Consider the following 57,671-nt stretch of genomic DNA (forward strand, 5'->3'; position numbering starts at 1 on the left):
CACAAGCAGCCGTCTGGCCCTCACAAAATGGGCCAGCGTCAACACCAGCAGTGGCAAGTCGACCCAGCATGCACTAACAGTAAACACGGATCACCCCATGGGGGCAGACCAGAGTAGCACTACCACATCATAAAACTGGAGACATCACTCTCTGCCACTTTACCATCCAAAACATCGGCGATTGCCTGATCGACGATATCCACCGCCTCATCGATTTCGTCTTCGGTCAGTGTCAATGGCGGCATAAATTCGAGAACATTGGCATTGAGACCAACATACGTGAAAGCAGCTCCAAGCTGATAGCCGCGATATATGATTTTCGCGGTCGTCGTTACAGGAACCGGCTCCGGTGAGCCACGATCATTAACGAGATCAACGCCAATGGCGAGCCCTCTGCCGCGCACATCGCCGATAATAGAATGCTTATTGCCAAGCTGGCGCAGGCGATCTGCGAAAAGCGTACCCATCCGCTCCGAGCGTTGGGCAAGTCCTTGCGTCTCAATCGTATTGAGTACAGCGCGACCGGCAGCAGTCGCCACTGGATTTCCGGCTGTCGTCTGCAGCACAAAGGCAGGTGCGTAGTCCATCACCCATTGCGGTCCAACAACCGCAGAAAGAGGTACACCACCTCCAAGACCTTTTCCGAACACTACCATGTCAGGCTTAAGCCCTTCATGCTGGAAACAATGCATCAGCCCGGTTCGGCCAAGGCCAACCTTGACCTCATCAACTACCACCAGAATTCCATGCTTACGACAACGATCCTGCAGTGCTTTCAAAAAGCCCGGCGGAGGCACAACGAGACCACCATCGGATAAGATAGGCTCGATGAACACGGCTGCAACTTGCTCTGGTGGGCAGCTTGTGGAAAAATGATAATCGAGCAGTTCAAGCACGGCTTCCGCGGAAAAGCGCGGCCTGAACGGATCGGGATAAGGCAACAGCAAAACACCGGGGCGAGGCAATGTATGTGTCATCGCAGTGTGACCGCTGATCCCCATCGAGCCCGTCAGGTTACCGTGGTAAGAACCGATAAAAGATATGATCCGTGAGCGCTTGGTGGCGGCAGTTAGTACACGTACCGCACAATCATTGGCATCTGATCCCGAATGACCAAACCACACGCGACGCTCGCCCTTGCCGGGGGTGATGCGCAGCAAGTCTTCGGCAAGCGAAACGGCTGGCTCGTTTGGGTAAAGCAACAAGCTTGCACCCGCCATATCGCGAGCAGATTTTTCAACCGCTTCAACAATAGCCGGATGACCATACCCCAAAGCAGCAGGTCCGGCAGAGCCAGACAGATCAAGGATGGAACGCCCACCTTCCTCTATTAGCCTGTTGCCTTTGCCGCCGATGAGGCTCAAAGGTGAAAACCGCAAGCGTCCTATTTCTGCAATGACCCGCGCGTCGCGCTCACGCAAAGAAAGCGGTGTCTGCGTCATGTTCACTCCTAGTGTGAGGGACCAAGCAAAGCCTTTGCCAGACGATCTGTCCATTCGGCTATGCCCCGCGGCGTCGATACAAGATCCTGACGAATTTCAACGAGAATGGCTTCATGTCCGCGATCCTGGCCATGAACAGGAATGGCGTAATCATCGTCGCGGCTGACCGTATAAGGAACATTGCCGTCGACACTCAACGTCGGATCACTGCGTAAACCATCGATCACCGTCTGCGCGAGTTCATGCGAACGATCATAAAGAATGCCCGCATGCCACGGCCGGACATTACCCTTAAAGACCGGCGTAAAAGAATGGATTGTAACGATTTTTACCTTTCGTCCGACTTTTTCGCGCTCCGTGATATGGGCCGCAACCCGATCATGAAACGGGGTAAAAATGCGCGTGGCGCGGCGCATTTTCTCTTCATCGCCGATATCTATATTACCGGGAATAGTCGTGCTTTCCGAGAGCTGGGGAATGCTGGAGACCGCATCGAGAGGGCGATTGAGATCAATCAGCAAACGCGAATAGGTCGACAGAAAAGCCGGAGCGTTTAAACGCGCAACCAAGCCCCGCGTTACTTCGGCAGCACCGATATCCCATGCGATATGGCGCAGCCGATCAACACTGGAAAGGCCGAGATCTGCGTATTCGGTTGGTATATGATGCGACGCGTGCTCGCACAACAGCACGATATCGGAACTGCCGCCTTCATTGTGTATTTCAACAGGGTCCGGCCAATCGGCAGACTGTTGTCGTTCAAGGATATGGTCTGACATTAGTATAGTGTCCGATAAAGCGCACAGGTTTCGTCTGCATTGAGTTCAACCACACGGGCAAGCTCCGCTTGTTTGATGCCGACAAAAGTTTCGATGAAAGCCGGATCAAACCAGTCACAAACCGTTTCATCTGCTGCAAGCACATCAAGCGCCTGTGCCAGTGTTTCAGGCAAACGCACCAGACCAAGATCAGCCCGTTCCTGATCGCTCATCAATGTTGGATCACCCGCTACCAGCGGTGGGGTTTCCAGGTCGGCTTTCAGACCTTCCAACCCAGCCCAGACAATTGCCGCCAGAGACAGATATGGATTGGCAGTAGCATCTGCCGCACGGTATTCGATATTGAACTGCTTGGCCGGATCACGTCCACCGATGGTGACGGTCGGGCAAATGCGCAAACTTGCTTCGCGTTCCTTATCGGCGAGCCAAGTATAGGAAGAACTCCAGCTATGCGGCTTGAGACGATAGAACGAAGAAGGATTTGAGGCGGTCAACACAGTGATCGCAGGCAGATGACGCAACACGCCCGCGCAAAATGCGCCAGCCGCCTTCGACAATCGACCCGGCTTTTGCGGATCATACGTGGCCTGCTCACCTTTCTGATCGACAAAGCTGAAATGAATATGCACACCATTGCCCACAGCATTGGGTTCAGTTTTCGGCGCAAAACTCGCCTTCCACCCAAGATTGCGCGCGACTTCGCGGGTAATTTCGCGGATTGCCACCGCACGGTCGGCGGCACTCACGCCGTCAGTTGGCGCGTGCGTAACTTCAAACTGCTCGTTACCAAACTCAGCAATGATGACTTCTGGCGCAACACCCGCCTGTTCCAGCGCCGCCATTAACTGCGGCGCGAACGGATCAGTGCGACGCAAGGCTTCCATAGAAAGCGAATGGGCTTTTGGAAAATCCCCACCGAAAATCTGAAATTCCTGCTCAAATGTCGATAGCAGCGACAGGCCGGTCAGTTCCTTCAGATCGGCAAGCGCTTGACGCAGCATGGAACGCGTGCAGCCAAGCCATGCATTGCCATCAAGATCAACAATATCGCCGGGCACCATGTCAAATGGTGTCGACCCGCCAGTCAGATCGGTGCGATAACGCGCCTTCAGATCGGGCAAAATGCGAAGATCACCTGACGATCCCCATGGATTATCAGCCGCGATGGAATTAAACGGGGTTAGCGATAAATTGGCCTGTAACCACCCAATTCCAGTAACCGCGTGCTTTTCAAGACGACTTTGCGCAATGGAGCGCCCACGCGTTATTCCTGAAAGATCGGTCGTAACGATGGCAACAAGTGGTTCAAAAGCTGTTGTCATGACTGCTTTCCCATCTGGTTAAAGCGTTCAACAACCGTCTGCGTATCAGCTTGCCAGCAATAGCCACCAAAAGCCTTCAAAGCCCCGTCATGACGTTCAGGCGTCGCGGATGCACAAGCATCGCTTACGCAGGTTACCAGATAGCCGCGATCAGCAGCATCGCGAACGGCCATGTCGACACATTGGTCGGTCATGATACCGGTAATGATCAGATAACGGACATTCAGGTTTTTGAGAACGTAATCGATATTGGTGGAATTGAAGACACCGGAAGAGGTTTTGGGCAGCATAATTTCGTCGCGTACCGGCATCAGCGATGGCACAGGCAGCCCTTCCGGGCGGCTTGGCGCAACGTGAATAGGCGTCATCTTATGATCAAGCGAACAATCGCGACCATCTTCGGTAAGACTTTGAATGATTGTATGCAGAACTTCAACACCATTGGCGCGTGCCGCAGCCAACAGCTTTTCATTATTTGGGATTGTAACGCCGGATGTCTGCTTGATGAAATAATGATCTGCATCACGTTCTGGATGCGACGGGTCAAGCCCCGGCTCAAGCCATATACGCTGCATATCAACGAGCAGAATTGCCGTTTCGCCAGCAACGAATGGAGCGTCGCGTTTTATTGTCGAATGTACCATATCAGGTGTTCCCGTTGTTTATTCTTGAACCTGTGGATTGGGGCTAATCTATCGTGCTTTTGGCCCCGGAAAATCGCGTATCCCTAACTCTTCATCCAAAGCGCTACGGCCATCATCCCTCACGCTGTCGAGCGTAATGGCATTTTGGCGCCGCACATCTTCAAGCGCTTCGATACGATCATGTGTCGCTTCGCTAATGGTAGAAAGAATGTGAGTCACCAGCGCTTCCATCTGCACAATGGATGGCCCCAACGTATCGTAAGGCGACGTCACTTCTTGCGGGCTGACAATCGTTGCTTCGGAATATTCCGACACCGGCGAAAGCCATGGATCAGTGAACAGTACAATCTTCACACCACGTGCCGCCGCCTGTTTTGCGAAAGCGACGACATCAAGCTGATACCGGCGATAATCGAACACGACAAGCACATCGCGTTTACCCATATCGGCAATAATATCAAACTGTTGCGCCGACAAAGCGCCAAGATCGACAACGCCGCTTCGAAACTGATAAATGTAGCCCGCCAGCATCCCTGCAACATGGCGACTAAACCGCCCGCCCAGAAACAAGACCTGTCCTTTGGCCTCCATAATGATTCTGGCGGCTCTGTCATAGGTCGTGACCGGCGTCGTCGTCATCGCCTTGTCGAGCGCCTTGATGACAGACTGGATATAGGTGATAACCACGGCCTGATCGGGGCTTGCAGCGGCCTGATCCGCACGTTTAGCCTCCATCATCAAAAGTGGCGAATGAAGACGGGATTCAATCTCGGCCAGAAGCCTCGCCTGAAAATCTGCAAAGCCGTCAAAACCCAGTTTCATCACCAGACGAATGACGGTTGGATCGCTCACCCCTGCCCTGCGGGCGAGACTCGTGGCAGTCCCAAGGCCGGACGTCGGATAGTCTGTCAGCAGCAGCTTGACGATTTTCTCCTCCGACGGAGTAAGCGCCAGATCACCGCGCATCAACACGTCCCGTATCGCCATATTGCTTCCCCTGCCTTTCTCGTCCGGCCTTGCCTGTTTCGCAAGTCATGAAGATTCAATTACAGAAAATTTTATTCTCGTCAATCGTGAAGAGATATTGACATAAAATAAAAACTGGCCTTACTTTGCAGAAAAGCAGAACCCAATTCTGCGGGGAACAACATGACAACAGACACACATTCATCGTCGCTGGGGTCCAGCGCGCTGGCTACAAAGCAGGTTGCACATCGCAGTTTTTTCTCGACAGCTCTGAAAAGCGCATTAGTCGACAGCACCGCGATGGTTTTGTTGATCATCGCTGTCGCCATCATCGCATTTGTTTTCGGCGGACCTGCCATTCAGCGCGTCGTCGCTTATGCAGCGATCATGCTGACGGCGGTCGTTGGTTTGCAAATTTTTTCCGGAAATACCGGGATCGTTTCGTTCGGCCACGCTGGTTTCATGGGCATCGGCGCCTATATCACCGGCATTTTAACCATGCCAGCGGCGATGCAAGCCACCACATTACCCGCATTACCCTCTTTCATGGCTGGATATGAATTGCCATTTCTCGGCGCTCTTATTGTGGTGGTCCTGCTGGCTGTTATTATTGGCTCCATCACTGGCATCCCACTGTTACGCCTATCTGGATCAAGCGCGCCAATCGCAACGCTCGCTTTGCTCATCATCATTTACACGGTTTTGGTGGCGGCTCGTGAAATCACCCGCGGCAGTCAGCCATTTTACGGTGTTCCACGCGACGTAGGCTTGTGGACGACAGTTTTGGTGGCCTCCATTGCACTGACTATCGCTCGTATCTTCCGCGATACACCGTTCGGACTTGCTGCGCGTGCCGCATCTGATGATGAACGCGGTGCAGCAGCGGTCGGCGTCAACCACCGTGCGGCGTGGCTGTCCTCGTGGGTTCTCAGCATCGTTGTCGCGATGGCTGCGGGCGCTATGATGGCGCAATTTCTTGGTGCATTTTCACCGCGAGACTTCTATTTCGATCTAGGGTTTACCATCCTTGCCATGTTGATCGTTGGCGGTATGCATTCAGCGCTCGGAGCCTTTTCAGGCGTGATCGCCACAACCATCGTAATCGAAATCGTGCGACGCTGGGAAGGTGGCGGCGATATTCTAGGCTTCCATATTCCAACCGTGTTTGGCCTGACACAAGGCGCGCTGGCGCTGGCGATGATACTAATCATCTGGCGTCGCCCTGAAGGGCTGTTCGGTAAGGGTGAGCTTAATTTACTGCGCCGTTTTGGACTGGCCAAAAAGGCCGATGCTGCCGCCGAGCCTGAGCGCAATCCGGATACCACACCGATCATCGCAACCCATCTTACGCGTCGTTATGCAGGGGTAGTTGCGGTGGACGATGCATCGCTCGAATTCCATACCAATATGATCACCGGGATTATTGGACCCAACGGCGCAGGCAAAACGACTTTCATCAACATGATCTCTGGCGATGTTGCTCCCAGCTCCGGTCAGGTTTCCATCAGCAGTGATCCCATTGCACATACCGCATTCCGTTTTGCACGGCATGGCGTAGCGCGCACTTTCCAGAACATCCGCATTTTTCCACGCATGACCGTAATGGAAAATGTGGTGGTAGCTGCGAGACAGGTCGAACCCAATCTGGTAACTGCCGAAGCAACAGCTATGCGCGAACTGCATCGCATGGGTCTAGCAGATTACGCCGACCGCACCGCTGCCGGATTGGCCTATGGATTGCGTCGTCGACTTGAGATTGCTCGCGCCCTCGTTCTAAAGCCGCGTTTTCTGCTTCTGGACGAACCTGCAGCTGGTATGAACGCCGTCGAAACCGCCGATCTGGTCACCATATTGGCGCAAATTCGGAAAGAGCGTCAGATCGGTATCATCCTTATCGAGCACGATATGCGGCTGGTAATGGGTCTGTGCGAGCGGATCGTGGTGATCGACCACGGCAAGGTCATTGCCGATGGCGTGCCCGCTGAAGTTCAGAAAAACCCGGATGTCGTTGCCGCTTACCTTGGCAGCCGCAGCGCGCGCACAAAACACAACAATTAAGACCATAACAAAGGGGAAACAAAAATGTCTCAACGCAATTTCATCAGACGTTCTATCCTTGCGGCATCAGCGTGTGGCTTGGCAATTGCCGCAGCATCTAGCGCTAAAGCCGAAAATATCATCATCGGCGTTGCAACTGCACAAACAGGTGGCCTTGCACCCTATGACCAACCTTCGCTGGCCGGATTCCGGATGGCCATTGACGAAATCAACGCCAAGGGCGGTCTTGGTGGGAAATACCCGGCGAAACTGATCATCAAGGATACCCGCACCGACACAGCCCAGACAGCGACCGTCGCGCAAGAATTGATTGATGCAGGTGCGAAAATCATGATCACACCCTGCGATGCCGACGCCTCCATTGCAGCCGGCCAACTGACGCAACCGCTCAATATACCGACGCTGACATTTTGTGGCACAGCCCCGATCTTGAGCGTTGCCGTTGGCGATGTGATGTTTGGCACTTATCCAGCGGACAATGTGCAAGCTACCGCCGTTGCCGATTTTGCGCTTTCCGAAGGCAAGAAATCAGTTTACCTGCTGACATCGCCCGACACGACCTATGTCGCCAACCTGCCGGAATATTTTGGCAAGGTTTTTGAAAAGAAGGGCGGTAAAGTTATCGGTCGCGGCACCTTCACGATGAACCAGCCAGACTTTTCCGCTGAAGTCACCAAGATCAAAAATATGGCCGAAAAGCCTGATCTGATCATGACAGCAGCTTATGAGCCGGACTTCCCAGCCTTTATTCAGCAGTTGCGGGCCGCTGGCGTTAATACACCAGTCTATGGTGCCGATGCACTCAACACACCAACCATCAAGGGTCTTGGTAAGCTGGCAGACGGCGTGGTGTTCACTGCCGCAGGCTATGCCGAACCGGGCAGCAAACTAGAGGCTTTCGACAAATCCTTTGCTAAGATTACGGGTCACGCACCTGAATCCACCTATGAAGTCAATGGCTATGAAATTGGCCTCATTCTTGATGCTGCCGTGAAAGCAGCGGGTTCAGACGAGCCTCGCGCTATCCGCGATGCCATCGCTGCCACCAAAGACTTTGACGGCGTCACTGGCAAAATCACCTATGCGGGAACGACCGGCATGCCCCTGCGCCCTGTAGTCTTGATGCGCTATGAAGGCGGCATGCCGCACTATGTGAAGACTGAAGTTCCAGCTGCTGAAGACGTTCCCGCACCGTGAACCATCAAGTCGCTGAAACCGCTTTCACAATCAGGATATTGTAATGCTGACCCTGGACGCTCTAAAAATTCGATATGGCGAGGTTGAGGCCGTACGCGGCGTCTACCTCAATGTCGGGCGCGGCGAAATCGTCGCGCTTGTCGGCGCCAATGGGGCGGGCAAAAGCTCTACCCTTGGCGCAATTGCTGGTCTTGTGCCAGCGGCGTCTGGTAAAATCACCTTCGAAGGCAAGGAACTGAAAGGCCTTGCCTCCGAAGCTATCTCCCGGCTGGGTATAGCGCTGGTTCCAGAAGGTCGCCGAATTTTCGCGAGCCTCACAGTCGCGGATAATCTGCGCCTTGGCGGAGCAATGCATCTGTCCAGTGCGGAAGCGAAAATACGCGAAGAGGAAATTCTGGAGCTGTTTCCAATTCTGCGCCGTTATTATCGTATCAAGGGTGGCAATCTTTCCGGCGGAGAACAACAGATGCTGGCCATCGGCCGGGCGCTGATGTCGAAACCCAAGCTCATCCTTCTTGATGAACCTTCGCTAGGGCTTGCCCCGCAGATCATCGACACGGTTTTCGATCTGATCGCCAGCTTGCGCGAACAAGGACTGACGGTTTTGCTAATCGAGCAGAATGTAGCGCTAGCGCTCGAGATCGCCGACAAGGCGACCGTGCTAGCCAATGGCGAGGTAGTTCTTTCTGGAACTGCGAAAGAACTCGCGGATTCCGACCTTGTCCGCCAAGCCTATTTAGGAGCTTGAAAACGATGATTATGCAACAGATCATCAATGCCATCAGCCTTGGCGGCGTCTATGCATTGCTGGCACTTGGGTTAGCGATTGTCTTTTCCATTGTCGGCCTGATTAATTTCGCTCATGGCGAATTGATGACGATTTCAGGCTATGCGCTGCTAGCCGCCTTGTTTATCGGCGCACCGTTTGGGCTGGCTGTCGCTGTCGCCCTTTGTGTGGGTGCAGTAGCGGCAGTATTAATGGAGCGCATCGCATTTCGACCGATGCGCGGAGCGAGTGTCACAAGTTTGCTCTTAACGAGTTTTGCCGTTTCCAGTCTGCTGAAGGTGTTCTTTCAAAACGGCGTCTCGGCGCGAGCACAGCCCGTGCCGATGCCAAGCTGGATGACTGGCGCTTTCCAGATCGGAGACATGACAATCGGCGTAGGCCCGGCAATCTCTATCTCAGTTTCACTTCTGGCATTGATTGCGTTGGAATTGTTCCTAAGGCGTACAGTCACCGGCACGGCCATGCGTGCTGCAGCCGAGGATTTCAACGTCGTGCGCCTGATAGGCATTCCGGCTGGTCGGATCATCGCAACGGCTTTCCTGCTATCTGGCCTTCTTGCGGGTCTTGCATCCATGCTGTGGATTGCACAACGCGCTTCTGTCGATCCACTAATGGGTTTCACACCCGTGCTCAAAGCCTTTATTGCGGCAGTCGTTGGTGGTTTGGGTAGCCTCTCGGGAGCTGTTGCCGGCGGATTTTTGCTCGGCTTCATCGAAGTTCTGCTGCAAGCAACCCTTCCGTCAGAACTAGCGCCCTATCGGGACGCCATGGTTCTTTCCGGGGTAATTGTCATCCTACTTATTCGTCCAAGCGGACTAATCCCGGCCATCCGCGTACAGAGAAGCTGATGTATACAAAACCCGAATTCGCACCACTTTCCGAAAATGAAGTCTTGGATCTTATCAAGGCAACCGTCTTTGCAACGGTTGTTACACAAGGTGATACAGGTCTGGTTGTCTCCCATCTGCCCTTTGTTCTTAAAAAATCAGATGCTGGAGTTATCAAATTAGAATCGCACCTCGCTCGCGCCAACCCACACAGCCAATTGATTGCTGAGGCACGCGAAACAGTTGTGATCTTTAACGGACCGCACGGCTATATTTCATCGTCATGGTATCCGGAGAAGCCAGTGCGTGACAGTGCCCCCACGTGGAATTTCGCTGTCGTACATTGTCATGGTCGTCCGGTACAAATCGACGATCATGCAACTGCACGCCATCTTCTGGAACTCGTCGATGTTCTTGAAGGTGGGCGTGAAAACAGATGGCATATGCGTGAACTCGGACCGGGAGGCATGCAGCGTCGGATACCCAACATTATCGGCTTTGAAATAGCTACCACTCAAATTGAAGCAAAGTTCAAGATGGGCCAGGATGAACGGCTTTATGATACCAAAGGCGCTATCAATGCTTTAACTGTTAGCGACCCAACGCTCGCTGAAACAATGACGCGACATAATGAGTATCGTCACGAGAATGAGAAATAATCATTTTCCGCTTTCGCAAAGCCCTTCTCAACGAACAGATAGCGACTGTTTCGGCCGTAATATTTAGACCTAAGCAGCAAGCGTTTATAAAACTGAATATCATTTCACACGGCAGTGCCTGAACGCACCCTGACGAGGGTATCCACATATGGCAAAATTACGTTTTTGCCATATGTTACAACTCGCGCCGGCTTTTGAAACTTGCCGGACATCTGGAATGGGCAATGTGAATGCGCACCCTATACTACATATCATCAAATAGACCCATCGGCTGAACAGCTTACGATATCGAAAATGCAAAAGTGAACCTAACGTACATTAACGCGCTGCCAAGAATTACTGAGCAGAACGAGCAGCCATTGATTTACTCCTCAAACAATAACGCAGCGTAATTCATAGCCCCATGCAAAATGCGAACAATCGATACACGATCATTATCTACTTGATAGAAAATTAAATAATTACCGTGCACCCGACCACGATAGCCATGGTATTCATAACGAGGCGCCAATGGGAAACTGCCAGCTAGCTGAGCTAAGGCTTCGCACTTGTTACGCAATTCGAGAATGAAGAAATAAGCGCGTCGAGGATTATCTTGCGCTATGTCATGTTCTGCCGAATGAGAGAACTCAACCCTCATGCTAATTTTTCAGCCTTATCAGCCATTGCCAGATATTTTGCTTCCAACCGATCAAATACTTCACTTGCAGGCTTTGTCCGCCCAGCTTCGATATCAGCCATGCCGCGAGCGAACGCAGCATCAACGGCCGCCAGTTTCGCTTCGCGTTCCTGAACAAGACGCACACCTTCGCGCAGGACTTCACTTTTTGAACCGTAACGACCGGTGTCAACGAGCTGCTGGATATAGCTCTAGAGTTGTTTACCCAGTTCTGCACTGATCATATTGTGACACCTTTGCTCAAGCGGGCAATCAAGTTAATTATTTTATCAACTACTACCAATTGACGTTCGCGCTACCTCTCATCATATCGTTTCACAAATCGCATTTTGTTCCACTGACTTTGATGCGAAAGACATGACGTGAGGCCTATGCCCTCAGGGCTTTTATGATTGAATGTAGAACTCTTTGAAACAGCGCCCGAACCTCATTTTGACAGAGCGCTGTTTACTATTGGCATTTCGACATTGCAGCTTAAGTAACGTTTGCTCCGCAGGGTTAAAGGTTAAGCATGCTGCCTGCCCTTATTCAGGCGATAGTTTTTGTTGAGCCGTTCTTGCTCTCGCTGCTCCACCATAGCAATAGTAGCTGACTTGGCGCCTTCAGCAATTTCGTCACCACTGAAATTGCTCACGCACAAATCAGGTATTGTGATATGGGACATTATATTATGCAGGAGTACAGCTTGCCCCGGGCGTAAAGTCCGCTTCTTCGTTTTATAACTACCAGTACGTTTTGAAGGGAACGCATGCATGTCTCTTAAGGGCGCTTTGCTCATATACCAAATGCGGTTGAGCGCCTGTTGACGGCTTACCGATCTAAAATGACCGGCAGCTTTGCTAGGTATCAACGCTTCATTGTTACGGTTGAACACATCGATAATTTCCGCAACCTCGTTTAGCGTATTTGCATCGTCTTCCCACACCAGCATATGCACGTGCCATGCAATCGTCTTTTTGTTATTCGGTGTAATCGGGAAATTGGCAAATAGGCTGGGTTCTATAAAGCCATAAAAGCTGAATCCGCCAAACTGCTCATACAATAGGATCTGAAGATCATCGATTGCTCTATCGTGATCTCCATCTATCGGCACACAACATTCCCTTGGTGCAAGCGTAACAAACGACAATTTCGTTCGCGGATGCTTCCTTAATTGATCATCCAATAAATCATGGGAATTTTCTGCAAAATTCATACGTGCAGCTGTATTAGTCGCTTTAAGCGACTTTGCGCCTTCACGCATTAGATTATCGATACCGGTTTCACAGAGCTTATATCGCCCTGATGGTGTCAATGTCAGCTTACGAATTTTAGCTTCAAGGGCTGTATGAAGCTTAATAAAGACGTCGCGTGACAACAGGGGTGGTGACATCGTCATAGCTAACCTCGTACACCTAAGTAAGGTCAGTACAACTGACTTCACTATTATCAGGTGTGTTTGATTTAATTGGGTAATTTTGGTTAATTTGGGTGTAAAAAGTGTATTACAAGGGCATGACCTAAGTCTGATTTTTGTCATCTATATACGGTGGGTGAATGACAATTTTCAGAGATTTACCACTTTCCATTATGCGAATTGGGCAATCAATATTTCCTTTTGAAATGCATTGACGCATAATCGCCTCGGTGAATTTAGGGGAAACCAATAACTTAACTGTCGTAGCTGCCTCTTTTTTCGGTTTCGGAGGCTTATGGCTTTTTTTTAGTGCCTCAAGAGATCCAGCTTCTTCTATTTTTTGCTTCACCGTTGCCGTGTTTTTGCCTCTTAAGAACAGCGGGTTGAGCGTGAGGTGGTATTTGCTCACCTTCTTGTTCTCAGCTGTTCCAAACCCGATAGCTAGGCGCAGGGCAAATTTCAAAGCATCGTGTTCTTCGTCCAATTTAGGCGTGGACCTTTGCCCTACCCATAATGGATCTCTACAAAACCTATACCAAGTATCTTTATCTGCTTTGAGTTCGCGCGCCATCCGATAGACCGACAGCAAATTTGAGATGAGTTTTTGATTGTAGCGCGCTTCTAAACCAGAATTATCCTTTTGAATGGACGTTAGTTTGGAAACAATTTCGGCGGCTGTATTTGTCGAGCTCGGGGGTACTGTGCTCGCACCGTGATCGGATCCAGCTGAGTCACGAATCTTATCTCTTTTAAAGTTTGATTCAGGAACCTGTGTTCGCATTTCTCCCAGACTGGTCGCAGCACGCGAACAACGTTGAGTTGGAAGGTGGTTATTTTCCGGCGAGCATGGGGCGTCTGTGTTAATCGACACCGATTTTAAAGAGCGCTTTTGCGCTGCCTGCTGAGTGGCACTCAAGCGGCTGGCTTTCAAAACTTTACTATTGAGAGCTGCTGGTTTTACAGGTTTGTAATTCGCGATAGTTTCAATGAGCTTGTTGGCTAATTTATCAGCATATGGATCGTTTAGCTTAGCAATATTCGCTCTAAAACTACTGAATACTGAATTTATGTCGGACTTGGATTCTTGAACTGCGGTTTTCATCGTAACTTCCTTTTGGTTTTGTTTGCAAAAGGAAGGAGTTCGGTACGAAGAAGGCAGAGGCTTCATGGCGTATCGACACACAATCCCATGCAAACTATTGCATTTGATTGATGGTCGAAGCACCAACTCCATCTGCGACGCCCTCAGCGCGTCTATTGCGGATGAAGCAGTGTGTGAACTTGGCTAAGGTTATCATACCCTCGCGCTCACACAACTTGTGCCACCATTAAAGTGGCTCGTTGCACCTCTCAAAAAGTCATCACTGAGTTATAGATGACTTAGATGATGGGTATATGGTTTGCTGTGTGATTGTTGTCAATCCGGTACTCAAACTATTTTTCAATATTTTTTTCATGACGTAGTAGCCTTTAAAAGTATGACACTGCTTGACTGGATGTGTGAACGGCGCTCACGCCGATCAACGAATTCTTTGGGACGCAGGCTGGTAATCGGCAAATGCTTGATACGCTCACTGTCGAAGAGTTGCGCTTGTTTGTCGTTGATTGCTGTGATGACGGACCAGTGGTTTAACTTTCCATAGACCGCTGCAAATGCTGCTGTGCTTGATTGCTGTAAATGGCGGCTGATGCTTTCAATCGTTTGATTAGCTTCTGTTGGCTTTTTGATTGCAAAAGGCCGTCGGAACAAAAGCTCGACGTTGAGGTCGCCGCTGACATAATCTCTGGCGACATGTGTGAGGCCAATCATGGCGTAAAGCGAAAGGCCACTTGTAGTCAGATCAAGGTGACCCATCTCTTTGACTGCATGATTGGTCAGACGTCGAAACAGCTCTTCCCAATGCGGGCCTTTCCCTGAAGCCGATTCATTTCGTAGGGCCCAGCGAATGGCATTGATGAGGGCATAGATGCCACAAAGTGAATCGAGGTTGCCCTGCAGATATGGCCGTAGCTTGACTGGCTGCAATTGAGACATGTGCGCTACCGTCAATATTCATCAGCAAGCATAATGGTGAGCACCCGAACAGTCACATCCGGGTTGGCTGGATCTGGTGAATGCATTGAAAGAGCTTCGTCGTAATAATCGATCTTCCAAAGCACAGGCAGTTGAGCAGCTTCAAGCAAGCCGAAGTCATGGTCGGCATAAGGATCATTGACTTCGTCAAATACATTGAACGATCTGACGGCCAGCATGATCTCCTCTATTTTGGCTTGTTCAAGTGCTATAATGCCCCGCGTTAGCACAATCCGTCCACCAATCCCTGTCACGCGCAACTTGTCATTTAGCTCTGCGATGATTTTGGATTTATCAATATTCATGTTTTGTTCTTCGCGTGAGGTCATAGCTATTCCTTCTGCTGCAAAGCAGTTTGTTTTGAATTGATTGTTATGGGTTTGGTTTAATCGCGTGTTGTAGGTCTGGGCTCGACGGCTAGATCAGGCGCACCAAGCGACGCTGGGCATCACTATCCCCGTCGATATAACGCTGTGTGGTGGTGATTGAGCGATGACCAACAAGCAGTTGAACATCGCGTAATGATCCACCCGCCTTATGAACAAGCCGAGCAGCTTGCGTTACAAAGGTGCGTCGGCCTGAATGTGATGAACATCCTTCAAGGCCCGAAAGCGCATAAATATGCTTGAACCAGTTGACGACTGATTTTGCTGACATGGCGCTTCCGCGCTCGCTCAGAATAACCGGGCCGGCGCGACCAGCATTTTTGGCTAGCTTTTGTAATGCTTTCCTCAAATCAGGATGTAACGGTACGCGGCGGGCATGAGCATTTTTTGTGATACGACCCGGCAGGTTGATGGACGTGCCGAGTTTGTTGTTGGCGTCAAGCAGCATTGACCATTCCAGTTTGGCGATTTCGCCTGCACGAAGTCCTGCCTTGAAGCTCAATAGCAACATGGCGGTATTTCGGTCAGGATGTCGGAGGGTATTAGCTGTTTGAAGCGCTTGTTGTATTTGAGTTGTAGTCACCGTGCGGGCTTGCCGGTGGTGTGCCATGATGGGCCTCGAGTTGACAAACGATGTCGGCATTAAAGCCTAAAAACCATCATTTGTCAAATCGGTTCCATAAAATAAGATATATAAATCAATATCTTAGTTGTAGTTTTTATTGCGCAACGACACCATTGACCCTGCAAAGTGCTGGTATGTTTTCATTGTTTTCCATGATGAAATAGATGAAGTTTTTGGCGCGAGGATCGTAGTTGCTGTAAAATGGCGTATATCCCGCATAAGCGCCATATTGGTTTTTTCCATTCACATAACCGCACACGACATAGGCGCCATTGGACATTTCGGCGGCGGCAATGTTTCGATAGAGGGCCGAGGACTCGTCGCGAAGTCGGAGACCAATCAGGCTCTTGATCGTCGCTTCCTCTTCACCACTCAAAACGATTGCCTTTCCTCTCTCGATTTGCCCAAATTGGCTCTTATTTTTGGCCATCAACTCGCGCTTTTCCTCACGAGATTCCTTTTCAAAAGCATCCGATTCAGTTTTGCGTTTTGCGGCTCGCTCTTCGTTTTGCTTGCGAAGAAGCGCCAGACGCTCTTGATAAATCGAATCATGGTCTTGGGCTGCGGGAGCTGATGATGGCTCTGACCCTAAATCACTAGGCGCATAAATCGGAGGGTCAGCACGTTCTCGGTCTGCAATGGGCAAAGTGCTCGGCTTGCAGAAATTGCCCTTCGTCTCCCAATCTCCACTTTTAAGAGAAAAGCTGGTTTTGTCCGTAATCGTGTAAATGGCTTGTGCAGTTTCGATATCATCAGAATTTCGACCGCAGGTCTGTTTCACGTCATATGTCGATTGGCCAGTCTGGGAAATATGTTCAAACCGACAGCCCGATGACGGCCAGCTCAAAGTTTTGCCGTCTGTATATATAGTGTTGGGTCCAAAGCCTTCCTCGCAAGTACCGCCTGTTAAAGCGTAATAGCCGGATTTAATCGGCAGGCTCGTCAGCGAAGGGCCAGGCTGCACGTGCTTTTGGGTCAGTTGAGGTGGGGATTGGTCATGTCTGTTTTCAGCGCAATCACCCAGCAGATCCAGCGCCTTAGATGATCCCTTTAATGAAAGACCAAACTTACTGTGGCCGTAACTCAAGCGCATTTGCCGTGAGTTACTGAGCAAAGGTGCGAGACTGTCCTCTTCAGCACCTCCAGGGAAAAGCACAATTTTCGGCTCGATCACTGTTCCGGTGAGCAAAATCGGTTCATGATCATCAAATGTGACAGAGCCGGACCATTCGTCGCCAACTGGCAAATCCCATGATGATACAGAAACACCAAAACTGAAGCCTTCATTGGCATTAGCATATACGACGAAATAGACATCCTTGGTAACGTGCTTACCCATGATGCAACCGTTATCTGAGTCGTTGGCAAGCTTGTGGCCGGTCCAGCCGCTATGAGAAAATTCGGATTCCGATTGTGCGAGAGCGCTAGTTGCCAGTAGGCTTAGTCCAATAATTCCCGCAAACGTGCTTTTACGCATGCTGATTTCCTCAGTTTTTGTTGCTGTGATGAAAAATGCCACGACGGCTGCGGTTATTGCTGTGCGCCTTGAGCTTCGCGCTCAGCCGCTCGAACGCAGTTCTTCAAAGCAGTGACTGCCAAGTGATTGTCAAAAAAGCTGGTATGGGCTGAATAGTTCAGGCGAATGAATTCAACCTGCATCTCCTCGGCCTTGCGTATGAGCTTTTCTAACTTCTGCTTATCTTCAAGCGTATTGCCCGTGATAATAATTGTGGTGGGCATCGGGATAAAAACCCGTGTGAATGTCACAGGCTCACCATCAAGCTGAAGATAAGCCTTCACGTCACCATCAGCCTCATTGATATTCCAGCTCTTTGATGAGAAGGCCAAATCAAAATCACCCGCAGCAGTCGCGAAGATCGCCAATGCGGTATCGTCATCAAGGTGCATTGCCATCATGCAGCCAGGGCGCTCGACATTATTCAGATTACTACCGAACCAATGGCCTTCCGAGAAGGCAATCTCATTGGCGTTAGCTGGCATTTGAAGACCGAGCGCCGCAATGACGAGTGCTGATGCCACTTGCAGAAATTGATTTATGCGGCGGCAAAAACCTTTTCCTAAGTTATCTCTGAACAGTTTAGGTGCATATCTTCGGTGTTCGGCGAACATGGCTCACTCCGTTGCATGAATATATCGATTGAGGATTGGGGTTTTTAGCGCCGTATATTCATCAGCCGTAATCGCACCACTCTCAAAAAGGGTGTCCAGGCGATGTAGCGCTGCAATAGCGTCTTGGTTCTGCGCTTTTGCTTTTGTTGTCGATGATGGTGTTGGTTTTGGTCTTGACGATATTCCATCGTTTATCGCCGGTGACGGAACACTCACGTTTTGATGAAAGTCCGGTTCGACGCGAACGGCGACAGGGTCGTTGACAAATAGGTTAATCCCGCTCTCACCGCCATTGCTGCCTTCTTCACTGATATGAGCATAGTGCAGCGCCCAAACCAAAGCAGCCACCCAACCAACGACCGTGCCGCCAAATGCGAGATTAACGACAAAGATCAGCCAACGGTTGGGATGTTCGCGTCGAAATGCAACGATGGTCGGGATAAAGGCGACGAGCAGAATAACCAGAATGAAAACGATGAAAGCCAGTGTGATAAGCAGGGAGTCAAAAGCGCCTTGAGCTGCCCAAGCTCGATTAGGTAAAGTCAGACACGATGTCACTGCTATGCAGAACAGCGGCAAAAGCCGCTGCAGTATCCTGATAAACTCCCCCATGACACAAGCTCAATGTGATGGGCGCGAAATCACATTCGCTTTGAGCTGTTTGAACTCATCTTCATCGATGGCCCCTGAAGCACGAAGTGAGGCGATTTTTTCAAGCTGATCGAGTGGTGCAGCAACAGTTGCGTTCGATGGTGTCATGCCATGCAGGTTCGAAACAGGTATTACTGTCGCATTATCAGCAAAATTACTGCCAAAGCGGTTTGCGCCTGGTGTTGATGGCGAACACATAAAAACCAGCAGCGCGATTTGACCGATCAATGGCACAAGCCCCGCCAATATCCACCAGCCCGACCGGTCAGTATCGTGCAAGCGCCTCACAGTTACCGCAATAGCTGGCAGCACATGCGCCAAGTAAACAATCGCCGTGAAAAGCCCTGCAGGCTCATTGCGCGTTGTGTCGCCAAGCGTTTGGTCAATGACCATGGCCACCACGAGCATGATGAACAATGTGAGACTGAAAAACCAGTACTGTGAACGGTTGGCGCGCCCTGAAAACACGGCATAGTTGCGCATTGCATCCGTATAGTAGTGCATGAAATCCCCCTGATGACACCCAAATGCGAGAAACGGCACGCTCATAGCTGTGTGTAAATGCTATGAGGTGCCGCTGATATTTAATGTGTTGAATATATTCGATGGATTAAAGAAGGTCAAGGTGGTCGCGTTAAAGCATGAACGCACGCACCCGAATTGCCTGGAATTTAAGGCGAATACGCTCAAGTCATGGAATTACGCAGGAGAACCTTGCTGTTGATGCAAACGTTGATCGTACTGCTATCAGCGGTATTGAGCGTGGTGACTACAATCCCACGATTGATTTGCTCGAGCGATTGGCTGAAGCGTTGTCGGTCGACATTGTGGATTTTGTTTTGAAGGTGCCAGAAGGGGCTGTAGCGCCCCGGCCCATTCGTGCGGGCCGTAAACCAAAGCGCAGTTAGCGGCTGAGATGAACCGCAACTTTTCGCACCCGCTCGAGCAAGCCTCTTCTGTCATCGCACATGGTGACAGCCAAGCAGCCCATCGAGATCCATTTTACATATTATAGTTGATAAAAATATAGTATGTCTAGTGGCAATAGTCCACGCATGGATGTGCGGAAAATTGTTGGCGATAATTTTGCCCGGATACGAAAAGAAAAAGGACTGACTCAGGAACAAGTGGCGGAGCGTTCAGGCTTCAGCCAGCAGTATTTGAGCAGCCTTGAACGGGGACAGCGTAACCCGACGATTATAACGATTTACGAGCTTTCATTGGCGCTTGGAACAACCTATTCTAATCTTATTTTGCCAGGAAATGCCGAAAATCATTAGCCTTATCGCATGTAGTCTAGCGTGTCAGTATTTTCGATTTAAGAACACTTTCAATTAGTTCTGTGCCAGGTGACTCCCGAATAGTCCATTTTTACTTCGTAACTTCAAAATGCAAAACCAAACGGCGTTGACGTTTTTGAGAATTTGCAGTTAGAGTCGTGAACCTCAGAACTTGTAGAGGTTAAGATGGCGAAATACGAAGTTTGGGCAACCAACGCCCCCTTCGAGTGGACCCAATTACGTCTGGAGACCGACGACCGGGAAAAAGCCATGAACAAGGCACATGAAATTCTACAGAAAGGCCGCTTTCGATTTATCGCTGTCGACCATAATGGCACAACGATTTGGTCAAATGATCCTGAAACGCCAGCGACCTCTGAATAGCAGGCAGCGTTATAACCTGGATATGGCAAAAGTCAGCTTTTGCCATATGTTTGTAAATCAGAGTAATTTCGTGTCACCTATGTGCTTCATCTCAGTCATAAATTGACTAGTAATATTTCCCAAAAGAAGCCAATCTTTTCAATTGATTTGAATAGCGCATTATCTCTTTGATAATTTTAAATTGGCACATTAATTCAAAAAAGCCTGTCACTGTCCTAGAATAGCGTTCACTTCATCTTTCAGTATGCGAGCATATTCAGTTAACGAGTTTGGAGCCAGTTTTGCACCGAGTATCGTGAAGCCTATGGATGCTCCAGCAGTCACACCGTCCGTGAAAATAGGCACAGCGATCCCCACAATTCCTTTTATAAGTTCCTCATCATCGACTGCATATCCGCGCGCTCGCGTTTGCTCTATTAGCTCACGAATTCTGTCGGCAGTTAAACCCTTATAGCCTGAATAGCGTTCAAGATTAGCGCGAATAATGAAGTCCTGCTCATCCTCATCAAGATAAGACAGCATAGCAATTGAACCCGGGCCAACACCCAGGGGCACTGAGCCACCAATCATGCCGGTCAAGGTGGGAACAACACATTCTCCATCTCGGCGGTCAAGGCAAACAGAATCATGATTAAACCGTGCCATAAGATGCACGGTATCTCCGGTACGCCGGCGTAACCGGGTCAGCGCAATCTCACATCGGCTTATAAGACCCGGTCCCCGTGCAGCACGCGCGCCGTAAATCGACATACGCGCACCCAGCCGATAGCAGCGTTTTTTATCATCTCTTGCGAGCAATTTGTGACCAACGAGCGTGTTGAGAATGCGATGGCAGGTTGCGTTGTTAAGCCCAGACAGGTCCGTGAGCTTCTTCAAAGTAAGCCCGTCATTACCGCCGTCAGCTACCAGATCAAGCAATTGCACTGCACGATCTAAAAGTTGGGTGCCGCCTGTTGGAGCAGTCTTGGGATTCTTGATCATCAAATCTCACATTATGAAAAACAACATCTACATAACTTGTATAGTGAGAAATATCAGTGTTCAATGATGAAATAAAGGCTGTATGGGAAAATGATTAAAAAAACAGCAGCCTTTTATTGAGTGGATTCTGAATATTCAAAAAGGGAACTCAAATGATCAGAAAAATCGTTCTGTCGACGGTGGCCATGTGTGCGGTACTGGCAGCTCAGAATGCTGTGGCCGATACACTTGCCACGATTAAAGAGCGGGATAAGCTCGTCGTCGGCGTCAAAAATGATTATGCGCCTTATGGTTATCTAAATGAAAAAGGTGAGATTGTCGGCTTCGAAATCGAGTTGGCAAAATATGTTGCCAAAGAGCTTTTGGGTTCTGAAGACAAGATTGAACTTGTACCGGTTGTAGCTGCAAATCGCATTGAGTTTTTGTCGGCCGGTCGTGTTGATCTTGTGTTCGCGACGCTTGGAATTTCACCAGAGCGTGACCGCGTTATCGACTTCACCACACAGTATGTCTCGGCTGGCGGCCCTTCGGTCATGATGGCAAATGAAGCTAAGATCGACAGCTGGGATCAGTTCAAAGGCCAGCCCGTTTGCGGTATTCAGGGTTCATACTTCAATAAGAAGATGACTGAAGAATTCGGCATGAAGCTGGTTGCTTTCAAAAATCCGCCTGAAGCCTATCGCGCACTCAAGGATAATCGCTGCATCGGTTTTGTTTTTGATGACATCACACTGCGCATGAAGCTGCGTGAAGCAGACTGGGCCGGCTACAAAATCGCTGTTCAGCCTTATGAGTTTGCGCCAATGGGTGGCGGCATTCGTGAAGGCGACGTGGCTTTCAAGGAAGTCGTCGACAAAGCCATTCACAAAGCGGAAGCTGAAGGAAAGCTCATCGAGTGGGAGAAGGAATTTAACATGCCTGCTTCCGATTATATTGCAGAGCGCGCCAAAGCTGCCGCTGCTGCAAACAACTAAGCTCAGCTCGGAGAGGCACTTTTGTTCGGTCTTGATTATTCATGGCTCGGTGATCCGACCTACCAGCATTGGTTAGTGATTGGTGTCCTCAATACCATTCAGCTCGCAGCGATTTCGTCATTCGTTGCGGTCCTGATTGGTATGTTGGGCGCGCTTGGTCTGACCCTGCGTATTTTCTGGCTTGATGCGCTTATCGAGCTTTTTGTCGAAGTGTTTCGTAACACACCGCCTTTGCTGCAAATGCTGTTTGCGTATTTCACGCTGTCGACTTTGGGTTTGAAAGTTGTCGATCCCGCCACGGGGCTTTCGGTTCCGTTACTCAGTGCCTTTTCCTGCGCTGCCATTTCGCTCAGCCTGTTTGGTGGCGCATTGGCTATTGAAGCTTTCCGTTCGGGCATTGAGACAATGCCTCGTTCGATTATCGAAGCATCACGTTCTCTTGGCTATGGCCGGTGGTCGCGGTTCTGGCGTATTGAAGTGCCGATCGCAACGCGCATCTGCCTTCCGGCTCTTACAAACATTCTGAGCAATCTTTTCAAGACGACTTCTCAGGCTTCGGTGATTGCTGTGCCCGAACTGATGTATTACGCCGGGCAGATCTACAACGACAACTTCCGCACGCTCGAAGTTATGGTGCTGGTACTGGCGATCTATGTAAGCCTCGTATCGGTTCTTACCTACGCTATGGCCAAACTTGAAGCATGGATGGCTTTCCCCGGTTACGGCAAGGCAGGTTGATGATGAACAGTGTCATGACATATGAGAATAAGAAGAGAGCTGTTCTTCTTTTCATCGCTCTTGCTGTCGCAACATGGGTCGCTGTCGATGCGCTCTCAGGCGGCGCTGATCAGTGGCGCAGGGTTGTTGCCCGCTTGCCCCTACTTCTGACCGGTTCTGGTTCAGGCTGGCCGATTACTGGCGGTTTTGCCTTAAATATTCTGCTGTCGATTGCGGCTATGGCACTTGCTACAGCTCTAGGGACCGCTATGGGTCTAGCAACGATGGTTAAGAATGCCTCGGTGCGTGTTCCAGCCCTGCTTGTGATGAACTTTCTTCGCAATTCGCCGTGGCTCGTGCTGCTGTTTGCGATGCTTTACGTCATTCCGTTTGAAGTGCGCATTTTCGGGCTTGTCATTCCTTTTCCGACTTTTGTTAAGGCTACAATTGGTCTGGCTTTGCCAACGGCTGCAAACTTTTCAGAAGTTATTCGCGGTGCCGTGCAGTCCATTCATTCTGGTCAGTGGGAAGCAGCACGGTCGCTTGGATACACTCCGATGCAAATCTACCGCTATGTTATTCTTCCGCAGGCGTTCCGGCGCATGATCCCGGGCTGGATGAACCTATATGCCTTGCTGATGATCGCAACTTCACTTGCTACCGTGACAGGTATTCAAGACGTCATCACCATTCTGAACACGTCTATAGCCATGGAGAGCGAGCTCGCACTCGTCTACTTCTACCTTACCGTGCTCTTCCTGTTCTTTGCCTACTGCTATCCGATTGCGCTGTTTGCCCGCCGTCTGGAACGCGCAGTTAAGGGAGAAAATCTATGAACCAGTCTGCCCCCCTTATCGAAATTAAAAACATCCGCAAAGCCTTCGGTAGTTTTGAAGTCCTCAAAGGCATCGATCTGTCGGTTAAAAAAGGCGAGGCCGTCTGCATTATCGGTCCTTCCGGTTCGGGCAAATCAACGATCCTGCGCTGCATCAACGGCCTGATCCCGATTGATAGTGGAACCATCCGCGTTGGACCCCATCAGGTCCATGAATTGAAAACCGAAAAGGCCATGCGTCCGCTTCGTCATGAAGTGGCAATGGTTTTCCAGCAATATAATCTGTTTCCCCATAAGACAGCGTTGGAAAACATCATGATGGCACCAATTCAGGTGCTGGGGCATGATCGTGCCGAGGTCGAAAAGCGTGCGCGCAAACTGCTCGACAAAGTGCGCCTTTCCCATAAGGCGGATAGTTATCCCGGCCAGCTTTCAGGTGGTCAGCAGCAACGTGTAGCCATTGCGCGCGCGCTTGCCATGCAGCCTGAAGTTATTTTGTTTGACGAAGTCACAGCGGCACTTGACCCGGAAACGGTGAAAGATGTGCTTCTGACCATTCGCGAACTGGTGGAAGATGGACTAACCTGTATTCTTGTTACCCATGAAATGAAATTCGCCCGCGAAGTTTCGCACCGCGTCTGTTTCACCGATCATGGAATGATCGTGGAAAGCGGGCCGCCTGCACAGATATTCGATAACCCGCAGGACGCGCGCACGCGCGGATTCCTGGGGCAGGTTCTCTAACTCTCGCATCGCATCTGACATCGCTATATTTCAGAAGGACGAGCCTTCGGGCTTGACGTTCAATGTCCCGTTACGACCATATTTATGCCGAGAACTTCAAGGAAGCACCCTATTGGTGGGAGGCTGCGCAGCCGCAAACCAACCTTGATCCATTGCCAGCACGAGTTGATGTTGTCGTGGTCGGGTCCGGGTATGCCGGGCTGAATGCGGCAACACATCTGGCCCGCTCCGGACGTTCCGTCGTCGTTCTCGATAGTGAGCAACTGGGTGCAGGCTGTTCCACGCGTTCTGGCGGTATGGTTTCAAGCGCGCAGAAGCTTGTGGTCGGTGGTGCAATTAACGGCATCGACCCGGCGCTTGTTTCGCGACTGATCGGCGAAAGCAATGAAAGCTTTGATTATCTCAAGACTCTGATCGAGAGCGAAAATCTTGATGCTGCGCTGACATTGAAGGGGCGTTTCTTCGGTGCCTATACTGCGCGTGATTACGAAACACTGAAACGGCATGGCACGCTTCTCAATGAGAAGACCAGCGTTAAAGTTCACCAGATTTCCCGCGAAGAGCAGCGTTCGATGATCGGATCAGACTATTATCATGGCGGCATGGTGGTGGATGATTACGGCGGTTTGCATCCTGCCATGTTTCACAAAGCCTTGCGGGAGCGTGCGAAGGCTGCCGGAGTAATGTTGCGTTCACATGCGCGCGCCGGACGCGTGGAAGAAGTCGCAAACGGTGAAAAGATCGTTCCGACTGCACGCGGCTCAATCCGGGCCACCAATGTTATTCAGGCAACCAATGGCTATACCGGAAAAGATGCATCTCCTGAGCTGGCCCGACGCCTTGTTCCGGTGAAAAGCTACCAGATCGCAACTGAGCCGCTACCGGCTGATCTGTTGGCTGAGCTTATTCCGAATGGCCGAATGGTTTCGGATACAAGACGTGACCTTATTTACAGCCGTGTTTCGCCTGATGGCACCAGGATGCTTTTCGGCTCACGCCCCGGCGTTTTTGAAATGTCCGAGAAGCAGGCTGCAAAGCGCATTTATGCGCGAATGGTGGCACTCTGGCCGCAACTTGCTGGCGTTAAAATCACCCATTCATGGGTGGGAAGCGTTGCCATGACGGCGGATAAGATTGCGCATATCGGTGAGCGTGACGGTTCGCATTTTGCGGTTGGATGCAACGGGAATGGTGTCGCGTTGATGACCTATCTTGGCTATCAGGTTGCTCGGAAAATTTTGGGTCAGCAGAATATGCCGTCTGCCTTTGACCGCGAGAAATTCATGGCCATTCCGCTTTATTCCGAAAAGCCCTGGTTCCTTCCGGTCTTCACAGGCTGGTATCGCTTGCGTGATTTTATCGACCGCCCAGGTCGGTAAAGCCAATCAGTGAAACATCACATATTTACCATTTAAGTGAGTTCTATAAATGAAGCCGCTTTCTATTCCGGTCGCACCGTTTTTGGGTGATGAAACGCTGCCGAAAGCTGTCGATGTTATCATTATCGGTGGTGGTATTGTTGGGATTACCACAGCGCTCGAACTGGCAGAGCGCGGTATTTCGGTTGCAGTATGCGAAAAAGGCGTGATTGCCGGCGAGCAATCTGCCCGCAACTGGGGATGGACACGCCAGATGGGGCGTGATGAGCGTGAATTGCCGCTTTGCATGCATTCCGTCAAACTGTGGTCGCAGATGAATGCGCGCATTGGTCGTGAAACGGGCTGGCGGCGCACTGGTATCAGCTATCTCTCCTATACGCAGCGCGAACTGAAGGATTGGCTGAATTGGGCCGAGATCGGCAAGCGTCATGGCGTTGATGCCCGCATGCTTACTCCCCCCGAAATTGCCGAAAAAATTCCAGGCAATAATGGCAATCTTCTAGGTGTTTTGCATACCGGTACAGATGGACGTGCTGAGCCATGGATCGCAGTGCCAGCGATGGCGGAATCAGCGCGCGAAAAGGGTGCGCATATTTTCACCCGTTGTGCGGTGCGCGGCGTTGAAACGGCGGCAGGGCGTGTGAGTTCTGTTGTAACGGAGCGCGGTGAAATCCGTTGTCAGGCGGTCGTTCTGGCTGGCGGCATCTGGTCACGCCTGTTTGCAGGAAATGTGGGTATTGATTTCCCGCAGCTTAAAGTGATCGGCCCTGTTGCGCGCGTCGATGGTGTCGAAGGGCTTTCTGACATGCCAGTGGGAGCAGAGGATTTTGCTTATCGCAAGCGCCTTGATGGCAGCTTCACCATTGCGGTGCGCAATTTAAACCTTGCTCCCATTACGCCCGATCATCTGCGGCTTTTTACTGAATTTGCACCGACATATCTGACGACATGGCGCGAACTCAGTCTGCGCTTCAATGCCACCTTCTTTCAGGAACTTGCGACAAAGCGCAAATGGCGGCTGGATGAGCAGACGATCTTCGAGCAATGCCGCGTTATGGATCCGCCGGCAAATTTGGGCTTCACCCGCAACGCTTTACGTAACATGACATTGCGTTTTCCGGGCTTTGCGAAAGCGCGGGTGCTCAATGAATGGTCTGGTGTAATCGATGCAACGCCGGATGCAATTCCGGTTATCAGCCCCGTTCATCACATTCCAGGCTTCCATATCGCATCGGGCTTTTCGGGGCATGGTTTTGGTATTGGGCCGGGAGCAGGACAGCTGATGGCTGATCTGATCACTGGCAGCCCGACGAGCGTCGACAGCAAGGTGTTTGACATCAGTCGGCTGCGTCCGCGTTACGCAAAGAAAAATGCCGCATAACCAGAGGACAGGTTGAAGGCCTAACAACTGAATTATTATTGCCCAAGGAGGAATAGGCATGAGTATACGCAAACAATCGCAGATATTTTCGGATACGCCGCGTGACTATCAGAACTATATTGATGGTGCATTTGTAGCGGCTGGCAGTGAATTGATTGATGTTACTAATCCCGCCACTGGCGCATTGCTGGGCAGGATACCAGAAACAAGCGCTGACGATGTTAATGCGGCGGTGAAGGCTGCACGTGCTGCGCAAGGTGCCTGGGAAAAGCTCCCTGCCATTGAACGTGCGAATTACTTGCGTAAGATTTCTGCCAAGCTGCGTGAGCATCGGGTTGAGCTGGCTGATATTATCGTCAAGGAACAGGGTAAGGTCCGTGGCCTTGCTCAAGTTGAGGTCGACTTTACTGCCGACTACATGGATTATATGGCGGAATGGGCGCGCCGGATCGAAGGCGAAGTACTGACCAGCGACCGTCCGAACGAAACCATGCTTTTGCTGCGCAAGCCGGTTGGTGTGGTTGCAGGCATTCTTCCGTGGAACTTCCCGTTCTTCCTGATCGCACGCAAAATGGCGCCAGCGCTTGTGACCGGCAATACAATTGTTATTAAGCCAAGTGAAGAAACGCCACTGAACGCCTATGTTTTTGCCGAACTTCTGGCTGAAACCGATTTGCCAAAGGGTGTTTTCAATCTGGTTGGTGGTCGTGGACGGGTGGCTGGAGAAGCACTAGCATCCCATCCGGCGGTTGACCTCATCACCTTTACGGGCAGTGTGGCGACAGGCTCGCACATTATGCAAACCGCAGGCAAGAACCTGACAAAGGTCAATCTTGAACTGGGTGGTAAGGCTCCGGCAATCGTGCTGAAGGATGCCGATCTCGATCTAGCCGCCAAAGCGATCTATGACTCGCGCGTTATCAATACGGGTCAGGTCTGTAACTGTGCTGAGCGTGTTTATGTTGAACGCCCGGTTCACGATGCATTTGTTGCGAAGCTCCAGACCATGTTTGAAAATACCCGTTATGGCGACCCATCGGTTGAAGATGATCTGCATATGGGACCGCTTGTTAATCAGGCTGGACTCGATAAGGTCGCTCAGGCTGTGGATACTGCGCGTGCGCAGGGCGCAACGGTTGTGCTTGGTGGCAAGGTTGCTGATCGCGCTTCCGGTTTCCATTACGAGCCGACGCTGATCACGGGTGCTAAAGCAGATATGGACATCATGCGCAAAGAGACCTTTGGTCCGGTGCTGCCGGTTCAGATCGTCGATAGTCTGGATGAGGCAATCGCATTGTCGAATGACTCCGATTACGGTCTGACGTCGTCGATCTACACGCGTGATCTTTCTGCTGCCATGCAGGCTTCGCGTGAACTCAAATTCGGCGAAACCTATATCAATCGCGAAAATTTTGAGGCTATGCAGGGCTTCCATGCTGGTCGACGCAAGTCAGGCATTGGCGGCGCTGACGGAAAGCACGGACTTTACGAATTTACCGTAACGCATGTGGTTTACATTCAAAGCTGAGAACGCCTGAAATTCTGAAACAAGACGGCCCGTGAGTTCAAGCGTCCCGGGCTTTTTACGAAAAGTGGCTGGTTTGATTCAAGGAAAAACCATGGAACAGAAACGGACGATCCTGATCTCCGGTGCTAATCGCGGCATCGGCGCAGCGACTGCGCAAGCATTTTTGAATGCGGGCTGGAACGTGTCTCTCGGCATGAGAACCCCACACATGCCGGATTGGGCGGATGACGCAACCACACAGGTTCATGTCTATGACGCCAGCAAGTCTGAGACAGCAATGCTCTGGGTAGATGCCGCCGTCAAGCGGTTTGGTCGCATAGATGCTGTTGTTGCCAATGCAGGGATTATGGTTCGCAAGTCAGTCATTGATGCAACGGATGACGAATTTGCAACATTGATGGATATCAACGTCAATGGCCCGCGCTTGTTGGTGAAAGCGTGCTGGGATGAACTGGTGAAGACTGGCAGCGGACGGGTTGTGATTGTCGCGTCTCTTTCAGCAAAGCGCGTTAAATCTGCAATTTCCGGTGCTTATTCGGTGTCGAAGTTTGCGGCATTGGGGCTTTCGCATGCCATCCGCCATGCTGGCTTTGACAAAGGTGTGCGCTCGACGGCTGTCTGCCCTGGTTTTGTCGCAACAGATATGGGCACGCCCCTTGCGTCAGCATCCGATGAGTTGACACGCCCTGAAGATGTTGCAAGCTCAATACTGCATATCGTCACCCTGCCCAACAGCGCAAGTGTATCAGAATTCTGGGTTAATAGTCTTTTGGATGATTCCTACTGAACACTTTCTAAAAAAGCATTCCTGTCGCTGACAGCTCAACGGTTTATCGTGCGCTTGCATTATTACAGTGACCAATAATGTCCGTAGCAGAACTCAGCTGGCGACTGCAAAATATGATCGTGCTGTACTTTTTCGTCCGGCATGGAAAGCTACACATAAGTTTGTTGTCAAAAAACTGAAACAACGACAGGTTTAAGAAAATCGACTATTTATAGATAGAAAGTGCAATGGATCACCCGCACAATAGCCGCTCTCTATTTCGACTTCTTGCACGCCGTTAGTCAGCTACCCACCCCATGCAGGTCAATATGAACGCGCGTTTGACGCGACCACATATGGCAAAATTCACCTTTGTCCATATGTTGATTGCATGACTTCTGGACAACAGCTTCGCAGCCGCTCATTTGCCTTGCGCTTCATAATTCGCGAATGCCGACATTGTCATGCGTCACTTTCTCATGTTCGTAACGCTACTTATTTTCGTCCAATTTCTTCATTTGACTTCCTGATATTAGGTTAGTGCCGATAATATTTGACACACTGTTAGCCGCCTCGCGGATTGGGTCGGGCGCGAGGTGCGCATATCGCTGAGTTGTCTGAGACTGGCTGTGGCCGAGCAGCTTTCCAACCAAGTAGAGGCTCTTTCCCGACGACACCGCCATACTTGCAAAATTATGTCTCAGGTCATGGATGCGTAAATCACGCAAATCCGCTTCAGAGCGAATGTCGTCCCAAATCTTCTGGATGCTGAGCGGCCGATCACCGCCCACGGATGAAGGGAAAACCAATGGTGAACCGGCTATCTTAGGAAGCGCCTGGATCAACGCTAACGCGCTTTCACCAAGGTGAAGAACTTTTTGACCCGTTTTGCTATCCGGCAGTTTTGCCAAGCGATGCTCGAAATCAATCCACGACCATTGTAATGTCAATGCTTCGTTCCTTCGACATCCTGTCATCGCGAGAAATCTTATAGCTGCAACGGCAAATATGCTCACTCCATTCTTTTCGGCAGAATCCAATGCTTTACCAAGTCGATCAAGCTCTATAGGCGTGAGATATCGATCATGGGTCTTTAGCTTAAATTGCTTTGTACCCAATGCGGGGTTATCAGAACGATATCCATTCTCGACAGCAAATGATAACATTGAAGACAAAAGACCTAACGTTCGATTTGCAGATCCTTTGCCACCCGTAACTCGAGCTAAACCCCGAGCTTTTGTTTTCACCTTAGCCGCAGTTTTTCCAGTTGCGACGTCGTTGATAAATTTTTGAATGTCGGTTCGACGAATGTCACTCACTTTCACTCTGCCGAACAACGGCACAATGTGCCGAGCCATAAGCCCTTTTTCATTGGCAATGGTTACCGGCTTTTTATGAGCACAGGCCAGTTCCCAGTATAGTTCACCCAATTCTTGAATGGTAATGTCGTTTCGGCGTGATCGTTTAGCTTCATGTGGATCCACGCCTTTAACGATTTCTCCAAGTAATCGTTTGGCCTCGTCGCGAGCTGCATCCGCTGACCAGGGCGCTCCAAACGCTCCGATCGTGAATCGCTTTAAGCTGCCATTCAACCGGGATTGGAGAACAAATATCTTTTTTCCGGCTGGCGTGACTTTGACTCCAAAGCCCTTAATTTCTTCGTCCCAATAGAGGGTATCTTTGCTGGTAGGTACGATTCCGTCGACGGTGCGCTTTGTTAATTTCATTACCTGCCCCTGATTGCTAGCAATCAAATAGCAATCAATTGAACGGGAATTGCAAGGATATATAGTGATGCAAGGGGACCATCATTGTCGCTAACTGTTTGTTTTCATTATCATCAATGATGATAAGGGAAATACAGTGATCAGGCCTACCAATATTCGTAATGATGGGGTCAGCAGTTCGAGTCTGCTAAGCGGCACCATATTTCACCGAAAATTCAATCAGTTAACTATTTCCTTCTTTTAGCGATCGTGTCCGATCTTTTCAAAGTCGCCACCTTGTCGCCACCGTTTGCGAAAACTTACGGCAATGTGTGGCCCGGCGCTACCTTTGGCACAGACCCTACAGTTCCATAGCAATGCCAAATTCGATAAGTGATTATCACTGCACATCAGCGAAAAATTCCAAATGAAAAATATTACCAATTATTTTTTTCGAATGGGAAATTTAAGTTGACGATATGTGCAAAATTGAAATATCAATGGCTCATAAAAATAATAAGGGGCAACAGAATGCGTGCACTTTTAGATAAAATTGATAGGAAGCTTGTTAAGCTTCTGTCAGATGATGCACGCGATGGCGCCAATCAGATTGCTGAACGTCTGGAGCTTAGCCCGCCAACGATCCGCGCGCGCCTCAAAAACCTCATCGAAAATAAGCTTTTCAGGATTGCGGGCGTTGTCAATGTCTCGGAGCGTCCTGAGCTTATCGTTGCTATTTTAGGCATTCATGCCAATGGACATGGACGCCTGAATGAAATTGCCCGGAAGATGTCCGAACTGCCATTTGTGACATCGGTTAGCATCGTAACTGGCCGATACGATCTTTTGTGCGAGGTGCTGTTTGAGGGCGACATGGAAGAACTATACCGGGTGACGAGCGAACTGCTCCCCGGTTTGGCTGAACCCGGTGTCATTCAGGGCAGCGAAACTTTTGTTGTCATGAAAGCCCATAACAAGTGGCTGAGTTTGCCACGCGGCGTATGGGAAGATGAAGAGAGCGACAAACCCGCTCCTTAACCCAAAGACAAAATGACCATTGGAATTGGCCGCCTTGCGCGGACACGGACTACTGTTGCTCAAATGAGGGAGAACTCAAGAAATGATGAAAAAAATCAATGCGCTCATGGCTTCCGCTATGTTTATTGCGCTGATGGGAACTGCGGCACAGACCACGCCTGCTTATGCGGGAACGCTTGACGATATTATTACCCGTGGTGAGTTGCGCGTGGCTGTTCAGACACAGGGCCCTCCTTATTCCTTCATGGACAAGAATGGCAATCGTGCTGGCAGTGCAATCGAGCTGACCGAGCTTATGGCCAAGGAAATGGGCGTTAAGGTCACATATCTTGATTTCGATTGGGATGGCCTCATTCCGGCACTGCTTTCAGGAAAAGCTGATATTCTGGCAGCTGATATGACAGCTACCATGAGCCGCGCAACGAAGGTAGCTTTTACCCAGCCATGGATTCACGTCGGATCAGTCGCTTTCACAGCTGCTGGTGGTGACTTCAAAAGCGTTGAAGACTGCAAAAAGCCAGGAACGACTGTTGCTGTCATTCTCGGATCAACTGCCGAAAAAAACATGCCTAAGTTTTTCCCTGAAGCCACCGTCAAGGCTTTCAAGGGTGGTGGCACCGTGGTGCTTGATGCGGTCGCATCCGGTCAGGCCCAGTGTGGCGTGAATGATAACACAGCAGTTGCTGCACAGGTTCAGAACTACCCAGAAGGTACGTTTGAAGTATTTTCTGAAATGCTCAGCTCAGAACCTCTTGCCTATGCCGTCAGATACGACTCGCAGGATCTGATGATCTGGACAAACCTGTTCCTCGACAACATCAAGCTTGATGGTCGCTTGAAAGAAAACCTCGATTACTGGGTCAATTCAAACAAGTGGCAGGCTGATCACTAATATCAATGAAGGTGCAGGAACCGTTCATCCTGCACCTTCGATCAAAATCCGAATGTTACCGGTGAACCATGTTTGGCAATCTAAACATAAGAGTCATATCGGAATATCTGCCTGAACTCTGGCAGGGTTTTCTGAATACATTGATGTTGTCCGCCGCAGGGTTTACCGGCGCGTTGATCATCGGCATCGTCGCTTGTGCTTTAAGCATTCAGCCTGTGCGCTGGCTGCGCAGGATCGGCATTGCCTATATCGATCTTATCCGCGCGACGCCTCTGCTTGCACAACTCTACTTCCTGTATTTTGGCCTGCCACGTCTTGGCATACTCCTTCCGGAGATGGTGATTGGCATTATAGCTCTTTCACTGAACTCGGGAGCTTATGTGGCTGAGATTATTCGCTCAGGCATTCTCTCTATTCCGCGTGGACAGTTTGAAGCTGCATTAAGCTCCGGCTTAACCTATCTGCAACGGATGAGGCTCGTTGTCCTTCCTCAGGCGGTCAGGCCAACGATTTCACCAATGATCGGTCAGGCAATCGTGCTGGTGAAAGACTCCTCGCTTCTTTCGCTGATTTCCGTTGTTGAACTCACCCGTGTCGGGCAGCAAATCGCGCTTGATCGCTTCATGCCTGTCGAGGGCTTCGCGGTAACTGCCGCTGGATTTCTGCTGATCTACTATCTCCTCAAAGCACTCGCCGGAACATGGTCGCGCTTCAACCGCATGCCGGAAAGATAACAGGGGACGCATATGTTTTGGTTTCAAGTCGAACGCTTGTGGAATTTCTGGCCCATTCTTTTGAAGGGCCTCGCCATGACCGTTTCGCTATCCCTGCTCTCTCTGATCATCGGGGTCATTGTGGGCCTGATATTTGGTGTGTTTCGCGCAAGCCCCAATCGATGGCTGTCGGGCATAACAGGGCTTTATATTGACCTATTTCGCGGCACACCGTTTCTGGTACAGGTCTTCATCTGTTTCTTCATTCTGCCATCAATCGGTATCGAGCTGTCGGCGTTTAACGCCGGAGTGATCGCGCTTTCCAACCTGTCAGCCTGCTTTATCGGCGAAATCATTGCATCCGGCATTAAGGCTGTTCCGCGCGGGCAGACAGAAGCTGCGATTGCATCAGGCTTCACCTATGCGCAACAGCTTCGATTAATTGTCATGCCACAGGCATTACGCATCGTAAGGCCATCTCTGGTGGGACAGTTCATTCTACTGGTGAAGGATTCCTCCGTTGTTTCGGCTATCGGGATTATGGATCTTACACGCTCAGGATGGATGATCGTTCAGAACATCCCCAACGGCCTGCTGGTCTTTGGCGTCGTTGGCATCGGCTACTTCATCGTCTGCTATCCGATGATCTATCTCTCGCGCCGTATAGAGCGCGGCACTCAGTCTCCTATTTTGTAACTGGACAGGTCTAATGATTGAATTTCAGGGTCTGAACAAATGGTTCGGCAGCGCGCTTCACGTGCTTAACAATATTGATCTGACAGTCAGCAAAGGCGAAGTCGTCGTGGTTTGCGGTCCTTCCGGTTCAGGTAAAAGCACGCTGATCCGATGCGTTAATGGACTGGAAGCCTTCCAGTCAGGCAAACTGATCGTCGATGGTATTGATCTCAGCGCGAAGAATGCAGCCTTGCGTGAATTGCGAATGGAAGTCGGCTTTGTCTTCCAGCAATTCAATCTCTACCCCCATAAGACTGCGCTGGAAAATGTAACACTTGCACCTATTCATGTGCGGGGATTATCAAAAGCTGAGGCGGAAAAACGGGGCAAAGAACTGCTGGCTAAAGTCGGCCTCGCTGATCGCATGAACAATTACCCAAGCCAGTTGTCTGGTGGCCAGCAACAGCGTGTGGCTATTGCACGTTCTCTCTGTATGCAGCCACGAATTATGCTGTTTGATGAACCCACCTCCGCACTGGATCCGGAAATGATCAATGAAGTGCTCGATGTTATGGTTAGTCTCGCCAAAGAAGGCATGACGATGATGGTCGTCACCCATGAAATGGGCTTCGCCAGAAGTGTTGCTGATCGTGTTGTCTTCATGGATCGTGGGGCAATCCTTGAAAGCGGTGAGCCAGAGAACTTCTTCAGAAACCCTCAGAATGAGCGCACACGCGACTTCCTGAGTAAAGTTCTCCACCACTGACGCAATCCGGTTCGTCACGCAATTGAGATAGATTGATTATCATGGAGCATCGTCAGAAAAGCGGTGAGCGGCTTTCTGTTGCCATCATTGGCGCTGGAATTGTTGGCTGCAGCACAGCGCTTGCACTGAGCAAAGCTGGCTATAGTGTTATCATATTCAGCAATGAAGAGCCGGGCACCGGAACATCCTATGGTAATGCGGGAGCCATTGTCACAGGGTCAATAACACCGACAGCAACACCCGCTGTTATCAGGTCTTTGCCCAGCTATATGTTCAACCGCAATGCACCAGCAGTCTTGCGGCTTCATCATACAATCGCAGCATTGCCGTGGATAAGGCGCTTCATCACAGCTGGTACAACGAAAGCTGTCGATCGAATTGCAGCAGCAATGCATCCGCTTGTTTCAGAAGCACTGAAAGCGCATCAGGAATTTGCCGCAATTGCCTCAGCAAGCAACATGCTCACGCAAGAAGGCTGGCTGAAAGTCTATAGTGACAGCAAGGATTTCGAAGGTTCGGCTCTTGAGCGTCGGCTTATGAGCCGCCATGGTGTCGTATACACAGTTCTTGATCGTTCAGCACTTCTGGATCTTGAACCTGCACTTGACCCTGCATCCTGTTACAAAGGTCTTTACCAACCAAATGCTGGTAATGTCCGCTTTCCGCAGAAACTCGCTCAAATCTATCTGGAAACGGCTCAGAAGTTTGGTGCGACATTCATTCGTGACACTATTACCTCGGTTCAGCCGTCAGAACACGGCGTGTTGCTGAAATCAGTGTCCCTGAACAAGCGCTTTGATCGTATCGTCATCGCATCGGGTGCATGGTCCACGACACTGACCAAACAGCTCGGTGATCGTGTCTCACTTGAGAGCGAACGCGGATACCACATCAGTTTCGGTCCGGGATCGGAGACATTGTTACGCAGACCGGTTGTCTTACCCGGCAAGGGGTTTGTTCTGTCACCAATGCATGACGGTTTGCGTCTGGTGAGCGGCGATGAACTCGCAGGCCTTAAAGCGCCGCCGAATTACAAACGCATTCGCAGTTTGCTGCCCGAAGCGATCGACGTCGTGCCGGCTCTCAAGTCATGGAAACCCGCCACTGAATGGATGGGGCATCGTCCATCCACCCCCGACACACTGCCCGTCATCGGCAGATCAGGCAAATGCCGGAATGTCATCTACGCTTTTGGCCATGGGCATCTGGGGGTCACCCTTTCTGCAATAACAGCCAGACTCGTCAATGAGCTCATCAGCGAACAAAAGCCAGCTATCGATCTGGCTCCTTATAGTCCCGAGAGATTTTGATACTTCAATGTCCGAATTCCCAATCAATATGAACAATCCAGCGCAGTTCGACGGTCCTCTCCCCGAGGCCGTCGATGTCACTATCATTGGTGGCGGCATAATCGGCGTCATGACAGCCTGGGAACTTCAAAAGCGCGGATTAAAAGTCCTTGTTTGTGAAAAAGGGCGGATCGCCGGCGAACAATCCAGCCGCAACTGGGGCTGGATTCGCCAGCAGGGGCGTGATTACGCAGAGCTGCCGATCATGATGGACGCAATTCATCTCTGGAAAGGTCTGAACGAGAAAATTCGCGAAAAAATCGGCTTTCGTCAGAATGGCATCACCTATCTGGCGCGCAATCAAACAAAGCTTGAAGAATTCACTCGCTGGCTTGAAGGCGCACGCTCCTATGGTATCGACACGCGTATGCTGTCTCAGGGTGAAGTCAGAACTATGGTGCCGGACAGTATGGCTTGGATGGGGGGAATGACTACGCCATCAGATGCAATGGCGGAACCATTTCTGACTGTTCCAACAATTGCTCAGGTTGCAGCAGAAGATGGCGTCCTTATTCGCGAGAACTGTGCGGTTCGGACATTGGATATCACTAATAATCAGGTGCAGGGCGTCGTTACCGAAAAAGGCTATGTAAGATGCGAGCGCGTGCTTGTCGCGGCTGGCGCCTGGAGCACACTGTTCCTGAAACGGCATGACATACGTATCCCACAGCTTTCTGTCGTGTCTTCCGTGATGCAGACCGAACCTATGAACTCGCTGCACGATGGCGCTGCGGGGGATGACCAAATAGCGTTTCGTCGGCGCGCTGATGGTGGATACACATTGACGCCATGGTCCACACATGACTTCTTCATAGGACCAGACGCCTTCAGAAACTTTTGCGCTTATATACCGCAATTGCGTGAAGACTTCACGAGCACACGATTTAAACTTGCTGCTCCGCAAAATTATCCTGACGCATGGCGAACAGCAAGACGATGGTCAAAGAACGATGAGACTCCATTCGAACGGTGCCGGATTCTGAACCCCAAACCGAACCAGAGAGAACTCGACCGTGTGCTGAAACAGTTCACAAAGGCGTTCCCTCAAACAAACAAGCCGCGTATCATAAGAAGCTGGGCTGGTATGATCGATACAATGCCTGATGCCTTACCGGTCGTTGATAACGCGCCAATTAGCGGCTTAACAATCGCAACCGGAATGAGTGGCCACGGATTTGGGATTGGTCCCGGAATAGCACGTGTTGTTGCAGACCTGATAGAGTTGCGCCAACCCGTTCACGAAATAGATAGTTTTGCATTAGTCAGGTTTTAGAACTGAATAATTTGCTGAAAGTTTCGACACTGTCAAATGATAACGAATTAAAATACATGAACTATCTCCTTAATAGTCCAAGTCTTCGTCCGCACCCCCGAACCGCCGAATATCTCAACCGTCTCGACTTCGTTATTCTCGACGAGCTGGGTTACTTGCCATTCGCTCAGGCAGGCGGACAATTGCTGTTCCAGCTTATAAGCAAGCTCTACGAGCGAACCTCGATTATGGTTACGACCAATTTGGCGTTCGACGAGTAGCCCACTGTCTTTGGTGATGCCAAAATGACAACTGCAATCCTTGATCGGCTAACGCACCATTGTAAAATCGTAGAGACAGGCAACAATTCATGGCGCTTTAACAACCGCTCTCAAGGCTAAAGCCGAAAGAGCTAATCACCCGCACTTGGCCTACCCTTTGCAACCCCGGCCAGCGTCGGGCAGGCCAAGTGCTAATCCGTAATCAGGGGGGGTAATATTGGATAAGTAAAAGGGGGGAATATTCCGTTCCGATTGACATCGCAGGATAATTGCGTCAACAGATCAGCCACCTTTTAACCTGTGAAAAATTTGCGACACAGCCGGCTCCGCTACAACGATTGCTGCAAACTCCGTATCATCTTCGGGCGAAGGCAGCAAAAGCTTGCCCTGACGTACCAGCGTGCGCCATGAAAACAGATAATTGCACGAACGCCATAACGATCCGCAACTTCCTGAACGCTCAAGCCGGGGCGCAAGCTTTCCGCAACAATCCGAGCTTTTATATCAGCTGGCCAATGGCCATGACTGTCACGCTTACTCTTATCGGTTGAGAGAAACTCCGTTCGAGGCTTCATGGAGAAGCTACGTTCTGTTCATTCGCTAACTCTCAATGACAGAACATAAAATCAAACAGAATGTGGGGCCAGAACACCGGTTACCGCCTTATTCTTCTTGTTACCATCCATCTTGAAGTACCGATTCCAGTGTATCCGCGAAGTAATCAGCACTTTCCTGTGTGAGACAAAGAGGGGGTTTGATCTTGAAAATGTTCAGATGATCACCTGTCGGTTGCATGATGATGCCAAGTTCGAGCAGTCGATCACATAGAGCCAACGTTTCTTCGGTAGCAGGCTCCAACGAAACATGATCCCTGACAAATTCCAACCCCATGTAAAGCCCCATGCCATGAACAGCACCTATCAAGGAATATTGCTGTCTGAGACCTTCCAGACGCCCCTTGAGATGGTCGCCGACCTTACGTGCATTGGCTTGAAGTTGTTCATCTTCCATAATGTCGAGGACAGTATTTCCAACGACTGACGAGACTGGACTGCCTCCGGCAGAGGAAAAGAAATAGCCTTCCTTTTCCAGCGTATCAGCAATTTCCTTGCGCGTAATCACTGCGCCAAGGGGGTGTCCATTGCCCATGCCTTTTGCAATAGTGATGACGTCCGGCACGACCTGCTGTTGCTCAAAGCCCCAGAAATGGTGGCCCGTACGGCCGTAACCAACCTGCACTTCATCAGCGATGCAAAGCCCGCCTCGTGATCTGATTTCCTGATAGACCCTCTTCAGATAGCCGGTGGGAAGTGGAATTCCGCCCGCATTGCCGTAAATCGGTTCACAGATAAAACCTGCAAGCCCCTCGCCTTTCGCATCAAGCTCCGAGAGTTTGTCGAGAACAGTTCCGACATATTGTTCGGGAGTCATATGTCCGCGATAGGTATTCGGGGAAACGACTGGATGCACCCATGAAGGACGCGTTCCAAGCGCATTCGGATTATCAGCGGTTGAAGTGGATACCGCATCACTTCCCACGGTCCAGCCGTGATAGGCTTCCAGCAGCGAGACAATATTACGATGACCATTCCAGGCCCATGCCAGTCTTAGGGCCAGGTCGTTTGCCTCGGAACCACTATTGACTAGAAAAACTGTGTCCAGCCCTTCAGGTGCCAGTGCGGCAAGCCGTTCTGAAAAATCAGCCACTTCTGAATAGTGGAAGCGTGAATTGGTATTGAGTTTCAACCACTGCCTATAAACATTTTCAGCAAGGCGCGGATGACCATGACCGATAGTGGTCACGTTATTGACCATATCGAGATACGCGCGTCCCTCCGTATCGAACAAATGCTCTTTCCAGCCACGCTCAATTTGCGGAGGGTTTTCGTAATAATGCTTCTGCGTACCGGCAAGACTTTTGTAGCGTTTCTCAAGCAGTAACGCGGATTCCTTTGAAGATGCGTCGATGGGTAAGCCAAGAAACCCTGCGGGAGATGGGCAAAGTTCAGACCATGCAGCAGCCTGCGATGGTTTGGCGAATTGCGGCAGCGCATCAGACACAGTTTCGAACTGCTGAACGTAAATGATGCCCAAGCCGTCCTGATCATTGCGAGCCACACCGAGCACATCACCCGAAGATAGCGAGTGCGCTAATCCATCACGTATGTCCAAACCGCTCAAATGTAGATTGCTCTCACCATTTCGCAAAATGAGAGACCCATCAGCAAAATCCGCACTCCCATCGAAAGGCGCAACAATCTCCGTTCCTGCGGGAACACAAACTGCAATATGCAGTGCGAAGCTTTCTGGTTCAGTGCGGCTGTTAATCCGGGTGCGTGTTAATCGATACTCACCATATCTCGTCAGGCTACATCCCGCTTTACGAGCGGCATCAAGCAAAATTTGCTGTTCTATATTGCTGGAATTCCAGTTTCCAGCCACGAAGGCGGAACTATCAATCGAAAGATCGACCAGCGCTGCAGATATTAAATCGATACTCGGAATGATAGATTTCTTTTTGGCGTGGCGCTTGGCCTCTACATCAATATCCAGCGAGAGGAATATTGCCTTTTCCATCAATTCGAATGACACTGAAGTCGCTGTCTCGAAGATAATCCGTTCATGTGCAGCATTGGCCGCTGCATAATCATTACCCGGATCAAGTCTAAGTTGTTGATGCGATGCTGCAAACAACACACAGGCACGCGCGACAATCAAAGGCCAAAGGGCGACAAGCTCTTCTTTCTCCAACGGACAGACGGCATGAAACGCCTTCACAGCTGGAAGAATTGAGAAAGAGTCTCTGCCTCCATGATGCAGCAACGATGCGCATGTTGTCGCCAGCTCGGCAATCAGCCAGCTTTTGGTCATATCCCCAAAATCAATGACCGCATATGGCAAGAAAGACCCCGAGAGCTCTCTACGGCCAACAACATTATCATCCGTGATGTCATGGTGGATAACCTGAACACGTAAACCCGCCTTTATAGGGTCAAGCCGCTTTCGTACTTGCTCCATCGCTGCAAAAATGGGGGCGGCAACCGAGCTGAGATCACTATCCTGCAGCAAGAAAGGTATCGTCGCTTCAGCATAAGCCAGATCCCACGGTGATTTTTTCACAGCGCCTGGATGCAAAAAATCTGCCAAAGCGTACGCGACATTGCCTGCAAGGGTACCAAGCGCTTCAATCGCAGTACCGTTCAAATATTTGCGCGCCGTCAGCGTTTCACCTTCGATAAAGCTCAGCAGACGAACATGATAATTTTCCGCTCCAACGGTGGCAGCACCTATGAACTCGCCGTTTTGACAAGGAATGACCTTGGGAATAACAAATGAACTATCGAAGCCATCGCCCTGCTTTGAAGCGAGTTGCTGCAAAATCGCATTCTGTGCCTCGAGTTCAACGCGCGGATATTCGCTGCGGCTGATTTTGAGGACATAGCTTTCACCAGCAATGCCAACCTTAAAGTTCCGGTCCTGCTGACTGCCAAGCTCGCGCAACTCGCCCTCCAGCCCGTAAACTGAGCCAAGAATATCGGCAGCGTCCTCAATTGTAAGGCTCGGACGAGGCAACTCAGCTTTCGAAAAAAGGGACATTTCAGACATATAGCTTTCCAATAGAAATGGTCGACAGAGCGAGATATATGATGCGCTTTCTTTATGGCGTATCGATATTTGGCCACAACTCATCGGGTATTATATCGAGCGTAGTAGCGTTCAATGCGGGACTGAATAAACTCGAACGAGATGGAGAGCATCCAGTAGATCATGGAAGCAGTGATCAGCATTTCGATATGTTTGAACTCGGTCTGGCCCTGCGTTCTTGCAACATACATCAACTCCCAAACACCGATCACCGAAACAAGAGAAGAGTCCTTCAACATCGCAATAAACTGGTTGCCTGTTGGCGGAATGATGATCCGCATGGCTTGCGGCAGAATGACAAGCCACATCGTCTGCGCCGACCCAAGACCAAGTGCCGTGGCACCTTCCTTCTGTCCACGTGGAATACTTTCAATCCCTGCACGGAAAATTTCAGTCATATAGGCGCCATAGCAGAGCGAAAGCGCGAGAATGCCCGCAGGGATCGCACCGATCACATAACCAATCTGTGGCAAGCCAAGATAGATAATATAGATCTGCATCAGGAGCGGCAGGCCGCGAAAAAGCGACGTGTAGAACGTTGAAAGCCCGTAAATAACACCATTCTGCGATAGTTTGGCAATTGCACCAATAAGCGCAATAATCGTCGCGATCACGATGGAAATCGCGGAAATATAGAGTGTTGTTACGGTTCCCTGTGTGATCAGAAAACCGATCTTACGGGCGATAAACGAGAACGACAGATCAAACGAGTAAAAGAAAAGCATCAGCAAGACAAAGAGTTCAGCCCATACCGCGACAACCTGCTGATTTCTCGATAGTCGCTTCAGCAGCTTCCAGTTCAGAAACAGGATCACAGAGATGGAAAAGGCTGACAGAATCCTCGCAACAGCAGAGTTTTCCTTCACCCAGTCGGCAAGTGGGGGTACTGTTGTTCCCAGCCAATGTGCATTAATGCCAATTGAATAGAGCGCCACCATAGTGATTGCGAACAGCACAAAGCCACCAAGCCTACGCGCTGCATCGGGATAGTTGAGAATGAATCGCCCAAGCATGAACGGTCTCCTTCAATTCGGTGTGCACCCTGTGCCAATCGGCTCAACAGATGTCTTGTTGTTCTGGGGGATTAAATGCTTAACGAAACAAACTGTTGATCAGGCAGAGCGTTCTCGCCACTTGTCCTGTGCCTGTAGCTTCCAATAGGTGAGTTGCGCGACTGCAAGGCCGGCGTAACCACCAGCCCAAACAAGACCAAATGGCTCAAAAAGCTTGTAGCGATCAGCCGTACCGAGAATTCCTTCGGCCACCAGCTTGCCGCCGATAGCGGTGGTGTTCAGGCCATGGCCGCCAAATGCAGTGCAGTACCAAACCCCACACGGCATTTTTCCGATTTGGGGCATAAGGTGGCGCGCATATGCCATCAAGCCAGACCATGCGAGTTCCGTCTTAAGTTCTGCAAGCTGCGGATAGGTGCTTGTCATTTCATGGCGCAGCTCTCGCACCAGCCCCTCAGTTGAGGCGGCGCGGGTTGTTATGCGACCGCCCCACAATACGCGCTTGCCACCTTCAATGAGCCTGTAATAGTCGCCGGCTCTGCGACTATCACCGATCGCAGCTGGTGTTTTAATAGCTTCGCTGATGAGATCAGGTGCAACTTCAGAAACCATGACATAGGTTGCTATCGGCAAATAGGATCTTTGAAGTTTCTTATTCAAACCACCTGTATAACCACCTGTGGTGATCACCAGATTCTTGGTGTGAACTGAACCTCGGCTTGTTTGGGCCACTTTCTGTGCCCCCGAAACATCCATAGATTGCGCAGCAGAGTTTTCATAAATTCTACCACCTAGACGCTCAATTTCCCGAGCGAGACCGCGTGCATAATTGAGTGGATGAATGTGAAACGCCTTTGGATCACGAACAGCCTGATAATAGCGTTCAGACTTCAACACCGACTGAACTTCGTCCCTCGACATATATTCAAGGTGGTAGTTGAAGTCTCTCTTTGTCTCCGCAACTTCGGCCTTCAAAGCGGTCGCATCTTCATAGCGCTGTACGCTGATCAGACCAGGCTTGGGATCGGCAGACGCGATATTCAGATCGCGAATTGTTTCACCAACAAATTCCATGCCCTCTACCGAGAGCTTGTGGAGCGTTTTGGCAGCATCTTCACCGACCGTCGCAGCAATTTTATCATGACCGGTTGCAAAGCCGGGGCTGACAAAACCACCATTGCGTCCCGAAGCGCCAAAGCCAACGCTCTTCGCTTCAAGAATAATGACAGACTGTCCCTGTCTCACCAATTCCAATGCCGCTGTCAGACCGGCAAGCCCCGCACCAATGATGAGGGTTTCGCACTCCTCATTGCCAACAAGCGCCGCGCGTTCTTTGGTATCAGCCATGGTTCTGAAGTAATGCGTGTCAGGATAGGACATGTTGTTACCAGTCTGAATATATCGATTTTTTCCATTTTCAATTCGCACCCGGCCTGCCACGCAAGGCAGAACCGGGATTTGATTTTGAACTGGTGGGGGATCTGAAGTGTTTTTATCGGAAGCAGTTAGTCTTTGCTGTAATCCGCGCCGTACCACTTGGTCGTAAGCGTTGCGAGGGTTCCATCATCCTTCATCTGCTTAACAATTCCACCGATCTTTGCAGTCCACTCAGGATCATTCTTTTCCGCAATAACAACCAACGGTTCGCGGAAAGCATAACCGCCCTCAAGAATGCGAACCGGATAACCGTTCTTGATTGCGGTTTGAGCTGTCTGTTCTGGTGCAATAACAGCATCCAAACGCACACCATCACCCAAACGAAGGTCATCAAACGGCATCATGGAATCTTCAAAGGTACGAACTTCGCCCGGAGTGACTTTATATTCGAAAGCCGGAAGATCGGGCGCATCGATTTCAAGGCGACGATTGATAAAATCTTCCGACGTTGTTCCGGTTTCAACGCCAATAATTTTACCATTCAGATCGTCGGTCGAATGCGCTTTGCTGTCCTTGTGAACCACATAGACATAAGGGCTGTAATAATAGATACCAGCAAAATCGATTGCCTGCGCGCGTGCCTTGGTTGGCGTTACCGAGCCAACGCCCACATCGTAACGTCCCTGCCAATGACCACCGGTCAGCGTTGGCCACTCAGGAGTCTCAAAACGGACTTTAACCCCCAAGCGCTTACCAATTTCATTGGCCACATCAATATCGAACCCAACAAGTTCATTGTTGTCATCAAGGAAACCCTGTGGAGGCCAACCAACATTGGTGGCAACAACCATTTCCTTCTTTTCATTGACGCGGTCGAGCGTTGGACCTGCATGCGCCATTCCTGAAACCAGAAACAGCGATGCTGATGCGAGTGCGAAAAATTTGTTCAAGTTACCCTCCGTTGGTGCGGTTATAGTTTTGATAATTCAATGTAAAATTTGGCTCAGGAACAGCTTGGTACGCTCGTGCTGCGGATTATCGAAGAACTCGGCTGGCGCATTTTCTTCAACAATCTGCCCCTGATCCATAAAGATCACGCGGTTAGCAACCTGACGGGCAAAGCCCATTTCGTGTGTGACGCAGATCATGGTCATACCTTCATCAGCAAGGCTCACCATCGTATCAAGCACTTCCTTGACCATTTCCGGATCAAGCGCGGAAGTCGGCTCATCAAACAGCATGACCTTCGGGTTCATGCAGAGCGCACGGGCAATCGCCACACGCTGCTGCTGACCACCTGAAAGCTGGCCCGGATATTTGTTGGCCTGTTCCGGAATCTTCACGCGCTTGAGATAGTGCATGGCGATTTCTTCGGCTTGGCGTTTTGGCATTTTGCGCACCCAGATCGGTGCCAGCGTGCAGTTTTCCAGAATGGTCAGGTGCGGGAAGAGGTTGAAGTGCTGGAACACCATACCAACTTCACGGCGCACTTCATCGATCTTCTTAAGATCATTGGTAAGCTCAATGCCATCGACAATGATCTGACCCTTCTGGTGCTCTTCCAGACGGTTGACGCAGCGGATCATAGTCGATTTACCGGAACCAGATGGCCCGGCAACGACGATGCGTTCACCGCGCATGACTTTCAGATTGATGTCACGCAGGACGTGGAACTCACCATACCACTTGTGCATGTTCTTAATCTCGATGGCCACCTCGGTCTTCGAGACTTCCAGTTTTGAACGGTCAATTTGAACTTGGGGTGCTGTGTTTGTCATCATGTCACCCATGAGCAATCATAACGTGGCGCACTGTGGTGTAATCCTCAAGCGCATAGATAGACATGTCTTTGCCATAGCCAGACTGCTTTAAGCCACCATGGGGCATTTCATTCGTCAGCATGAAATGCGTGTTAATCCATGTGCAGCCATACTGTAGATGTGCAGCAGCCTTAAGACCCTTGCTAAGGTCCTTTGTCCACACCGATGATGCCAAACCATAATCACTGTCGTTAGCCCACGAGATAGCCTGTTCTTCTTCGCTAAAGCGCGTGACAGACACGACTGGACCAAAGACTTCACGGCGAACGATTTCGTCTTCCTGCAAAGCTCCGGCAACTACGGTCGGCTCAAAGAAAAAGCCCTTATCACCCGATGGATTGCCACCAGCGGTTATCTCGATATGTGCGTTCTCACGCGCACGCGCAACAAAGCTATCCACACGATCACGTTGGCGACGCGATATAAGCGGCCCCATCTCATTTTGTGCGTCATCTTCACGATTAAACCGAATGTTGGAAACAGCACCTGATAAATCCGCGACAAGGCGATCGTAAATCCGCGCGTCGGCATAGATACGACAGGCAGCCGTGCAGTCCTGGCCAGCATTGTAAAATCCGAATGTTTTGATGCCCTGAACGACCGCATCAATATCAGCATCTGCCATCACGAGGACAGGTGCTTTTCCGCCCAGTTCCAGATGCGTTCGCTTCACCGATTTGGCCGCTGCCTGCAGAACCTTCTTGCCAGTTGCGACATCGCCCGTAATCGAAACCATATTGATCGACGGATGATTGATAAGTGCGTTTCCGACAGTTTCGCCACGCCCAAGTACGACATTCACGACGCCCGAAGGCAAAATATCCGCCATCACCTTTGCCATTTTTAGTGCGGTCAAAGGCGTCTGTTCCGATGGTTTGAAAACAACTGTGTTACCACCAGCAATAGCTGGAGCAAGCTTCCAGGCCATCATCATTAATGGATAGTTCCAAGGGGCAATCGATCCAACAATCCCCACAGGATCGCGGCGGATCATGGATGTATGGCCGGCAAGATATTCAGCTGCAATCGGCCCCTGCATATTGCGGACAGCACCTGCAAAATAGCGATAACAATCGATAACCGCCGGTATCTCATCACTCAGGACCGCATGATACGGCTTGCCGCAATTCAGCGCCTCAAGGGCAGCAAAGCCTTCGGCATCTCTTTCGACTGCGTCGGCAATTTTAAGCAAATAACCCGAGCGTTCCGCGGGCGTTGTACGAGACCAGGATTGAAATGCTTTTTCCGCAGCCTCGACAGCCTTGTCGACTTGTCCCAATGATGCTTCAGCCAGAGGCAGAACAACATCCCCGGTTTTCGGATTGAGAACAAGTTCTTCATGTTCTGAGCCAAGTTCAAACTGGGAGCCAATAAGCATTTCTGAATCCATTACATTCTCCGAGAGAAATTACGTCTGTTTTCGATGTCTATTCATGACATGACATCGTTGAGACTACCAAAAGCAGAACTTATCTGAGCTGGCTATAAAACCGCACACGACATCACCCGCTCCACTGGCTGATAGCGAAGAAGAAATCGGACCGAGTTTGGGATTATCGCAAAGCTTGTCTGAGCAACGATGACCACGCCTAAATGCAGCTCACAATATTAGCTGATCAAAGCAAATAAAACCTGTTCGCATTGCTCTCTCCATTTTGCCGTTTTCGGCTTTTCGTTCCTTGAAGAGAAAGTTATCTGAACAAAAAACATTCGCAAATTCATTTATTAGAAAGCAGGTATCGGTTTTTCCGATTAATATAGATAAGCAGTATCGTGGAGCCAGCTCCACTGGATAAATATCATTTTAAAAAGCTATTTAATTGAATTCTTGTTTCTGAGAGACCGTATTAGCGTTGCCTGCCAGAACGCGCTGCTTCTGCAATTCCAATAAAATCGCGAGCGGATTGCGGAAGACTCGAGCCTTTTCGCCAAACCATTCCAATCTGCACGATTGGCAAAGAACCAGACACATCCCGGCTTTCGATACGGTCTCCTTCCAGCGACCAAGGGCGATAGACGAGATCAGGCAGAAGGGCTACACCAGCGCCGGTGGCCACCAAACTACGTACAGCTTCAACAGAACGGGTTCTGAAAGCCACATGCGGCCTGGCTCCAAGTGCAGCGAGAAGCTTTCCGGTGTTTTCCTCAATTTCGTCGACGGTGAGCATGATCAAAGGCTCTTTGGCCACATCGTCAATTGATATTCCGTCAACAGATACGAGCGAATGCCCTAGCGGTAACCAAAGCCGATAAGGCGATGTTTCAAGAATTTCGGCATGAAGTGCCATTCGATCCCGCAGACTTGAGATAACTACGACAGCCACATCAAGTTCACCGCCAATAAGCAAATGCTCAAGATAAGAACCGTTGTCTTCAATTGCGCTCACTTCCACATTTGGAAATGCCCTGCGATAGCGTGCCAACAGATCAGACAGAACGTAGCCCGCAACCAGTGACGTGACGCCGAGATGCAATGTTCTCTTTTCTGCGACTTGTTTACTTGAAAACGAACGCCGCGCATCGGAGACATCAGCCAATATCTTGGTCGCATGACGCATAAACTGATGGCCACTATGGGTAACGATCAAGCCGCGTGGATGCCGCTCGAAAAGTGTGACGTTGAGATCTGCTTCAAGCTCTTTGATTGCCTCTGTAATTGACGATTGGGAAATTGATAGCGATTGCGCAGCACGCGTAACAGAGCCCTGCTCAGCACATGCGATAAAATAACGTAACTGCCTAAGCGTGAACATTTATCTGCAACCAGTATTCTGGAAATGGCATTATGATAGCGCCATTTCATCGTTAATAGGCAACTCATAACGATTATTTGCTTACAATGACACTCGTCATCGCTTTTTCCAAAGCAGAAAATTCAGGCATTTCCCGCGCCTTTCTGTCGACGATCAAATGTGAAATTTCGTCAATTGTACAAAAGACGGAACGGGCTGGCGCGCTGATTTTGGAATGATCAGCAAGGATAATAGTCTTTGCTGAGTTGCGTACCATGGCTCTTGCTATTTCCGCACCATGGATAAAATGGTTCATCGCGCCAAGCTCTGGATCAATGCCCCAAGGGGCTAACAACGCCACATCCGCACGATAGCGATAAATATCATTGATGGTTGATGCGCCCCAGGTTTCGAGAGGATCTTGGCGCACATCACCAGAAAGCAGATGCACCTTATAACGGTGATAGGTGTCGCTTTCTTTACCCGATAGTAAACGCGCCACATCAATCGAATTGGTAAGAATATTGAGACCAGTCAGATTATAATGATTGGCCAATACCTCTGCCATCACAGTTGTTGTGGTACCCGCATCAATGAATACAGTCATGTCATTCGAAAGCAGATTAAGCGCCTCCAGCGCAATGGCTTGTTTTTCGAACAGTCTTTGTTTGATGCGCACATAATAATCAGTATCTTCCTTGGCCAGTGAAACGGCACCACCGCGGACACGCTTTAGTTTACCTGCCAGTTCAAGCTCCATAAGGTCGCGACGGATGGTTTCGCGCGAAACGCTCATTTCCTCTGTGATCTGGTCAATTGAGACGCGACCGAAAGCCGTGAGATAATCCAGAATTTTCTTATGCCGCTCGTCCTGCCACATGATCCAATCCGTTCGTTTTGCTTGGCACATCAAAAAAACACAAAAAAACACATATGCCAACTATTGCCACATTTTTTATTTGTTGCTAGCTTTATATAAGAGGCGTTGGGGAAATTTATTATGTCGTCGTCAGAATTGGGCAATTTTGTTGGCTTCGCTGCCGCTTTGGCGGACATAGCGCGTGAAACACTAGCCAATGAACTGTCCGGCAGCGAAAATTCAGCTTCAGATATCGAGGTGAAGCCGGATCGCAGTTTAGTGACGAAGTACGATCGCGCCATAGAACACCGTCTGCGCGTAGAAATTCGCAAACAATATCCGCATCATGGCATCATCGGTGAAGAAGAAGGCAGCGTCGATACACAAGCATCGCATGTATGGATTCTTGATCCAATCGACGGCACCGCCCCCTTCATCGTCGGTATTCCGGTGTGGGGAACACTGATCGCGCTTGCGATTGATGGCGTGCCACAGGTCGGCGTGATCGATAATCCTGTGCTCGGCACACGCTGGATCGGTGCGACTGGGCAAAACACACGCCTCAATGATCAGGCAGTAAGATGCCGCCCCTGTGAGAGCCTCGCAACTGCGCTTATGACCAATTCAAATCAGGATTATATGTCAGCGGGCCAGTTGCCTGCCCTGAATGCCCTGCGCCGCAAAACCGCCAATCGTGTTTACGGTGGCGCTTGCCTCAATTATGGCAGACTTGCTGAAGGGCGTACGGATCTTGCCATCGATGCAGGGCAACAGATTTACGATTTTGCGCCTTATCGTCCGATTATCGAAGGCGCGGGTGGAAAAATTACAGACTGGCAGGGTCAACCGCTGACTTTAGCCAGCAACGGCACCATTCTTGCGGCTGGTGATGAGCGTTGCCATGCGCAGGCGCTAGAAGTGGTTAACTCCAGCCTGAAAGAGGCTATCTCTGCCGCGTAAAACATTCGCATTGCGGCCTGCTATAACGAAATGAAAATAAAAATGGGAACGCATAAATGGGCATTAAAATCGAAAGCCTAGATGTGACTTACGGAGAAGAAAACGTCATCTCTCAATTGTCACTCAACATTCCTGAGGGTTGCTTTTTTACGCTTTTGGGACCATCCGGCTGCGGCAAAACAACATTGTTGCGCACCATCGCCGGATTTGTGGGCGCATCCAATGGCTCAATTCGTTTCGGTGACAAGGACGTCACGCACCTGCCACCGTATAAGCGCAATATCGGGATGGTTTTTCAGGATTATGCGCTTTTCCCTGACAAAACAGTGCAGCAGAATGTTGCTTATGGCTTAACCGCTCGTGGCGAAAAAGGTGAAAGCGCCAAAGCCAAAATTGGTCAGGCCCTTGAACGTGTTGGCCTGAGCCACCTTGCCCAACGTCACCCGGCGGCACTATCCGGTGGCCAGCGCCAGCGTGTGGCCCTCGCCCGCGCGCTGGTGATCAAGCCGGCCGTTCTTTTGATGGATGAACCGCTGTCTAATCTGGATGCAAAGCTGCGCATCCAGATCCGCGAGACAATCTGCGAATTGCAGCGCGAGGACAACATCACCACGGTATTTGTTACCCATGACCAGGAAGAAGCTCTGGCTATGTCGGACCAAATTGGTGTCATGAATCGTGGAGCGCTTGAGCAAATTGGTACACCCAAACAAATCTACACAACGCCGCGTACCAGTTATGTGGCTGACTTTGTCGGCTCCGCCAACTGTATTCCAGTCAAAGTGCAGTCAACCCAGACTAATTACGCCAGTGTTTGCATAGGCACACAGATAATCAGCGCGACCGATAATCGCATTGAAAAATCGGAACAGGGAGGAATTTTGATTATTCGCCCTGAAAATCTTCATATCTCCGCTATCAGCTCCGAAGGCAAACAAACGCTTCCGGGAAAGGTGTATAGTCGTCAATACTTGGGTACCAAGACAAGCTATCGCCTCGATATGCATGACGGCCTGCAACTCTTCGCCGAATTACATGGCCAAAACCATGATGCGTTCGGACCAGGCGATCAGGTTCATGTGACAATCAATCCCGATCAGGCATTGGTGATTGCATCATGAAGAAGACGCTCCACACACCTTGGTTCTGGTTGAGCCTGCTGGCTCTCGCGCTGTTATGTATCTTTATACTTTATCCGCTGCTCACCATTCTGAGCGCCAGTTTCGTGGGCGAAGGCCAGAACGGCTGGATGCGTCTTCTGGACAATCCACGCTATATAGCCGCGATACAAAATACCCTTATACTGGCCTCGGTCGTCACTGTATTCTGCACCCTTATTGGCGTTCCATTGGCATATGTGACGGCTCGCTATACTTTTCCCGGAAAGTGGCTCATCGCGCTTTTGCCATTGATCACCTTGGTGCTACCAGAAGTCATTGCAGCCCAAACCTGGCTCATGATGTTGGGTAACAATGGTTTAGTGACGCGGTTTCTTAAGGGCTACGGTATCATCTTACCAAGCTTCTATGGCTGGTTCGGCCTCATCGTCTCCATGAGCTTCATCTATTACACCTACATCTACATCGGCGTTGTGGCAGCGATTGGTAAGTTTGATGTGCAACTTGAGGAGGCCGCTCAATCCTTGGGGACAAGCCCTGCAAAGTCCCGTTTGCGCGTCATGCTGCCGGTAATTCTTCCGACCGTGCTTGCTTCGGCCCTGCTTGTTTTCACGATGGTGGTGGGTAACTTTGCTATCTCTATGATTTTGAGCCACCGACTGCCCTTGCTTTCAGTCGTCACTTATCAGGCAGCAGTGGCAGAAGGTGCAAGTGACATTACCATGCAGTCGACGCTTGCCAGCGTCTCAGTGTTAATCGTTATGCTCGTGCTTTTCTGCAACCGTTTCATTGTGTCGCGCGGGCGTTTTGAAATCGTTCAGGGACGCGGCGCAAAGCCAGTGCCGTTGCAGGGATTAAAAGGACTTCTCGTCGCTATCAGCGCAGGATTTATCGTTATCGTATCACTGTTGCCGCTTTGTGTGATCGTCGTTGGCGCATTTACAGCATCGCGTGGGCCGGTGATGCAATGGGGTAGCTGGACATTTTCCAACATCGCGCGCGTTTTTGTCACGGCGCCGCAGCCGCTGGTCAACTCTCTCACCTATGCAGCAACAGCTACATTCATATCGATCATCTTCAGTGCCATCGTCAGCTATCTGGTGGTTAAAAAGCCAAATTTGGTCACCCCGGTCATCGATTACATATCAGCTATACCACTCGCCTTATCGGGTACGGTTTTGGGCGTCAGCCTCTTGGCAACCTTCCACGGTGGCTGGTTACCGCTGTCGGGTACAGCGATGATCATTGTTCTGGCCTATGTGGTGCGCCGAATGCCGTTTGGCATGCGGAACTCTCAAGCCATTTTACAGAACATACCGAATTCGATTGAGGAAGCTTCAATCAGTCTGGGTGTTCCACCCGTGCGGTCTTTCTTCAAGGTCGTGCTTCCTATGATGCTTCCAGCCATAGCATCCGCTGCAATCCTGACGTGGACAACAACAGTGGCCGAATTATCAGCGTCCATTCTGGTCTATTCCGGCGGACGAGAAACACTGCCAATTCAAGTCTTCCGGCTGCTGGATTCTGGTCTCATGGCTTACGCGTCAGCTTATGGCCTGGTGTTGGTGACTGTCATTCTTGTGCCCATCATCGTTGCCACGAAACTGTTCCGGATCGATGTCTTTGCTTCCAAATAAATCAACGAAGCAGGTCAACTGCTCAATCACTTCATCAAATGCGAGGAAAACATGAAACTATCGTCTTATCTATTAGCTGGCTCTTTGTCGCTCGGCCTCACGCTACCGGCATTGGCCAAGGATCCGGTGCTTTACACGTCCAACCCGGTTCAAGCCTATGAGGCTGTACAGTCTGTTGTCAAAGAAAAGACCGGACAAAATCTCGGTGTGATCACTGGAGGTTCTGGTGTTCTTTTGCGACGCGCGGAAGCAGAAGCATCTGCACCTCAGAGCGATATTTTCTGGTCTTCATCCGCCAATACCCTCGGCGCTTTTGAAAAGCTATTTGAACCCTATAAGGCATCTGCACTGGAGGCCATTCCGCAAAATCTGCATTACAGTGGCGATCTGTTTATTCCAGCCAATGTTCATCTGGTGACAATGCTGGTCAACTCCGATCAACTGCAAGACAATGAAGCGCCTAAAAAATGGGCTGATCTGGCCAAGCCTGAATGGAAAGGCAAGATTATCATGCCTGATCCAATCAACAGTTCAACCGGCTATACGATTGCCTGGGGACTTTCAAAACTGCTTGATGAAGACACGTTTAAGGCTGTTGTAGCCAATATCGTAACATCGGGGGCTGCTTCCAATGTACCAAAAGGTACGGCAATGGGTGAATACACGATCGGCTTGACGTTTGAGGCAACAGCCTATCCTTACATCGACGGCGGACAGGAAGAATTGTCCCTTGTATATCCATCCGAAGGCACGTTCATGACGCCGGAATTTGCCGGATTGTTCAAGAATGCACCAAGTCGAGATGACGCGAAGAAAGCGCTCGACGCCCTTCTTTCCAAGGAGGCACAAACTGAGCTCTTGAAGGCTGCATTCCGTCGCCCAAGCCGCAACGATATCAAAGTATCCGCGTTCGTTGAACTGCCAGAACTCGCTGACGTCAAAGTATTTGAACTTGATGAGGCTGATGCTGCAAAAAACCGCGACACATTCCTAGCCGAATGGGCTCAGTTGCCTAAAGCTGGTGATCTCCCGCAATAAAAGACTAACCAACTAAATTGCGGTCAAAACAGCTGCTCTCCCTTACCGGCTTCATATGGATATGCAAGTTAAGTGGGAGGGCGGCAAAGAGAGCTGGCTCGGCAAATCTGCACAGCTGGGATAAGTAGGATTTCCGCCGGAGTTCGGCTTGGATGCCGGCAACATGCGATAGCATGACAAGGCGCCCCCACCTTCACCATAGGCAGCTTTTAAGGCAAAAGTTACGTTCGCTGCGATCAGAGGCGAGCAGACACTTGTTGGAATTATCCAAGCCGTTTGACGTGCACGCGAACCAGATCAAACAATGGAAGGACCATCGCCCTGAAGGGACGACTGGCGTTTTCGCCGATGAGACCAAGGCTGATTCTCCGGCTCCACCCGCCGACGTTAAAACGCGTTATGCCAAGGTCGGTGCACTGACGCTAGAAAACGTTTTTTAGCCGGAGCGCTCAGCAAGACGGAATTGCAGAGCAGAAAGAAATGACCGACCACGTGCGCAAGCTGCCGGTCACACGACAAGCCAAGCTTCTCGGGTTCAGCCGAGGGTGTTTGCGCGCGCGGCATATTTCCCTGATCGTCTTTTCAGCCGCCAATGTCTGCAGCACCAACTTCCGTCTCATCATCGCTTCCTTTGATCATGCTATGATGAGCTTAGAATCCTATCTTCTCAATTAAACGAAGCTTATATCAAAAGCGCATATCCGTGAAAAACAATATTATAATAAACTTAAATTATATAAACTTTATAATTTGTTAATTTCTTTCACTGTTGTAATAATGGCACATACAAAAACACTCGTGAAACATATAAATACTTTTATTGATTCTTATTTATTGATGGAGTTATTATGTCTTTTAAAAAATTCGCCGGCGCATCTCTTTTTGCAATCATGACAGCATCTGCTGCACATGCCGCTGACGCGATCACTTCCCAGGAACCTGTGCCAATGGCTTCGGTCTTTTCATGGGGTGGCGCTTATGTGGGCGGTGAAATCGGCTGGGGCTGGGCCAAATCAAAAGTATCTGCATGGGATTTTGCCGACTCGTCGGAAAATCTCAATTCTAATGGGTTTCTCGGCGGTGTTTATGCTGGCTACAATTTTGATATGGGAAACAATGTCATTTTGGGCCTAGAAGGCAATTTCGACTACAATGACTTGAAGAAGTCGAACGATTATGCGTTCAAGAATACGCTGTCTTACACAACCAAGTCACAGCTTGAATGGTCGGGTGCGCTACGTGCTCGCGCCGGTTATGCTATTGATCGCTTCATGCCATATATCGCGGGTGGTCTTGCATTTGGTAATATTAAGACCAGCTATGCTGATTCAGCACGCGACTTCAGCAACAGCAAGACAAAAACCGGTTGGACAATCGGTGCAGGTGTGGATTACGCGGCTACCAACAATGTCATTTTACGTCTCGAATATCGTTATACCGACTTTGGGAAAGATAATTTCGATTTTGGCGATACTGCCATGCGTAATTCGGTCAAAACCAATGATATTCGCATTGGCGTAGCTTATAAATTCTAATCCTTTGCCGGACTGAAAAATTAAAAGCCGCCGGATGAAACCCGGCGGCTTTTCTATAAGCGTCCGTCTACAAACATACTGAATGATATTCGAGCGCTGATCTGATCCAATCTGATCGCAACGCGTTCTCATGGATTGTTTTCAGAAAAATTGGAGACGCATTTTTCCATTTAGGCAGCCGTTCGTGCGCAACATTTTCTGGTAATCCAACAAGCGATACTAGCTTCTGCGATCCGAATGATGCATCAGGCGCTTTAGGCTCAAGGCCCAATAATTTGATGAAAATGGTATGAGACCATCCGTTTGGATACGAGGAAAAAAGGCGAAGGAAATGCGGGGATTCTGGAACTTTTCTTACAAAGTAGCCCAGCGGATAGTCCACATCCTTCAGATGCCCAAATGCACTGGGCGATCTGCTGCGTCAAGACGCTGAGACGGCGAAGCCCCCGCCATCGCGTCTTTCCTTGCAAATCCGGTCATTTGAGGTAGCGTTTCCATTAAGTGAATGGGACCTGAACCTAGGATGCACCGCATCGTTCAGGCTCTTTTCAAGAGCGTGAAGACCTGGCCTCCTAGGTAGACAGTCACTAACCAACCAGCCAACGACACGGCGAGCAAACAGGTCAATGACAATGGTAGGGTAAGCGCGGTGGCAGTGATGTTGAGATTGCCTACCGTTTTGAGCTTCGCCACTTCTTTTGCCTCAGACGACAGGGGAGCGAGCCCCCCTGTGACAAGAAGGCCGAATAGGCGAGCACAGCCGAAAAGCGGTGCGGCATGAGCGCTCATGGAGTAATATTCTTTTTGTTTCAAGTACCTCAATTGACGGTTGATTTTACCCGAGCGCGCAATTGCTCGATGTGGGTTGTAATCTTTTGGAGGTCGGCATTGAGAAAGTCCTGCTCCCGCTGGCGCATCCATTGATCGAGCTCCGGCTTCGTGGCCTGTGCGGGAGCAATTGCGGCATTATTCAGGAGCATCGGGAAAATTTCTTTCAGGAACCTGTCTTTTGCTCCGGTCTTCTTGTCATCCATGGCGCAGATCATACTGATCGCGGTATTGGCAATAGCTTCGGTTGCCTGCAGTCGCGCTGCCAGATTGAGGATCAGTTGATGGAGGTGTTCGATGTCGTTCATTATCAATCCTTTGGAACGGTTGCTTGAGGGAAGGTTTGTGAGGGGATGCAGACGGCTTTCTCTGCCTGCAGTCGCATTGCGGGGACAAGTTTTGCGCGACTGGCGCGGCAGTCCAGATCAACCTTATCCGGGATGTTCTATACCACGAGGTCGAAGTGATATTCCGGACGATGCTTCATCGGGAGAAGCCCTCAGACGGGATCTTTGAAGAATGGTGCGGGCCCCCGGATTTAAATCCAGGGGCCCATCTTCAGGAGTTCAGTCTCTGGGCGGCTAGCCCTTGCGCTCTACCACTTCACCTTGAAGCCGACGGTTGCCTTCAGCTCATAGCTGTCGGCAAAGTGGTTGAGGGAAGTGTTGATCGAGCCCTCGCCATAAACGGCATATTTGCTGTCAGCCCAGGCATAGGTACCGCCGGCACCGATTCCGGCCCAGGTCTTGTCGTTGTCGGTGTCGATATTCACACCGGCGACGTTAATGCGCGTGCCACCGAGGAAGGACTGATAGAGATTGGCGACGCCATAGACGGAGGTGTTGA

At 50.2% G+C, this 57,671-nt stretch carries 57 protein-coding genes and 2 pseudogenes (1 of these 59 running past the window's edge); 31 read left to right on the top strand and 28 right to left on the bottom strand.

Annotated elements, in window-relative coordinates:
* Positions 1–119: 119 nt before the first annotated feature.
* Genes ABE527_RS17730 through ABE527_RS17750 form a run of 5 tightly spaced genes read right to left on the bottom strand, consistent with a single transcriptional unit; the run spans position 120 to position 5,174 of the window.
* Positions 120–1,442, bottom strand: coding sequence for an aspartate aminotransferase family protein (locus ABE527_RS17730; RefSeq protein ID WP_499697752.1), 1,323 nt, complete (start codon positions 1,440–1,442; stop codon positions 120–122).
* An 8-nt stretch (positions 1,443–1,450) separates the two neighbouring features.
* A complete protein-coding gene (locus ABE527_RS17735) occupies positions 1,451–2,221 on the bottom strand; it encodes an N-formylglutamate amidohydrolase (RefSeq protein ID WP_499697753.1) in 771 nt (256 codons plus the stop codon).
* Positions 2,221–3,543: a type I glutamate--ammonia ligase gene (locus ABE527_RS17740; protein WP_499697754.1), complete on the bottom strand. Its 1,323-nt coding sequence runs from the start codon at positions 3,541–3,543 to the stop codon at positions 2,221–2,223. The genes ABE527_RS17735 and ABE527_RS17740 overlap by 1 nt, the downstream gene beginning before the upstream one ends.
* A complete protein-coding gene (locus tag ABE527_RS17745; protein ID WP_140022292.1) occupies positions 3,540–4,187 on the bottom strand; it encodes a cysteine hydrolase family protein in 648 nt (215 codons plus the stop codon). Before ABE527_RS17745 ends, ABE527_RS17740 begins: the two co-directional genes overlap by 4 nt.
* A 48-nt stretch (positions 4,188–4,235) precedes the next feature.
* Positions 4,236–5,174, bottom strand: a complete 939-nt coding sequence (locus ABE527_RS17750) for a MurR/RpiR family transcriptional regulator (RefSeq protein ID WP_140022291.1) — start codon at positions 5,172–5,174, stop codon at positions 4,236–4,238.
* Positions 5,175–5,336: 162 nt separating this feature from the next.
* Here ABE527_RS17750 and ABE527_RS17755 point away from each other — a divergent pair, with 162 nt between their 5' ends.
* Genes ABE527_RS17755 through ABE527_RS17775 form a run of 5 tightly spaced genes read left to right on the top strand, consistent with a single transcriptional unit; the run spans position 5,337 to position 10,681 of the window.
* A complete protein-coding gene (locus ABE527_RS17755) occupies positions 5,337–7,211 on the top strand; it encodes a branched-chain amino acid ABC transporter ATP-binding protein/permease (RefSeq protein WP_499697755.1) in 1,875 nt (624 codons plus the stop codon).
* 24 nt (positions 7,212–7,235) lie between these two features.
* Positions 7,236–8,408 (top strand): ABC transporter substrate-binding protein, encoded by a 1,173-nt coding sequence (locus ABE527_RS17760; protein WP_499697756.1) that lies wholly within the window; start codon positions 7,236–7,238, stop codon positions 8,406–8,408.
* 43 nt (positions 8,409–8,451) lie between these two features.
* Positions 8,452–9,156 (top strand): ABC transporter ATP-binding protein, encoded by a 705-nt coding sequence (locus ABE527_RS17765; RefSeq protein WP_499697757.1) that lies wholly within the window; start codon positions 8,452–8,454, stop codon positions 9,154–9,156.
* Between the two features lie 5 nt (positions 9,157–9,161).
* The gene (locus ABE527_RS17770) at positions 9,162–10,043 is read left to right on the top strand and encodes a branched-chain amino acid ABC transporter permease (RefSeq protein ID WP_499697758.1); all 882 of its coding nucleotides are present in this window, start codon (positions 9,162–9,164) and stop codon (positions 10,041–10,043) included.
* Complete coding sequence (locus ABE527_RS17775; RefSeq protein ID WP_499697759.1) at positions 10,043–10,681, top strand: FMN-binding negative transcriptional regulator; 639 nt, start codon at positions 10,043–10,045, stop codon at positions 10,679–10,681. The genes ABE527_RS17770 and ABE527_RS17775 overlap by 1 nt, the downstream gene beginning before the upstream one ends.
* 364 nt (positions 10,682–11,045) lie before the next feature.
* Here the strand turns inward: ABE527_RS17775 and ABE527_RS17780 are convergent, their stop codons facing one another.
* From ABE527_RS17780 to ABE527_RS17830, 11 genes are all read right to left on the bottom strand, one after another.
* The gene (locus ABE527_RS17780) at positions 11,046–11,321 is read right to left on the bottom strand and encodes a type II toxin-antitoxin system RelE/ParE family toxin (protein WP_499697760.1); all 276 of its coding nucleotides are present in this window, start codon (positions 11,319–11,321) and stop codon (positions 11,046–11,048) included.
* Positions 11,318–11,545, bottom strand: a complete 228-nt coding sequence (locus ABE527_RS17785) for a type II toxin-antitoxin system ParD family antitoxin (protein WP_499697797.1) — start codon at positions 11,543–11,545, stop codon at positions 11,318–11,320. Before ABE527_RS17785 ends, ABE527_RS17780 begins: the two co-directional genes overlap by 4 nt.
* 320 nt (positions 11,546–11,865) lie before the next feature.
* On the bottom strand, positions 11,866–12,738 hold the full coding sequence (locus ABE527_RS17790) for a hypothetical protein (protein ID WP_499697761.1): 873 nt from the start codon (positions 12,736–12,738) through the stop codon (positions 11,866–11,868).
* Between the two features lie 121 nt (positions 12,739–12,859).
* Entirely contained in the window at positions 12,860–13,858 is a 999-nt protein-coding gene (locus ABE527_RS17795; protein ID WP_499697762.1) for a hypothetical protein, read from the bottom strand.
* 351 nt (positions 13,859–14,209) lie between these two features.
* Complete coding sequence (locus ABE527_RS17800) at positions 14,210–14,791, bottom strand: hypothetical protein (RefSeq protein WP_499697763.1); 582 nt, start codon at positions 14,789–14,791, stop codon at positions 14,210–14,212.
* A gap of 11 nt (positions 14,792–14,802) precedes the next feature.
* Positions 14,803–15,135: a DUF3768 domain-containing protein gene (locus ABE527_RS17805; RefSeq protein WP_499697764.1), complete on the bottom strand. Its 333-nt coding sequence runs from the start codon at positions 15,133–15,135 to the stop codon at positions 14,803–14,805.
* Between the two features lie 112 nt (positions 15,136–15,247).
* Positions 15,248–15,859: a tyrosine-type recombinase/integrase gene (locus ABE527_RS17810; protein WP_499697765.1), complete on the bottom strand. Its 612-nt coding sequence runs from the start codon at positions 15,857–15,859 to the stop codon at positions 15,248–15,250.
* A 76-nt stretch (positions 15,860–15,935) separates the two neighbouring features.
* Positions 15,936–17,360, bottom strand: a complete 1,425-nt coding sequence (locus ABE527_RS17815) for a hypothetical protein (RefSeq protein WP_499697766.1) — start codon at positions 17,358–17,360, stop codon at positions 15,936–15,938.
* Positions 17,361–17,371: 11 nt separating this feature from the next.
* The gene (locus ABE527_RS17820; RefSeq protein ID WP_499697767.1) at positions 17,372–17,971 is read right to left on the bottom strand and encodes a hypothetical protein; all 600 of its coding nucleotides are present in this window, start codon (positions 17,969–17,971) and stop codon (positions 17,372–17,374) included.
* A gap of 3 nt (positions 17,972–17,974) precedes the next feature.
* Positions 17,975–18,583, bottom strand: a complete 609-nt coding sequence (locus tag ABE527_RS17825) for a superinfection immunity protein (RefSeq protein ID WP_499697768.1) — start codon at positions 18,581–18,583, stop codon at positions 17,975–17,977.
* 9 nt (positions 18,584–18,592) lie between these two features.
* Complete coding sequence (locus ABE527_RS17830) at positions 18,593–19,126, bottom strand: DUF805 domain-containing protein (protein WP_499697769.1); 534 nt, start codon at positions 19,124–19,126, stop codon at positions 18,593–18,595.
* A gap of 137 nt (positions 19,127–19,263) precedes the next feature.
* Between ABE527_RS17830 and ABE527_RS17835 the strand changes: the two genes are divergently transcribed.
* The 3 genes from ABE527_RS17835 to ABE527_RS17845 all read left to right on the top strand — a co-directional run bounded on the left by ABE527_RS17835 (position 19,264) and on the right by ABE527_RS17845 (position 20,286).
* Positions 19,264–19,530 carry a helix-turn-helix domain-containing protein gene (locus ABE527_RS17835; RefSeq protein WP_499697770.1) on the top strand — a complete coding sequence of 89 codons (267 nt, stop codon included), beginning with the start codon at positions 19,264–19,266 and terminating at the stop codon, positions 19,528–19,530.
* 147 nt (positions 19,531–19,677) lie between these two features.
* A complete protein-coding gene (locus tag ABE527_RS17840; protein WP_499697798.1) occupies positions 19,678–19,902 on the top strand; it encodes a helix-turn-helix domain-containing protein in 225 nt (74 codons plus the stop codon).
* A 186-nt stretch (positions 19,903–20,088) separates the two neighbouring features.
* A complete protein-coding gene (locus ABE527_RS17845; protein ID WP_499697771.1) occupies positions 20,089–20,286 on the top strand; it encodes a hypothetical protein in 198 nt (65 codons plus the stop codon).
* Positions 20,287–20,493: 207 nt separating this feature from the next.
* Here ABE527_RS17845 and ABE527_RS17850 read toward each other — a convergent pair whose 3' ends face one another.
* Complete coding sequence (locus ABE527_RS17850) at positions 20,494–21,267, bottom strand: IclR family transcriptional regulator (RefSeq protein ID WP_499697772.1); 774 nt, start codon at positions 21,265–21,267, stop codon at positions 20,494–20,496.
* Between the two features lie 152 nt (positions 21,268–21,419).
* Between ABE527_RS17850 and ABE527_RS17855 the strand changes: the two genes are divergently transcribed.
* The 8 genes from ABE527_RS17855 to ABE527_RS17890 all read left to right on the top strand — a co-directional run bounded on the left by ABE527_RS17855 (position 21,420) and on the right by ABE527_RS17890 (position 29,612).
* Positions 21,420–22,241, top strand: coding sequence for a transporter substrate-binding domain-containing protein (locus ABE527_RS17855; protein ID WP_499697773.1), 822 nt, complete (start codon positions 21,420–21,422; stop codon positions 22,239–22,241).
* 21 nt (positions 22,242–22,262) lie between these two features.
* Complete coding sequence (locus ABE527_RS17860; protein WP_499697774.1) at positions 22,263–22,979, top strand: amino acid ABC transporter permease; 717 nt, start codon at positions 22,263–22,265, stop codon at positions 22,977–22,979.
* Positions 22,980–22,993: 14 nt separating this feature from the next.
* Positions 22,994–23,794 (top strand): amino acid ABC transporter permease, encoded by an 801-nt coding sequence (locus ABE527_RS17865; RefSeq protein ID WP_499697775.1) that lies wholly within the window; start codon positions 22,994–22,996, stop codon positions 23,792–23,794.
* A complete protein-coding gene (locus ABE527_RS17870) occupies positions 23,791–24,537 on the top strand; it encodes an amino acid ABC transporter ATP-binding protein (protein WP_499697776.1) in 747 nt (248 codons plus the stop codon). The genes ABE527_RS17865 and ABE527_RS17870 overlap by 4 nt, the downstream gene beginning before the upstream one ends.
* A 62-nt stretch (positions 24,538–24,599) precedes the next feature.
* The gene (locus ABE527_RS17875; protein WP_499697777.1) at positions 24,600–25,916 is read left to right on the top strand and encodes an NAD(P)/FAD-dependent oxidoreductase; all 1,317 of its coding nucleotides are present in this window, start codon (positions 24,600–24,602) and stop codon (positions 25,914–25,916) included.
* A gap of 49 nt (positions 25,917–25,965) precedes the next feature.
* The gene (locus tag ABE527_RS17880; protein WP_499697778.1) at positions 25,966–27,297 is read left to right on the top strand and encodes an NAD(P)/FAD-dependent oxidoreductase; all 1,332 of its coding nucleotides are present in this window, start codon (positions 25,966–25,968) and stop codon (positions 27,295–27,297) included.
* A gap of 58 nt (positions 27,298–27,355) precedes the next feature.
* On the top strand, positions 27,356–28,825 hold the full coding sequence (aldA, locus tag ABE527_RS17885) for an aldehyde dehydrogenase (RefSeq protein WP_499697779.1): 1,470 nt from the start codon (positions 27,356–27,358) through the stop codon (positions 28,823–28,825).
* A gap of 91 nt (positions 28,826–28,916) precedes the next feature.
* On the top strand, positions 28,917–29,612 hold the full coding sequence (locus tag ABE527_RS17890; RefSeq protein ID WP_499697780.1) for an SDR family NAD(P)-dependent oxidoreductase: 696 nt from the start codon (positions 28,917–28,919) through the stop codon (positions 29,610–29,612).
* Between the two features lie 470 nt (positions 29,613–30,082).
* On the opposite strand, the gene ABE527_RS17895 is transcribed toward ABE527_RS17890, so the two are convergent.
* Positions 30,083–31,318 (bottom strand): tyrosine-type recombinase/integrase, encoded by a 1,236-nt coding sequence (locus tag ABE527_RS17895; RefSeq protein WP_499697781.1) that lies wholly within the window; start codon positions 31,316–31,318, stop codon positions 30,083–30,085.
* 510 nt (positions 31,319–31,828) lie between these two features.
* On the opposite strand from ABE527_RS17895, the gene ABE527_RS17900 reads away from it, so the two are divergent.
* The 9 genes and pseudogenes from ABE527_RS17900 to ABE527_RS17940 all read left to right on the top strand — a co-directional run bounded on the left by ABE527_RS17900 (position 31,829) and on the right by ABE527_RS17940 (position 38,814).
* A complete protein-coding gene (locus ABE527_RS17900) occupies positions 31,829–32,335 on the top strand; it encodes an Lrp/AsnC family transcriptional regulator (RefSeq protein ID WP_313830578.1) in 507 nt (168 codons plus the stop codon).
* Positions 32,336–32,417: 82 nt separating this feature from the next.
* On the top strand, positions 32,418–33,227 hold the full coding sequence (locus ABE527_RS17905) for an ABC transporter substrate-binding protein (protein WP_499697782.1): 810 nt from the start codon (positions 32,418–32,420) through the stop codon (positions 33,225–33,227).
* Between the two features lie 68 nt (positions 33,228–33,295).
* Entirely contained in the window at positions 33,296–33,961 is a 666-nt protein-coding gene (locus tag ABE527_RS17910; protein WP_499697783.1) for an amino acid ABC transporter permease, read from the top strand.
* A 12-nt stretch (positions 33,962–33,973) separates the two neighbouring features.
* Entirely contained in the window at positions 33,974–34,636 is a 663-nt protein-coding gene (locus ABE527_RS17915) for an amino acid ABC transporter permease (protein WP_499697784.1), read from the top strand.
* A 13-nt stretch (positions 34,637–34,649) separates the two neighbouring features.
* Entirely contained in the window at positions 34,650–35,381 is a 732-nt protein-coding gene (locus ABE527_RS17920; protein ID WP_339512488.1) for an amino acid ABC transporter ATP-binding protein, read from the top strand.
* A gap of 41 nt (positions 35,382–35,422) precedes the next feature.
* On the top strand, positions 35,423–36,691 hold the full coding sequence (locus tag ABE527_RS17925) for an NAD(P)/FAD-dependent oxidoreductase (protein ID WP_499697785.1): 1,269 nt from the start codon (positions 35,423–35,425) through the stop codon (positions 36,689–36,691).
* A gap of 7 nt (positions 36,692–36,698) precedes the next feature.
* Positions 36,699–38,003 carry an NAD(P)/FAD-dependent oxidoreductase gene (locus ABE527_RS17930; protein WP_499697786.1) on the top strand — a complete coding sequence of 435 codons (1,305 nt, stop codon included), beginning with the start codon at positions 36,699–36,701 and terminating at the stop codon, positions 38,001–38,003.
* Between the two features lie 98 nt (positions 38,004–38,101).
* Positions 38,102–38,383, top strand: a pseudogene (locus ABE527_RS17935) (ATP-binding protein); the annotation flags it as partial.
* A gap of 287 nt (positions 38,384–38,670) precedes the next feature.
* Positions 38,671–38,814, top strand: coding sequence for a hypothetical protein (locus ABE527_RS17940; protein WP_499695349.1), 144 nt, complete (start codon positions 38,671–38,673; stop codon positions 38,812–38,814).
* Positions 38,815–38,938: 124 nt separating this feature from the next.
* Here the strand turns inward: ABE527_RS17940 and ABE527_RS17945 are convergent, their stop codons facing one another.
* The 8 genes from ABE527_RS17945 to ABE527_RS17980 form a co-directional block, all read right to left on the bottom strand.
* Entirely contained in the window at positions 38,939–41,869 is a 2,931-nt protein-coding gene (locus ABE527_RS17945; protein ID WP_499697787.1) for an aminotransferase, read from the bottom strand.
* Between the two features lie 80 nt (positions 41,870–41,949).
* Positions 41,950–42,921 (bottom strand): amino acid ABC transporter permease, encoded by a 972-nt coding sequence (locus ABE527_RS17950; protein ID WP_499695347.1) that lies wholly within the window; start codon positions 42,919–42,921, stop codon positions 41,950–41,952.
* A 99-nt stretch (positions 42,922–43,020) separates the two neighbouring features.
* On the bottom strand, positions 43,021–44,301 hold the full coding sequence (locus ABE527_RS17955) for an NAD(P)/FAD-dependent oxidoreductase (RefSeq protein WP_499697788.1): 1,281 nt from the start codon (positions 44,299–44,301) through the stop codon (positions 43,021–43,023).
* Positions 44,302–44,426: 125 nt separating this feature from the next.
* Complete coding sequence (locus ABE527_RS17960; protein WP_499695363.1) at positions 44,427–45,197, bottom strand: transporter substrate-binding domain-containing protein; 771 nt, start codon at positions 45,195–45,197, stop codon at positions 44,427–44,429.
* An 87-nt stretch (positions 45,198–45,284) separates the two neighbouring features.
* A complete protein-coding gene (locus ABE527_RS17965; protein ID WP_499695345.1) occupies positions 45,285–46,076 on the bottom strand; it encodes an amino acid ABC transporter ATP-binding protein in 792 nt (263 codons plus the stop codon).
* A gap of 4 nt (positions 46,077–46,080) precedes the next feature.
* Positions 46,081–47,508 (bottom strand): gamma-aminobutyraldehyde dehydrogenase, encoded by a 1,428-nt coding sequence (locus tag ABE527_RS17970; RefSeq protein ID WP_499697789.1) that lies wholly within the window; start codon positions 47,506–47,508, stop codon positions 46,081–46,083.
* A 457-nt stretch (positions 47,509–47,965) separates the two neighbouring features.
* Entirely contained in the window at positions 47,966–48,871 is a 906-nt protein-coding gene (locus tag ABE527_RS17975) for a LysR family transcriptional regulator (protein ID WP_499697790.1), read from the bottom strand.
* Positions 48,872–48,944: 73 nt separating this feature from the next.
* Positions 48,945–49,730, bottom strand: a complete 786-nt coding sequence (locus tag ABE527_RS17980; RefSeq protein ID WP_499697791.1) for a DeoR/GlpR family DNA-binding transcription regulator — start codon at positions 49,728–49,730, stop codon at positions 48,945–48,947.
* A gap of 120 nt (positions 49,731–49,850) precedes the next feature.
* On the opposite strand from ABE527_RS17980, the gene ABE527_RS17985 reads away from it, so the two are divergent.
* From ABE527_RS17985 to ABE527_RS18010, 6 genes and pseudogenes are all read left to right on the top strand, one after another.
* Complete coding sequence (locus tag ABE527_RS17985) at positions 49,851–50,669, top strand: inositol monophosphatase family protein (protein ID WP_499697792.1); 819 nt, start codon at positions 49,851–49,853, stop codon at positions 50,667–50,669.
* A 56-nt stretch (positions 50,670–50,725) separates the two neighbouring features.
* Positions 50,726–51,790, top strand: coding sequence for an ABC transporter ATP-binding protein (locus ABE527_RS17990; RefSeq protein ID WP_499697793.1), 1,065 nt, complete (start codon positions 50,726–50,728; stop codon positions 51,788–51,790).
* Positions 51,787–53,424 (top strand): ABC transporter permease, encoded by a 1,638-nt coding sequence (locus tag ABE527_RS17995; RefSeq protein ID WP_499697794.1) that lies wholly within the window; start codon positions 51,787–51,789, stop codon positions 53,422–53,424. Before ABE527_RS17990 ends, ABE527_RS17995 begins: the two co-directional genes overlap by 4 nt.
* Positions 53,425–53,475: 51 nt before the next feature.
* Positions 53,476–54,462: an extracellular solute-binding protein gene (locus tag ABE527_RS18000; protein WP_499697795.1), complete on the top strand. Its 987-nt coding sequence runs from the start codon at positions 53,476–53,478 to the stop codon at positions 54,460–54,462.
* Positions 54,463–54,614: 152 nt separating this feature from the next.
* Positions 54,615–55,008, top strand: a pseudogene (locus ABE527_RS18005) (IS3 family transposase); the annotation flags it as partial.
* Between the two features lie 302 nt (positions 55,009–55,310).
* Positions 55,311–55,997, top strand: a complete 687-nt coding sequence (locus tag ABE527_RS18010; RefSeq protein WP_265986030.1) for an outer membrane protein — start codon at positions 55,311–55,313, stop codon at positions 55,995–55,997.
* A gap of 818 nt (positions 55,998–56,815) precedes the next feature.
* Here ABE527_RS18010 and ABE527_RS18015 read toward each other — a convergent pair.
* Both ABE527_RS18015 and ABE527_RS18020 read right to left on the bottom strand, forming a co-directional pair.
* Positions 56,816–57,133, bottom strand: a complete 318-nt coding sequence (locus tag ABE527_RS18015) for a hypothetical protein (protein WP_265986155.1) — start codon at positions 57,131–57,133, stop codon at positions 56,816–56,818.
* Between the two features lie 287 nt (positions 57,134–57,420).
* Positions 57,421–57,671, bottom strand: partial view of an autotransporter outer membrane beta-barrel domain-containing protein gene (locus ABE527_RS18020; protein ID WP_499697796.1) — the end only. 5,758 nt of this gene lie beyond the right edge of the window; 251 of the gene's 6,009 nt are visible here — the last part of the coding sequence; the start codon falls outside the window, past its right edge; its stop codon occupies positions 57,421–57,423.

The sequence above is a fragment of the Brucella sp. TWI432 genome (assembly GCF_039674445.1).
Lineage (GTDB): Bacteria > Pseudomonadota > Alphaproteobacteria > Rhizobiales > Rhizobiaceae > Brucella > Brucella chromiisoli.

Coding starts and splice junctions, on each gene's coding strand:
- ABE527_RS17730 (WP_499697752.1), bottom strand. CDS start 1,442: ATGACGCAGACACCGCTTTCTTTGCGTGAGCGCGACGCGCGGGTCATT.
- ABE527_RS17735 (WP_499697753.1), bottom strand. CDS start 2,221: ATGTCAGACCATATCCTTGAACGACAACAGTCTGCCGATTGGCCGGAC.
- ABE527_RS17740 (WP_499697754.1), bottom strand. CDS start 3,543: ATGACAACAGCTTTTGAACCACTTGTTGCCATCGTTACGACCGATCTT.
- ABE527_RS17745 (WP_140022292.1), bottom strand. CDS start 4,187: ATGGTACATTCGACAATAAAACGCGACGCTCCATTCGTTGCTGGCGAA.
- ABE527_RS17750 (WP_140022291.1), bottom strand. CDS start 5,174: ATGGCGATACGGGACGTGTTGATGCGCGGTGATCTGGCGCTTACTCCG.
- ABE527_RS17755 (WP_499697755.1), top strand. CDS start 5,337: ATGACAACAGACACACATTCATCGTCGCTGGGGTCCAGCGCGCTGGCT.
- ABE527_RS17760 (WP_499697756.1), top strand. CDS start 7,236: ATGTCTCAACGCAATTTCATCAGACGTTCTATCCTTGCGGCATCAGCG.
- ABE527_RS17765 (WP_499697757.1), top strand. CDS start 8,452: ATGCTGACCCTGGACGCTCTAAAAATTCGATATGGCGAGGTTGAGGCC.
- ABE527_RS17770 (WP_499697758.1), top strand. CDS start 9,162: ATGATTATGCAACAGATCATCAATGCCATCAGCCTTGGCGGCGTCTAT.
- ABE527_RS17775 (WP_499697759.1), top strand. CDS start 10,043: ATGTATACAAAACCCGAATTCGCACCACTTTCCGAAAATGAAGTCTTG.
- ABE527_RS17780 (WP_499697760.1), bottom strand. CDS start 11,321: ATGAGGGTTGAGTTCTCTCATTCGGCAGAACATGACATAGCGCAAGAT.
- ABE527_RS17790 (WP_499697761.1), bottom strand. CDS start 12,738: ATGACGATGTCACCACCCCTGTTGTCACGCGACGTCTTTATTAAGCTT.
- ABE527_RS17795 (WP_499697762.1), bottom strand. CDS start 13,858: ATGAAAACCGCAGTTCAAGAATCCAAGTCCGACATAAATTCAGTATTC.
- ABE527_RS17800 (WP_499697763.1), bottom strand. CDS start 14,791: ATGTCTCAATTGCAGCCAGTCAAGCTACGGCCATATCTGCAGGGCAAC.
- ABE527_RS17805 (WP_499697764.1), bottom strand. CDS start 15,135: ATGAATATTGATAAATCCAAAATCATCGCAGAGCTAAATGACAAGTTG.
- ABE527_RS17810 (WP_499697765.1), bottom strand. CDS start 15,859: ATGCCGACATCGTTTGTCAACTCGAGGCCCATCATGGCACACCACCGG.
- ABE527_RS17820 (WP_499697767.1), bottom strand. CDS start 17,971: ATGTTCGCCGAACACCGAAGATATGCACCTAAACTGTTCAGAGATAAC.
- ABE527_RS17825 (WP_499697768.1), bottom strand. CDS start 18,583: ATGGGGGAGTTTATCAGGATACTGCAGCGGCTTTTGCCGCTGTTCTGC.
- ABE527_RS17830 (WP_499697769.1), bottom strand. CDS start 19,126: ATGCACTACTATACGGATGCAATGCGCAACTATGCCGTGTTTTCAGGG.
- ABE527_RS17835 (WP_499697770.1), top strand. CDS start 19,264: ATGAACGCACGCACCCGAATTGCCTGGAATTTAAGGCGAATACGCTCA.
- ABE527_RS17840 (WP_499697798.1), top strand. CDS start 19,678: ATGGATGTGCGGAAAATTGTTGGCGATAATTTTGCCCGGATACGAAAA.
- ABE527_RS17845 (WP_499697771.1), top strand. CDS start 20,089: ATGGCGAAATACGAAGTTTGGGCAACCAACGCCCCCTTCGAGTGGACC.
- ABE527_RS17850 (WP_499697772.1), bottom strand. CDS start 21,267: ATGATCAAGAATCCCAAGACTGCTCCAACAGGCGGCACCCAACTTTTA.
- ABE527_RS17855 (WP_499697773.1), top strand. CDS start 21,420: ATGATCAGAAAAATCGTTCTGTCGACGGTGGCCATGTGTGCGGTACTG.
- ABE527_RS17865 (WP_499697775.1), top strand. CDS start 22,994: ATGACATATGAGAATAAGAAGAGAGCTGTTCTTCTTTTCATCGCTCTT.
- ABE527_RS17870 (WP_499697776.1), top strand. CDS start 23,791: ATGAACCAGTCTGCCCCCCTTATCGAAATTAAAAACATCCGCAAAGCC.
- ABE527_RS17875 (WP_499697777.1), top strand. CDS start 24,600: ATGTCCCGTTACGACCATATTTATGCCGAGAACTTCAAGGAAGCACCC.
- ABE527_RS17880 (WP_499697778.1), top strand. CDS start 25,966: ATGAAGCCGCTTTCTATTCCGGTCGCACCGTTTTTGGGTGATGAAACG.
- aldA (WP_499697779.1), top strand. CDS start 27,356: ATGAGTATACGCAAACAATCGCAGATATTTTCGGATACGCCGCGTGAC.
- ABE527_RS17890 (WP_499697780.1), top strand. CDS start 28,917: ATGGAACAGAAACGGACGATCCTGATCTCCGGTGCTAATCGCGGCATC.
- ABE527_RS17895 (WP_499697781.1), bottom strand. CDS start 31,318: ATGAAATTAACAAAGCGCACCGTCGACGGAATCGTACCTACCAGCAAA.
- ABE527_RS17900 (WP_313830578.1), top strand. CDS start 31,829: ATGCGTGCACTTTTAGATAAAATTGATAGGAAGCTTGTTAAGCTTCTG.
- ABE527_RS17905 (WP_499697782.1), top strand. CDS start 32,418: ATGATGAAAAAAATCAATGCGCTCATGGCTTCCGCTATGTTTATTGCG.
- ABE527_RS17910 (WP_499697783.1), top strand. CDS start 33,296: ATGTTTGGCAATCTAAACATAAGAGTCATATCGGAATATCTGCCTGAA.
- ABE527_RS17915 (WP_499697784.1), top strand. CDS start 33,974: ATGTTTTGGTTTCAAGTCGAACGCTTGTGGAATTTCTGGCCCATTCTT.
- ABE527_RS17920 (WP_339512488.1), top strand. CDS start 34,650: ATGATTGAATTTCAGGGTCTGAACAAATGGTTCGGCAGCGCGCTTCAC.
- ABE527_RS17925 (WP_499697785.1), top strand. CDS start 35,423: ATGGAGCATCGTCAGAAAAGCGGTGAGCGGCTTTCTGTTGCCATCATT.
- ABE527_RS17930 (WP_499697786.1), top strand. CDS start 36,699: ATGTCCGAATTCCCAATCAATATGAACAATCCAGCGCAGTTCGACGGT.
- ABE527_RS17940 (WP_499695349.1), top strand. CDS start 38,671: ATGAAAACAGATAATTGCACGAACGCCATAACGATCCGCAACTTCCTG.
- ABE527_RS17945 (WP_499697787.1), bottom strand. CDS start 41,869: ATGTCTGAAATGTCCCTTTTTTCGAAAGCTGAGTTGCCTCGTCCGAGC.
- ABE527_RS17950 (WP_499695347.1), bottom strand. CDS start 42,921: ATGCTTGGGCGATTCATTCTCAACTATCCCGATGCAGCGCGTAGGCTT.
- ABE527_RS17955 (WP_499697788.1), bottom strand. CDS start 44,301: ATGTCCTATCCTGACACGCATTACTTCAGAACCATGGCTGATACCAAA.
- ABE527_RS17960 (WP_499695363.1), bottom strand. CDS start 45,197: ATGGCGCATGCAGGTCCAACGCTCGACCGCGTCAATGAAAAGAAGGAA.
- ABE527_RS17965 (WP_499695345.1), bottom strand. CDS start 46,076: ATGACAAACACAGCACCCCAAGTTCAAATTGACCGTTCAAAACTGGAA.
- ABE527_RS17970 (WP_499697789.1), bottom strand. CDS start 47,508: ATGGATTCAGAAATGCTTATTGGCTCCCAGTTTGAACTTGGCTCAGAA.
- ABE527_RS17975 (WP_499697790.1), bottom strand. CDS start 48,871: ATGTTCACGCTTAGGCAGTTACGTTATTTTATCGCATGTGCTGAGCAG.
- ABE527_RS17980 (WP_499697791.1), bottom strand. CDS start 49,730: ATGTGGCAGGACGAGCGGCATAAGAAAATTCTGGATTATCTCACGGCT.
- ABE527_RS17985 (WP_499697792.1), top strand. CDS start 49,851: ATGTCGTCGTCAGAATTGGGCAATTTTGTTGGCTTCGCTGCCGCTTTG.
- ABE527_RS17990 (WP_499697793.1), top strand. CDS start 50,726: ATGGGCATTAAAATCGAAAGCCTAGATGTGACTTACGGAGAAGAAAAC.
- ABE527_RS17995 (WP_499697794.1), top strand. CDS start 51,787: ATGAAGAAGACGCTCCACACACCTTGGTTCTGGTTGAGCCTGCTGGCT.
- ABE527_RS18000 (WP_499697795.1), top strand. CDS start 53,476: ATGAAACTATCGTCTTATCTATTAGCTGGCTCTTTGTCGCTCGGCCTC.
- ABE527_RS18010 (WP_265986030.1), top strand. CDS start 55,311: ATGTCTTTTAAAAAATTCGCCGGCGCATCTCTTTTTGCAATCATGACA.
- ABE527_RS18015 (WP_265986155.1), bottom strand. CDS start 57,133: ATGAACGACATCGAACACCTCCATCAACTGATCCTCAATCTGGCAGCG.